Genomic DNA, 46,897 nt, shown 5'->3' with positions numbered 1-46,897 from the left:
GGGATGCACGGCACCCATGCCACATCCTCGAAATACTCAGGGACAGGAATTCAAAACGCCCCGGGGGACGGATCGAGGGCTTTTCCATCACTCCACGCCCGCTGCGTCTCTGCGCGAGCCTATTCACTTCTGCAACTTGCTTTTCCCCACCCAGAGGCCGCGAAGGACGCAGAGGACGGAACAGAGCTCGTTCGTGGTGCCCGTAAGACGTTCGCATCGCACGGGCATCACATCGCTTTCCCTCTCGCCCCGCGAGGCACGAGTGGGGAGAGAGCCAGAGAGAGGGGAATTCTCAGCCTGCACAGGACGTCAGTCACAAGGAAAAGAAAGGCACCTCCCGGAGCCACGAAGATGGGGAAGTATGTGCGTAATCCAGTGACCCCGTGAGAGCGACGGGCTTCGTATCCCTTCTCACTGTGTCTTTGTGCCCCCGAGAGAGCCTCCCCTCTGCTGAGGCAACTCTGCTCAACCGGTTCAGGATTTCGCGACTTACCCGGCCATTACGCTTCCGCCTTTGTTTGGTCATGCAGGCTACACCTTCGGTGCATCCGCAAGTTGTCGGACCGCGCCGTTCACGGCGCTTCAGCCCTCGCAAACCCGCCCGCACCGAGTCCCTCCGGACGCGCCGCCTGCCAACGGTGCAACCGTTCGCTCGCGCGCCAAACCAACCGCCTCGAACGCGCCTCACCCGCTTGCACGTAGACCCGGATGCGGCGTAAACGCCGCGCTCCGCCGCCGCCCGGACCGCGCCGTTCACGGCGCTTCCGCTCGCGCCAATCTGCCGCGGCGATCTCCTCCCACTCCATGGCCCGCCCTGGGTGGATGCCTTCGCCCTGGCAGCAACCTTGCCCGTTGAACCTGCCATGCCCCTTTGAAGACACACCTTGTTGCGGCGTAAACGCCACGCTCCGCTGAAGCGTCCGAATCTGAAACGACTTTGAGCTTCACAGGCCCGCGCATTCCCGGCTTGATCGCGGTCCCATGAACCTGTTGCTCCGGCTCGGACTGTTGATCTCTTGGTGCGGAGTGCTTCGTGACGCTCCGACCCAGGCTCATGCGGCGCCGACAGCCCCGGTTCCACTGCCAGGCTGGCGCATCGAACTGATCGCAGAAGCCCCGCGGGTGCAGCACCCCAGCGTGGTGTGCGCGGCGCCCGACGGCCGCTTCTTCGTCGCCGAAGATCCAATGGATATCAAAGCTCCGCCGGACTCCCGGCAGGGCCGCATCTTGACCTTTTTCCCTGACGGCCGCGTCACGGTGTTCGCCACGAACTTGCACGCGGTGTTCGGCATGCAATATCTGGAAGGACATCTCTACGTCCTCCACAATCCGCGCTTCACCCGTTTCCGCGACGTACATGGGGAGGGACGAGAACCGTTCGACCTCATTGAATCCACGCTGCCCAATCCATGGGCGCTCGATTGGAATGACCACGTGCCCGCCAACTTCAGGCTCGGCCTGGACGGACGTTTCTACGTCGCGGTGGGAGACAAGGGACTCTACCAATGCCGGGGAAGGGATGGTTCGGTGGTGAACCTGAAAGGAGGAGGCATTCTGAGGATGCGTCCGGACGGCACGGAACTGGAAATCTTTTCCACGGGTGTGCGCAACATCCTGGACATGGGCCGCGACGCCGAGGACGAACTGTTCACCTACGACAACACGGACGAGCATCAGTGGATGGGACGCCTGACGCATATGATCGATGGCGGGTTTTATGGATATCCCCACGATTTCATTCCGCAGCGTCCTTACACGCTCTGGATGATGCATGACTTTGGAGCAGGCGCCGCCACGGGAGTGGAGGTGGCCCTCGAGGACGGCTGGCCATTCGAATTCAGGGGCCATCTCTTCCAAGCCGACTTCGGCAAACGCCAGGTCACGCGCGTGGCCCTGGAGCGCCATGGAGCCACGTTTCGAGTCGCGCGACATCAGGATCTCTTCCAGGAAATCCCTGAGGATTTTCGTCCGGTCGGTATCGCGTTTTCCTCCGACGGACGATCTCTTTTCATCTGTGACTGGCAGCACCGCGATGTGAAGGCTCAGGCCACCGTCGGCAGGCTGTGGCGGCTCGTGCGCGAGTCGCCCGAACCCGCCGCTCCCCGGCCGGATTGGTGGCGTCCGCTGGCAATGGGTGAAACCCGGACGGTTCCCACCCTCGAACTGATCACGGCCCTCACCCACCCCTCCCATGCGGTTCGGTTGACCGCACAACGCAGCTTGTCCCGGCAAGGGGCGTCCGCGGCGGACGCGCTTAAGAGCGTGGTGTTGGATCGAAATTTCAGCCCGCAGGCACGGATCCACGCCTTATGGGCGCTGGACACCATCGAACACGGCCGGGTGTTGCGTTCGCATTGGACCGAGCTCCTCCACGAGACCAACGCCGTCGTCGCGCGGCAAATGGCGCGTCAACTGGGGAATCGACGGATGAGCGAAGCGGTTCCCTTGCTCTCGAGTGCGCTGGTCCAAGGCCGTGCCGACGTATCGGTCCGGTTCCAAGCTGCCACGGCGCTGGGCAGAATCGGGTCGACCGAGGCTATTCCGTTCTTGGTGGAATCGCTGGCGGACGGGGACTTGTTCTTGCGACACGCGGCGTTCCGCGCTTTGCAGCGCATCGGGACACTGCATCCTGAGAGTTGGAAGACCATCGCCCGCGGGTTTTCCGATGCTCGGGAAAAGGTCCGTGAAGGCGTTGCGTTCGCGATGCGCGAGGTTTACCAGGCGGAACTGGCCAAGGTGTTGCTCGACTTGGCATCGACCAGGGTCTCCGCGCCCGCGCGAATCGAGTCCGTGCGCCTGCTGGCGACGCTCTCCCATCAGCCGGCGCCCTGGAAAGGCGAATGGTGGGCGTATCATCCGGCGAAGGCGCCCACACCTCGAAAAACGGAGCGCTGGTCGGAAACCCCGGCCATTCTTGAAGCTCTGAGGAAGTATTTAGACGACGAGGAACCCGCAATTCGCGAGCTCGCGGCAACCGGCTTGGGGGACGCGAGGGACGAGGCATCGGCCGCCGAATTGAGCCGGCTCGCCCAGTCCGATCCGGAGCCTAGAGTTCGGACGGCCGCGGTGGCGGGACTGCTCGAATTGAGTTCCGCGGGAACCGCGCGCTGGATCACGGGCCTGTTAGGATCAACTGCATTGCAGGAATCCGAATGGTTGCAATTGATCGGGGGCGTGACCCGTCAACCCCGGGCGGAGTACCGGGAAGCGTTGGAAGCGATGCTGGACCGTCCCGCGCACACAGACGCCGTCCGCGTGGCATCGACCCGCGCCTTGGGGAGTCTCGGCCTGGCATCCTCGACCGGGACCCTCATTCGCGCCATCCAACATCCCCGGGAAGAGGTTCGGCTCGCTGCGATCGAGGCCTTGGCCAAGGCGGGGGGGTCCAACGCGATCCCGGTGCTCAAGGAACGATTTCGTTCCGGCAACGATCGAGAGCGGCTGGCGGCGGTGAACGCACTGGGGCAATTGGCGCATCCGCTGGCAATCCCACCGCTCTTGGAAGCTTGGGCCATGACGGAATGGAAAACGCCCGCCCGGCTGGCCCTGGCCCGCTTTTCCGACATCCGCGCACTGCCCGCGCACCTCGAGGCATTAGCCTCGGCCGATCCCGCCCTGCGGGAAAAAGTCCGCAAGTCGATGCAACCCCTTCGCGCTTCGTTGCTCCAGGAACTCGCGCCGAAAGCGGGAATGCTCTCCGGACCTGTGATGGCCGAACTGAAAACCATCTTTGCCGGAGACGCGGCCGCATTGGCGCATCCTTTCTTTGCTTCGACCCCTGCCACTCCGGGTCCGGAGGAATTTACCAAGGCAGCCTTGGCGGAGGGCGGAGATCTTCTCGCCGGTCAGCGGCTCTTTTTTGACGAGAGTGGCGTCGCCTGTGTCCGGTGCCACGCACTGGCGGGGGTCGGCGGAACGGCAGGACCCGACTTGACGCTGGCCGGATCTCAGTTTTCGAAAGCGCAACTCATCGAAAGCTTGTTGGACCCCAGTCGCGCGGTTCGCGAGGGATACCAACAAGTCATCGTCGAAACCCGGGACGGCGAGGAAATCGCGGGAGCCTTAAAGGCGGATACCGGGGACGGGGTCACGCTCGTCGATGCCTCGGGCCGCACCCACACCATCCCCCGGGTGAACATTGTCAACCGGCGTACCAGTGAAAAATCACTGATGCCCGACGGATTGCATGCCGGGCTTGGCTTGGAGGAATTCCGTGATCTCGTGGCATTCGTGGCCTCGCGCCAAACGGACCCTCGGCTGCTGCGCACCAGAGAGTCTGCGGGGACGGGAGGAATGGCGTGGTTGAAGGAGAGCAGTTTGGATGGGTGGAAGAACGTGTCCGGCGCATGGTCGCGTCGCGACGGGCTCCTGATCGGCGAAGGCAACGGCGCGGTCCTGGAATCCGTGAAACCATTCGCGGGCGAGGAAATCCTCGTTGAATGGAGACTCCCGCAACCTCCGGCCTGGGTTGAACGGCAGGATGGGCTCGACATTCGACGCCACTTGGACGCCGGCGCGGCCAGCTTGGGGTTAGGAGGCAGCGGAGGGCTGCGGCTCCAACTTGAATCCGCTCCCGGCGGCAGTGGCGGACTCGAGGGCTTGACGCCTCCGGAACGGAACGCCGACCGTCCGTTGGGCGACTGGAACCTCACCCGTCTGCTGCGGAACGGAGAACGGTGGACCGTGGAAGTCAATGGTGATCCCGTCGTACGGGAAGCCGCCGGGCCCTCGGTTTGGCGTGGGAGCGCCGTGCGCCTGGAGGTGCGGCGGGGTGGCGTGCAGATTCGGAACGTTTGGGTTCGCTGAATTTGTTTGCTGGCCCCCGGCACGGCACGTAACTTCCGTTGCCCGCGCCCGGGCACGCGCGATTAAGCTCTTCGGGCGATCGGTCGATCTCGATTCATGAACATCACGACGCCCCCGTTAAGCAGTGACGAAGTCAGCCATCTCATTCTGGGATTGAACCGGCTGGCGAAGAATCTTTGGTGGACTTGGAACCAGGAATCCCAGGAAATCTTTCAAGAACTGTCGCCGAGGGGATGGCAGAATCTTTATCACAACGCGGTCGCGGTCCTGCACGAGGTGCCGGAACAGGAACTGCGCGCGCGGCTGCAAGACCAGGAATTCGCGAGGCGGGTGAAAGAAGTGCTCAGGTCGTTCGAGGATTACTTGAACGCCACGGATACCTGGGCCGGGAAGGAAGCGCCGCAGTTCCGAAAGAATCCGATCGCGTATTTTTCGGCCGAATTCGGTTTCCATGAAACACTTTCCATCTCGGCGGGAGGCTTGGGCGTGCTCGCCGGGGATCATGCCAAATCGGCAAGCGACCTCGGATTGGGCCTGGTCGGCATCAGCCTCTTCTACCGGGAAGGCTATTTCCAACAATCCATCGATCAAAACAACTGGCAGACGGAGTATTACACTCTGCTGAACCCGAGGAACCTGCCTCTTGACCCCGTCCTGAACGCGCGCGGCGAACCCCTGGTGTGCTCGGTGCGCATTGCCATGAGCCAGGTTTACTTTCAAGCCTGGAGAGTCAATGTGGGACGTTGTCCGGTCTATCTCCTCGACACGAACCGCCCGGAAAACGAACCCCATTACCGAGACCTGACCTTGCGGGTCTACGGAGGGGACAGCGGCACCCGCATCATGCAGGAAATGCTGCTGGGCGTGGGAGGTGTCCGGTTGTTGCGGGCTCTCGGGGTGGTGCCGTCCGTCTATCACATGAACGAGGGCCACGCGGCGTTCCTCACCCTCGAACTCATCCGCGAGAAAATCGCCGAGGGCAAAGTCTTCGCCGAAGCCTTCGAAGCCACAAGGCGCCATTGCCTCTTCACCACGCACACTCCGGTGGAGGCCGGCCATGATCGTTTCAGCTCCGACTTGATGCTTTATGCCGGCCAGAAATTCTCCAGCCAACTCGGACTGAGCCATCAGGAACTCATGGGGCTCGGACGCGTGCATCCCGCCGACGAGCACGAGCCTTTCTGCATGACCGTGCTCGCCCTGCGGTGCTCCCGCGCCGCAAACGGGGTGAGCGAACTGCACGGAAAAGTGAGCCGCGACATGTGGACCAGCCTCTACGGAGTCCCGTCGGAGCAGGTGCCCATTGGCCACGTGACGAATGGCATTCATTTGATGGGCTGGATGAAGGGGCCCATGCGGCGGTTCTGGCGGCGCAAGTTGTCTGTCGTGCCCCCGTCCGACACCCCCTCGGCTTTGCTCGGCGAAACCACCAGCTTTTGGCTTCGCAAACCCGAGATCCCATGGGAGGAGAAAGTCAATCAGCCCGAATTCTGGCTGAAACTGGCCGATCCGAACTTCGTCTCGGACGAAGAACTCTGGGCTTTGCGCTACCGACTGCGCCGCGAACTGGTGGAGTTCTGCCGGCGGCGTCTGCTCCTCCAGGGTCAGCGCGTCAGCAGCCGCGACTTTATCGAGTTCGACGGCTTGCTGCGCACCGATGCTTTGACGATCGGTTTTGCGAGGCGATTCGCGACCTACAAACGAGCGCCGCTGATCTTTCAACAATTCGAGAACATCATCAAACTCACCCGAGACGATCAGCGCCCCGTGCAATTCATTTTCGCCGGCAAAGCACACCCGCGCGACGATGAAGGCAAGCGCTTCATCCAGCACATCATCCACCTCTCGAAATTCAGCGAGCTCAAGGGGCATTTGGTGTTCATCGAGAACTACGACATCCACGTCGCCCGCCAGATGGTGTCCGGCTGCGACGTCTGGCTCAACAACCCCCGCCGCCCGCTCGAAGCGTCGGGCACCAGCGGGATGAAGGCAGGCTGCCACGGCTGCTTGAATCTCAGCATCCTGGACGGCTGGTGGCGCGAGGGCTACGACGGCACGAACGGTTTCGCCATCGGCGACGACAGCCATCCAGCGTCCGTGGAAGAACAGGACCGCCGCGACAGCGAAAACCTTTACCGTGCCTTGACCGAGGACGTGATCCCCTGCTTTTTCAATCGTGACGCCGCAGGCCTGCCCAGGCAGTGGATCAAGAAGATCCGGCGCGCCATGGTCACCCTCGTGCCGCAGTACAACACGTGGCGCATGGTTCAGGAATACACCCAGAAACTCTACGCGCCCCAGGCGTAGCCGGACCGTGAAGATTCCGCTGATGAAACGCAGAACCTTCGCCGGGGCGCTGGCGGGCTTCATCACGACAGCTTGGTCCACCCCCGATGCTCCGCCGGCCAAACGAACCGTGCTGGTCCTGGGAGACAGTCTGGCGGCCGGATACGGACTCGATCCTGCCCAGGCGTTCCCCGCGCTGCTCCAGCGGAGAGCGGATGCCGCGGGCCTCGCCTTCGAAGTGATCAATGCCGGAGTCAGCGGCGACACCACAGCGGGAGGATTAAGACGGCTGGATTGGCTGTTGCGCCGGGAGATTCATGTGCTTCTCATCGAGTTGGGAGGTAACGACGGACTACGCGGGATCCAACCTGCCACGACCCGCGCCAACCTTGAAAAGATGATTGAGAAAGCGAAAGGCAAGTACCCCAAGATTCGAATTGTCCTGGCCGGCATGCAAATGCCTCCCAACATGGGGGACGCCTTCACCGAAGCTTTCCGCGTGATCTATCCGGAATTGGCGGCAAAACATCGGGTCGATCTCGTGCCTTTCCTACTTGAAGGTGTCGGCGGGGTGCCAGAACTCAACCAACCCGACCGCATCCATCCTACGGCGGAGGGTCAAGAGATCCTGGCCGGGAATATCTGGAAAGTCTTGGAAGGCGTGTTGAGGAAGGACTCCCAGATCTGACAGGAAATCATCGGCTTCCGACCTCATCCTCGATTTCCAGAGCTTCTTTTCCCGTTCGATCGCTTCAGAATCCTCATCGCAAACCGTTCCCTCTTGACTGGCGGTGCATCCGCTGGTTGTCGGGGCGCGCCGTTCACGGCGCTGCCGCGCGCATCACCGACAACCTGTGGATGCCCTGCTTTACGGGCCGTGGATACCGAAGTGGTCGGTCGTGTGGCGCAGGCTGCCCAGGCCTGCCGTATCGCCGACGGCCCGGCGGCCCGGCGGATGAAGAACGATGCCCTTCCATGCTCTCCACGCGCCTGGCCCGGATCATTCATACTGAGCTTGAATCCGCTACAGTTTGCCGCGTGAGGGCACGCGGCCTACCATCACGCCTGCCTCTGTGTTTGTAGGCCCGGTGTCCTCACCGGGCGTCCCGTGCATAACTATGCGGGCTAGTTTCCTTCGTCGCCCCGCAGGCTGGGCAGCCTGCGCCACTGCAGACAGGGCTGTCGGCGTGACCACGACAACCCGGTCACCGACCACCTCTGGAGGCACCGCTTTACTGCAACCATAAAAATAACCGGTTGCATTCCCCGGGATGTTTGCTAGAACCACCCACCTTTCGCGGGGGCGTTCCCAGGCCGATCAAGGTCATGGGACAGCCAGCCGCGGACGCATTCAGCTATGTCACAGCATCGCAGCCTCCGGGCGTCCAGCAGCATGGGCGCAAAACGAAACGTGTTGAAGCGCTTCGAGCGCGTCGAACTCCTGCGCAAACGCGGCCAGTACAAGGATGGCGAACGGGTTACGGGCCTTCGCAAAACGAAGCCCGAGTAGTCCGCCCCCATTCGCATCCTTCCGGAACGCTCCGGAGCTGGTGGAGAAGTCCTCCTGACGGCTTCAATCCTTACCTGCTCCCAAGCCTTGCGCAGTCAAGGCTCTTGAGTCCTTTCCAAAAAGGTTTCCCCAACCGGGTTGACTTCAGGTATGTTCACCGGGTGAGGACGTCATCGTTCCTCTTCGGAACCTCACCTCCCCCATATCTTGATCCGACTGCAAAAGATTCTCGCCGACGCCGGCATCGCTTCCAGGCGAGCCGCGGAGCAATTCATCACCGCGGGACGAGTCACGGTCAACGGCAAGGCCGTCAGCCAACTCGGGGCAAAGGCGGACCCGGAGCGTGACCGGATTGCCGTGGATGGCGATCCCGTCAAAATCAAGCGCAAGATCTACCTGGCGCTGCACAAACCGAAAGGCGTGCTCTGCACCAGGAAAGACCCGGAAGGACGTCCAAGCATCATGGATCTCCTCCCGGCCGAATGGAGTAATGTCTATCCCGTCGGCCGCCTGGACCGGGAGAGTGAAGGTTTGATTTTCCTGACCAACGACGGGGATTTTTGCCTGCGGCAGACGCATCCACGCTATCAGGTCCGGAAAACGTACGTGGTCACAGTCGCCGGACGCTTCCATCCCGACGGACTGGGCCGACTCCGGCAGGGCGTCGAACACGAGGGCGAGCGCCTGAAAGCGGCCTTCGCACGCTTGATCTCATCGAGCAACTCCGTGAGCGTGCTTGAAATTGTCATCACCGAAGGCAAAAACCATGAAGTGCGGCGCATGATGGAAGTCCTGGGACACGAAGTGCTTCGCCTCGTCCGCCTCCAAATCGGTTCCATCAAGCTGGCTTCACTGAAACCGGGGCGCTGGAGGACATTGACAGCGCCCGAGATAAAAACTTTACTGGCAACCGTATGACATCGTCTCCCTTTTGGCGGCGAATCCTCGGCCGTGCCTGTTTAGCCCTCCTGGCAGCGGGGCTGCAGGCGCAAAACGCATCGGACCTCGGCTCGGTACGCGCAGATCGCGTCAACGTGCGAGGCAAAGCCTCGCTGCAGAGCGAGGTGATCACCCAATTGAGCAAGGGTGAATCGGTGGTCATCCTTGACGAAGCCGCAGCCGCAGGGGCCAAGCAGGAAACCGGCACACCCCCGGCCTGGCTCAAGATCCGCATGCCCGCCAACACGCCGGTCTGGGTCAACGCTTCCCACGTCGATCCGGCCTCCAAGTCGGTCACCGTCCGGAAATTGAACATCCGCGGAGGCGTCGGCGAAAACTACAGCATTCTAGGCACGGTCGATAAAGGCGCGGTCCTGAAAGAGATCCGCACCGTCGGAGACTGGATGGAGATCGAAGCCCCCACCAACACGTTCGGTTTCGTCGCCGCCGATTTGATCACCCGCGGGGCCGCCCCCATGCATCCGCCGGCCAGTGTTCCTCCCGTCGCCTCAGCTCCCAATACCAAAGCCCCGCCACCCGTAACGATCCAGACGCCGCTGCCCGTAAGGGATTTGTCCAGCGCCCCCGATGTGGCGAAACCGGCGGTACCGCCTGCTTCCAATTCCAACCCACCCTCGACGGAAAGTGTGAAGGCGCCGACCCCGCCTCCGGCCCCCGAAACTCCGGTGGCAGCAACCGCAACCTTATCTCCTCCGAAACCCGAGCCCACGAATCTTGCCCCCGCCGAACCGCCAGTCACTTCCGCACGCCCAAGCCCTTCAAACGAGGAGCCGCCCCCGAAACGCGTGATTTCCCGTGAAGGCATCGTGAAAAAGGCGCGCAACATCCAAGCGCCGGACGACTACCAGCTCGTCAGCGAAGAGTCGGGTCGCGTGATCAACTTCCTGGTCACCCATAAACTCGGTATCACCCTCAAAGATTTCGTCGGCCGCAAACTGCTTGTCACCGGCGAAGAACTCGTGGATCGCCGCTGGCCCAACACCCCGATCATTGACGTCGAAGATCTTAGAATCGTGCCCTGATTAACCGTGCCGGAAGCTCAACTCATCGACGGACGGGCGATTGCCGGCCAAATCCTGGAAGAGTCCGCCCAGCGTGCCCAAGGGCTGATCGCACGCGGTATCGTGCCAGGATTGGTTTTCATCCGTGTAGGCGAAGACCCCGCCTCGAAGGTTTATGTGGGCATGAAGGAACAGGCGAGCGCCAAACTCGGCATCGCCTCCCAAACCATCGTTCTGCCAGCCACGACCTCCGAAGCAGAACTGCTCCGGCGCATCCATGACCTCAATCGGGACCGTTCCGTGCATGGCATCCTCGTCCAGGCGCCTCTCCCCCCGCCCAGCGTGTCGGAAAGAGTCTACGCCTCTGTCTCGCCTCGGAAGGATGTCGATGGCTTCCACCCGGAAAACGTCGGACGTCTCATGCTGGGGGAACGCGACGGATTCAGGCCCTGCACCCCGGCAGGGGTCCTGGAGTTGCTCGTTCGCTCGGAGGTGGAAATTCCGGGCTCGCACGTGGTGATTCTGGGCCGCGGCAATATTGTGGGAAAACCCATGGCGGCAATGCTCATTCAAAAAGACGTCCACGCCGACGCCACGGTCACCCTCTGTCACTCCCGAACGCGCGACTTGACCGATCACACTCGCCGCGCCGATATCCTGATCGCCGCCATGGGGGTCCCTCGATTCGTTACCGCCGCCATGGTCAAGCCGGGCGCCGTCGTCATCGATGTGGGGGTCAACCGCATCGCGGATCCCTCGGCCAAGAGTGGCACGCGCCTGGTGGGGGACGTCGATTTTGAGGCCGTCCGCCAAATCGCGGGAAAAATCACGCCCAATCCTGGAGGCGTGGGGCCGATGACGATCGCGATGCTCATGCGCAACACCGTGCGCGCCGCGGAGCTGGCAGGCGCCGGTTGATGCCGGCAACCCCTTTTTCGTTCCATCACTGCAACAACTGAAATCAGACCCAACCGATTCCAAGTCTCCCCATGCAACCCGCCCGCATTCTCCCTGACCTGCAGTGCTCCCTCCTGTGCGAAGATGTCCGCCAGGAAGCCAGCGGCAACTTTATCATCCTCGGCGTGGTCGCGTTCGTGCGCGTCCCTCAAGTCCCAATCACCGCTTTCAAAATCTGCGTGTTCAACCGCTGGACGGCAGGGGTCGGGCAGTTCACCGAATCAGTCCGCCTGATCGCTGCCGACCAAACCACCGTCTTGCGCAAGAGCCAGGTAAAATTCGCGCTGCAGGATATCGCCCATAACTCGACCAACGTCAGCGTCTTCGGCCAAGTCGAATTCAAGGCGGCGGGAACTTACTATGTGGAGGTCCTGGTGGATGACGTCATGAAACTGCGTTATCCTTTGCCTTTGACACTGACACCGCCCGCTCCAGGGGCCGCCGCGTCCGCTCCGGCCACTGAGCCGCCCGCCCAGAGCTCCTGACGGAGTTCGCGACGAGGGGCTCACGGCACGGAGTGCGAAAGGCGGCCTTCGCTGCGGCGTGGGCTCTCGTCGAGGTCGCCGAACGAGACGTCATGCCGGACGCTGAAATTCCCTCATGAAGCCGCGATTCCCGCAACCGCTCACGGTCGGCGGGACGGCCCAGTTCGCCGTCGCGTCCTGGTTCAGACTGTGGGCCGCCCAGTTCGCCGTCGCGCTCGGTTGCGCAGTGCTGGTCGCTTGGTTCTGCCACGCCCGGATCTTCCCTGTCGTGCGTCAGTCCATCGGTGCCATCCCTCCGGGTGCCGCTTTGCAATCAGGCCGCCTTCACTGGCCCGCTGCAGGTTCAAAGCTGCTCGGCGAAAATGCCTGGTTCGCCATGATCCTGAATCTCGACCCGGAGGGCGACACCGGACAGGCGGCGGATTTTCAGTGGGAAATCGGACGTCATTCGGACCGGCTGCGTTCCCTGCTCGGATTCCTCGACCTTCCACCGCGGCACCAGCTGAATATGCCCCTGGATCCGGTGCAAACTCTGGCTTGGTGGACCTCGTTCCAGCCGCTGCTCCTGGCCGGAATCGCGAGTGGAACGATGATTTTTCTGGGGATTTCGTGGGTTTCACTCATGCTGGTTTACGCCCCGGGAGCTCGCTTTATCGCGTTCTATTTTGATCGACATTGCGACGCTTCTGGAGCTCTCAAACTCACGGCGGCAGCCCTGCTCCCCGGTGCACTTTTTCTGACCGGCGCCATCGCACTCTACGGCCTGCGCTGGATCCCCTTGATCGCTTTGCTGATCGCTTTTGCCCTGCATTTCCCCATCGGCTGGATCTACGTGGCCTTCGCCCCCCTGCATTTGCCCAAGCTGAATTCGAATTCAAAAGGCAACCCTTTCTCCCCCGCCTAGACCGGAAATGTCGTCCCTGTTCCGCGGTTTGTCCCAGGGCAAGGGCCTGGGGCGCAGAACTCACTCAATTTCACCCCGGCGCGGATCGAATCTTAAACCTGAAAACGGCAATTCAGCAGCGTCGAGATACGTCAAAGCTTGCGAGAGATCGATGCTGATTCATTGCCGTTTTCAGATTCAGACATCCTGACCCCGAGCGGGAGATGCGGGACGGATGCAGAAGGGATGTGAGACCAGAGTGACGTGAAGCGGCTCAGTCGCAAGCCGGAGGCTTGCCAGCTATTAGCCGGTGGTTGAGAAGCGCAGCGACGATACCACCGGTCCACCGGGTCGCCCAAGTCGGTGCATCCCGGAGGGATGCCAGCGTCCCCGGTGCCCATACCCGGGGTGTGCGGATTTCAGGTCTCCAGCGCCGATGCTTCATGGGCAAGGGGCGGACCGCTCATCCCTGAGCTTCAGACCTCCCGACGAACTTGAGCATCAAGTTCGTCGGTAGGATCAATCCTCGTGCTGCCAATCCTCTTCCCCAGGCCGCGGGCGTTTTCCACCCTTGAGCTTGGGCGGCCGCCGATCGCGAGAAACAGCCGTCGCTTCCGCACTCAACTTGATGTAGCTGGCATAACGCGCCGGATCCAGGAGTCCACGGGCCACCGCGTCTTTGACCGCGCAAGGATTCTCGGAGACATGCGCACAATCCCGAAAACGGCATCCGCGGCCCCATTCGAGAATGTCCTGAAATGATTGAGCCAAACCTTCCGCCGTCGACCAAAGATGAAATTCCCGCAGCCCCGGAGTGTCGATCACCAGACCGCCTCCAGGCAGCAGGATCAACTCCCGGGAGGTGGTCGTGTGCCTGCCCTTGCCATCGGTGTCACGCACCGCCCGCGTCTCCTGCACCGACTCCCCGTAAAGCCGATTCACCAAACTCGACTTCCCCACGCCGGAGGCACCCAGAAACACGGCCGTCTGCCCGGCCGTGAGGGCTTGCCGCAGACGAGCCATTCCCAATCTCGTTTTGGCACTGACCGTGAAGATCTCCACACCGGGCGCTGCCTCGCGGGCGAGTTGTTCGGCCCCTTTGAGGTCGCGGCATAAGTCGGCTTTGTTCAAAACCACAACCGGACACGCTCCGCCTTCTCGAGCCATCACCAAATGCCGTTCCAACAGTCGTGGATTGAAACGGTCGTCAAGAGGTTGCACCGCAAAGACGAGATCGACATTCGCGGCCAGCACTTGCTCCTCAACCGACTTGCCAGCGTCTTTACGGACGAGTTTGGCGCGACGAGTGAGGAACGTTTGAATGCGAAGCTTCTCCTCGCCGGGCAACCGTTCGGCTCCCACCCAGTCGCCTACTTTCGGCAGTTCGGCGGAAGGAAGGCGGGAAAGCTTGCCCGGAAGAACGGCTTCCCGCTCTCCATCCATCGTGACGACTCGATAAGCGTGCTTCCCTTCGGTCGCCACGCGCCCGGCCACCCATCCTTTGTCGGCATGCGAAGCCCATTCCTCGCTCCTCCGCTGGTCCCAACCCAAATCGGCCAAATCAAAGACTGCCGGAGGCTCGCTCATGAAAGATACCCTCGGTCCATCCGTAAAATCCGCGTCCTGCGTAGTCCCTTCTCGGATGGATTGTTCCTTAGCCGTGGCTTCGGGCCGCGCGTCCAGGAGAGGAACTGAACTGAACCCCATTGAGCATGTTCCCCCATCAACCGACCGCGGGGACGGTCGCGCACCCACCCATGTGCGAGCCCAGCGCCGTGCATTTTTTCCAAGAAGCAATTCTCATTTTGACGGGTAGGGCGCGCACTCCGCAGCGCGCCGCTCTTGGAAACAGCCGGTCTCGGCGCGCTGCGGAGTGCGCGCCCCACCTTGTTCCATGCAAAATGAGAACTGCTGTTTTCCAAGGGAGAGGACTTGATCAACGGCGGGAGCCATCGCAAACTTCCGGGATGAAAGCGTTCGCCGCGATCTTCGCTCATCTTTTTATCATGGCCGCCTTTGTGCTGTCGATCTGGCATTGGTCCCACGGAGGCAAACTCGGCGCCTGGCCGATGCTCGGTGTTTCCGTGGTCTATATCGCGGCCTTTATCCGCTACGGTTGCGCCACCCATTAGTTTTCTTCGCCTTCGATCGGAGCTCGATGCGGGCCCCCCGGTCCTCATCCGGCGGGGAGACCTTCGGGAATTTGGCCGTTCAGGGCAAGCGTTCTTGGGATTTCCCGATTTGCCAGCCCTCCCGGCACGCCCCAAACTCCACCCATGACCGACGCCCCCACCTCACCCGCGCCGTCCGACTTCATCCGAGCCATCGTCGCCGCGGACTTGGCGGCCGGGCGTTTTCAAGCTCCCCGCACGCGGTTTCCCCCGGAGCCCAACGGCTACCTTCACATCGGCCACGCGAAATCAATCTGCCTCAATTTTGGCATCGCCCGGGAGTTTGGTGGCCTCTGCCACTTGCGGATGGATGACACCAATCCAACCCGCGAAGACACGGAGTATGTCGAATCCATCACACGGGATGTCCGTTGGCTGATCGAAGGTTGGGCCGATCAAGTGCTGGGCCTTGCCAAGAGCGAGGGAGCGATGCCACAACCCTTCTACGCGTCCGACTATTTTCAACGATTGTATGACTACGCGGAGCGACTCATCGAAGCCGGGAAGGCTTACGTCTGCGATCTTTCGCCGGACAAAATGATCGAACACCGGGGTGCTCCCGACCGGCCCGGTCAAGACAGCCCCTACCGCGATCGTTCCGTGGCCGAAAACCTGGATTTGTTCCGCCGGATGAAGGCGGGCGAATTCCCCGACGGAGCCAAAACATTGCGCGCGAAGATCGACATGGCTTCGCCCAATCTTCATCTGCGGGATCCAGCCCTCTACCGCATCCGCCACGCGGAGCATCACCGCACGGGCGCGGCTTGGTGCATTTATCCCATGTACGACTACGCCCACTGTTTGAGCGACAGCGTCGAGCGCATCACCCATTCCATCTGCACCCTCGAGTTCGAGGTCCATCGTCCGCTCTACGATTGGATCCTGGACCAGTTGAATGTCCCCCGTCCGATGCCCCGGCAATACGAGTTCGCGCGCTTGAGCTTGGGCTACACGCTCACCAGCAAACGCAAACTGTTGCAACTCGTGGAGGAGAAGCGCGTCTCGGGCTGGGACGATCCCCGCATGCCCACCCTCGCCGGGCTCCGCCGCCGGGGTGTCCCGGCTTCCGCGATCCGCCACTTCTGCGCCCGCATCGGGGTCACGAAATTCAACAGCATCACCGACATCGCCCTGTTCGAGCACAGCATCCGCGAAGACTTGAACGCCCGGGCAGTGCGACGACTGGCCGTCCTGCGCCCGCTCAAGGTGGTCCTGACGAATTGGCCGGAAGATCGCTCGGAAATGATGTCCGCCATCAACAATCCCGAGGATCCGGCCGCCGGCACCCGCGAACTGCCGTTCGGGCGCGAACTGTGGATCGAACAGGGCGATTTCATGGAGAATCCGCCTCCCAAGTTTTTCCGCCTTCGCCCGGGCGGCGAGGTGCGGCTGAAGTACGCTTATATCATTCGCTGCGACGAGGTGGTGAAAGACCCAGCAGGCCGCGTGGTGGAACTTCGATGCTCGGCGGATCTCGGCAGCAAGTCAGGCGGCCCGACGGCGGGACGCAAGGTCAAAAGCACGATCCACTGGGTCAGCGCTGCCCATGCCTCGCCCGCCGAAGTCCGGCTCTACGATCGCCTTTTCAAAGCCGAACTGCCCGACGCGGAGGGACAGGATTTTCGGGAACACTTGAATCCCGCCTCGCTGGAAACCACCCAGGCCTGGGTGGAACCCTCCCTGGCCCAGGCGGGTGAAGAAACCTACTGCCAGTTCGAACGCCTCGGCTACTTCTTCCGCGATCCGGCGCAGACTCATCAAGGCCGACCCGTGTTCAATCGAACGATCACGCTCAAAGACACCTGGACCAAAGAAGCCCACAAAGGCTGAGTCATTTCGGTGACAATCGATGGATCGTCCCGTGGAGGGAACGATCCACTTTGCCGCCATCCACGCCGCTCAACTGGATCTTGAGCTCGTAGCATTGCGTGGGTGCCAAATCCGGAATCTTGAGTTCAATCACCCGCCCATCCTTCCCCAACTTCGCTCCGGTGATGTCCACCGAACGTTCGTCAAAATGTTTGGACCCGTAATTCGCCGTGCGCCGCAGGGACCACACTTTCAGGGCAAACGCATCGGGCTGAACACTGGCCGGATCGAAAGCATCGCTGAAAGTGATCGATAATCCCCCCTGCCTCGCGTGAACCTTGAGAGGCACGTGCGCGGGTTGGCTGCCGCGGCGCACGCGATAGAATCCACCCGGAGCAGGCGCGTTGCCCGCCCACCCAAACAGCCCGCAAGCGTAGAGTGCCCCGTCTTGTCCAAACCGGCCCCTCATCACACCGGTGGGAAACGCCGGCATCGGCAGTTCGCAGATCGCGCCTTGCCAATGCCCTTCCACCTCCTCGTGGGGGATCGCATAAATGCGTCCCGTTCCATAACTCAATTCCAACAAAGAACCTCCCAGCGATCCCCACACTCCAGGCGGCACCCAAACGAGCTCGGCCGGACTCCGATCCTTCGCGTTGGTCACCCAGATCATCGGCGGTTCCATCGCCGTATCGGAAGTGTTCGTGACGCTGGTGAAGCCGAACATATTTCCATAAAAACCACCGGCCCTGACGCGGTTGATCCGGTTCTTCGGCGTCCAGAATCCCTCCTGATCCGTCACGAAGAAAGTGCCGTCCTCGTTGAGGCAAACCCCGTTGGCCGCGCGAAATCCCGTGGCAAGGATCACCGTTCCCATCCCGTCCGCACTCACTCGAAGCAGCGTGCCGTGGTGAGGCACCACCGAATCCAGGGCGTGCCGACCTGACTTGGCGTAGTAGAAATTCCCCGCCGCATCAGTCTGCAGTCCCATGGCGAACTCGTGGAAGTGCTCGGTCACTTGATGGTCGCTGTTGAAGTTCTCCAAAAAATCCATCTCCCCGTCGCCATTCAGATCCCTCAATCGAACGAGTTGATCCCGGCAGGTCACGAACAAGTCGTCACCCCGAAACTTCACCCCCAGCGGCTGGAACAATCCGCGGGCCACACGCCGCCATCGCAGCGGAGCCGGAGCTTCAGCCGTGAGCCCGTCCACACGCCACACATCCCCATTCCATGTCGCCACCATGGCCGCCCGGCCATCCGGCGTGAAATCAAACCCTCCTGGACGCATCCAACTGCTCCAGGGATTCCCCACGGGCAACGGAAACACATCCACGGCAAAGGGACTCGAACCTCTCGCCGGCTCCGAGGTGGTCAAGGTTTCAGTCGCCTCCTGAGCCGGACCGCCCCTGGTCAGGGGTTCCAGGTCGAATCCACGTTCGGCGTCCGGCAACTTCGTCAAGGCGTCAAGCGTCAAGGCGTCCCCTCGGGTCATCCAAAGTCGCGCTTTGGCGCCTCCGGGAAGGTCTGCAAACCAGAATCCTTCTTGCCGCCGCAGCGATCCGGCGCCAGTCAAAACCACTCGCACCGAGTCGGGCGCGATTCTCAACCGCAAGGAACCTGACCAGGCTCCCACATTGAACGTGCGCGTGAAGACCGGTTGCGGTGATGTCTCGATCCAATCGGGAGACTCCAGGACGCGGACCCCATGAATCTTGGCGGACAACACCACGCGGTTCCCATGCAGATACAGACCTTCGAACCGAGTCCAATCCCGCGGCAGGGGTCCGTAGCGCCTTCCGTCCCGCCCAACGAGGCGGGCATCCTCCCAACTCCCTCCCGGGGAAGCCCAGCCGGGAGCGTCGGGATTCACCCAGTGGCGGTCACCACTCAAGCCCGTGTGAGTGCCATGACTGCCGTCGAAACCGATGCCTTTCCAATCGACAAATGCCCCGGTGGTCGCCGCCGCGACTCGCATCGTGTCGTGCTCGTAAATCATCCACGCCTTTCCATTGCTCACCCCTCCGGGACCAACATCGAGCCGGACGGCAATCCCCTTTTGAGCGATGTTCCCGGGAGCGACTTGATAGGTCCAGAAAAGGGCCGGACCGAAATTCATGCGCTGGTAGGGCGGCTCCGCCGAGGCTGCGGCGGCTGGGGCTGGGCGAGTGTTCACAACGGGTGCAAGCGCCCAGAGCCGTCCGAGCAACCGTTCCATCTCGGGGTCATGCCTTTTCAATTCCTCCCGTGTGAAAGGAAAAAAGTCGTTTCTGGAGAAATAGGCTTCGGTGGATTCTGCAAAATACTCCTGCGGAGTGTTCATGGCGTAAGCGCGCTCGAAAGTATTGGCGCGGCCGGGGCCGAAGAACCTTTCCACCCGCTCGTAGGATTTGCTGGCTTGGGCGCGTTCGAAGGCAGATTGAATCGACGCGTTCTGAAAACCTCCTTCCAGCACCCGATCGTGAAACGCATGCGCGAGTTCGTGCAGAGCGAAATTCGGCATGCGCAGCGTTTCGGCCTCGAAATTTCGCACACTGGAAAATTCCACCTGCTTGGCCATTGCCGGGTCCCGCCCATTCGCACGCAACCACCCGGCGTCCGGATGATACTCGGCTCCCGCTCGGAATCCGGGATACTCGGGCGACATCCACAACTGCACCTCGCGCAATCGGGTGAGAGCCGGTTCGGGAACAACCCGGGTGATTTCCTTCAATTGAGCGCCGAGGAGTTCGAGCGCCTTCCGGGTGGCATCGGGCTCCTCGACCGGCAGGCGTTCGTGGACGAGAACTTTCCATCCCTCGATAGCATGGGTGACTCGCCGGCCGTACTTGCCCTTGTCCTCCTGGGTTCTCAACCCTTCGCCTGCACGGACGGCGTCCGTCTCAGCATGCGCTGCGGTTGAGCATCCGGCCGTGACGAATCCAAGGAGATAAACGAGGAGTGCCTGGGGGTGAAACATCCACTTCAGAACTAACCAGTGAACCCCCTGGCTGCGAGCAAATTCCCTCGGGGTTCAGCCATTCTCATTTTGAGGAGCGCGGCTGGGTCGAAGACCCGCCGCGCTCTGGGGCAAGATCGGTGCTTCCACAGGTTGTCGGTGACCGGGTTGTCTTGGTAACGCAGACAGCCCTGTCTGCTGTTTCGCAGGCTGCCCAGCCTGCGGGGCGACGAAGGGAACCCGGCGCGTGGAGAGCGTGGAAGGGCCTAGTTCTTCACCCGCCGGGCCGACGGGCCTTCGGCGATACGGCGGGCTGGGCAGCCTGCGCCACACGACAGGCCACTTTGGGATGCACGGGGGCAAGATGAGAACGGCGGCTCGGGGTTGACCTGGCGGGGGTCTGGCTACATAGTGTTGCTGCTCGCTTGAGCTGGGGGCGTACTGGTTTCGACCTGGGAAACGCGCCAGAGGCGGCATGCCGAGGATGGTTCGTGGGCCTCGTAAATCATCGGACCAAAAATCATAAGCCAACGAAGAAATGGCACTCGCGGCCTAAAGCCGTCGCGACGTTCGCCCCTGGACACCGGCTACGGGGGACGAACGCAACAGTCGGTTAGGATGGACGCGGAGACAGCGCGTGGACATCTGAAAACATTTCATGCTGACTGGGTCGGTGGCTTCGAGTTCGGGCGCCAGCCATCAGCCGAGAATCTGCCCGGACTAAGCATGTAGTCGCGGCTGGTTCGTCTGTCAGGGACGCGGGTTCAACTCCCGCCGCCTCCACCAGGCTTCGTTCGGAGCGGAGCGAGAACGAAGCCTGTCCCGGCGTAGCCTCGCAGAGGCGAAGCCGGACTGGAGCCAGCCTACGCGGACCGCTCCAAGGAGAATGAATAAACCGCTGGCCTTCGCGCCAGACGCCGGGCGGTGGTCGTTCCCACGCCACCCGGCACGTCGGCGAAAGCCATCTGACGCAAAGCGGCCTCACCAACGCCGCAGCCCCACCACCCCAACAAGCAGATGAATCAACCCTGCAGAGCACGGGCATCACACCGCTTTCCCTCTCGCCCCGCGAGGCACGAGTGGGGAGAGAGCCGGAGAGAGGGGAATGCTCAGCCAACCCCTCTCCTCGGTCCTCTCCCCACTCATTCTTCGCAGGGAGAGGAAGGAGTTCCTTGGCGACAGAGACCCAGAACATTAGCGTGCGGCACACACTTTCACTTTGAGGTTAAAAAATGCGTAATTTCATGACATCTTTACGGTGTCTTGTAGGCATGCCTTCATTGCGAAAGAAAGATTGCCGCTTCCACATCCCTTGCTGACGTGGAGCGCTTAGGCCGTGACGAAGGCGGAGCACGCATCTACGTTTGCCACGGCTCGGCAATGATTCAAGTCGCAAGATAGTCACAGATTTTGCTTGCTTTTTTTAGAACTAGGGTTCGGTTCACTTGACCCAATTCGATCTAATCCAGCTTGGTTCACCCTGTTGACGGCGTTGTCGTGCATGGGCGTGTGCCTGTGTGTTCGGTGGACGCAGCCGCCAGGCTGACCAGGCGAAAACCACATTGTAGCTATGCGTCAATACCTGTTGAGATCCCTCCTCATTGTCTTGCTCGCCGGCGGCTTTGGCTTTGGCATCGAGGCAGCCGTTTACAAGGAAGTTGGTGGCGTCGTTGTCGTAGAAGCGGAACATTTCGACAAACGGAATAATTCCGATGACGACCATGTCTGGAAAATCATTCCGGACGAAGACCCAGGCCATGCTTACCGCAACGCTCGGGGAGGCAAATACATGGAAGTCACTCCGGATAGTGGCCAGAACCGGAATAATGCGGATGCCAAGGACGCCGGCCCCACAATGGATTACAAGGTGAAGATCAGCGTGCCGGGCCAGTATCGCATGTGGCTGCGGACGATTGGCTTCGATGGCGCGAGCGACTCCATGTATGTGTCCATCGATGAACTCAAGGATGGCGAGGGCGGCGCAAACGCAGATTGGTTTCGCAAAGCTCCTTTGCCGCAGAACGGCAACTTCGCCGACCTGAATCAAGGCGCTGGTTGGGACGGCGACGGCGGTGCGGAACTCGTCAGCGGAGATGCAGGCGGCAACCCCATGCTTTGGACCCTGAAGGCGGGCACCTACACGGTGCGCATGTTCCAGCGCGAAGATGGCATCGGACTGGACGCATTCGTCCTGCAACTCGCCCGGTACGGCCCGCCCGCGCAAAATATTCCGGAGTCGCCGGTGGATGACGGTCGGCCTTCAGCGCTGGTTTTTGCGCCGGTGCCTGCGGAAGGTGCGTCCGCCGCGGCGTATGACTCCGCCGTCGGCGGTGTGTTTGTCAACGGCACGACCACGCTCGACGAAGCGTCCGTGAAATTGACCGTGGACGGGGCCCAGGTGACGCCCAAAACGACCAAGGATGGCGGCGTGATTTTCGTCGAGTATCAACCTGGTTCGATCTTCGCGCCGGGATCCCAGCACAGTGCGACCATTGAGTACAAAAACAACACCGGGGCCACGACGAGCAAATCGTGGAATTTCACCGTGGCCCGATATGCGCTCGTGCCCGCGGCCTGGGCGGTGACACCGAATACCGGCCAGCCCGGCTTCGTGTGGAATATCTTCCAGAACGCGGCCAACCAGGACAACACCATTAAGAGGATCGAAGACACGCTTGCAGGTGCGCTTTTCGGAGCCGATGGCCAGCTTCTGCCCAACCAGGCCGACGCCAGCGCCCAAGGCAACGCCAAAGGTCCGGGCAAACCATTGAGCGCCGCGCCGAGTGCATTGATTCAATTCGAGATCGAAGACGTGATCAATCTCAGCCAGTCGGCGGACGAGAATAACGGCGCATTCACGCCGGACCTGCAAATGCCGGGTATTCCCGGCGTCGAAGGTAGTACCGACGGCATTGCAGCCGAAGCGCTCACCTTCATCACGCTTCCGGCCGGGCGCGTTCGCATGGGGGTGAACAGCGATGACGGTTTCCGCACGACGGTTTCGGCCGGGGATCCGCGGGACAAATTCTCGCTCATCCTCGGACAGTTCGATGGCGGCCGTGGCGCCTCGGATACCATCTTCGATTTTGTGGTTGAAAAGGCGGGTACTTACGCGTTCCGCACCGCCTGGCAAGAGGGCGGCGGCGGCGCAAACATTGAGTGGTTCATTCTTAATGCTGCGGGGGCCAAGTCGTTGATCAACGGCGACGGCGGTCCGAAGTCCTACCGGTCGGCCTCGGGCGCCGCGGCACCGATCGCCAAAACCGTCATTCCAGCGGGCGGGGACAACAATGCGGCGGCGGACACGGATGTGATTGTCGAGCTTGCGGACAGCGCCAACAGCAAGGTGGACGAGAAATCCGTCAAAATGAAATTCGACGGAGCCGACGTGAAACCGACCGTCACTCGTTCGGGTGAGACCACGCGCATCGTTTATCCCAATCCCGGATTGTTCCCGCCAAACTCGCAGCACAACGTGGAACTGACCTTCAACCACGGCACGCCCGCGCAAACGCTCACGCGCGCGTTCAGCTTCACCGTGGCGAATTACACCACTCTGCCCGTCGCGATCGGCACCAAGCTTGGCTCGGGCCAAACTCGCGGCTTCAAAATTCGCACATTCCAATCTGCGGATGGGTTGAGCAACGATGACAACCGGGGCGAGAATCAAATCGCCGGAACCGTGGGTGGAGCCAACGTTGCCAACCCCAAAACCTCTGTGGAGACGGACGTGGTCAACTACAACCAGGACGCTCCTGGAGCGGTGGGCAACTTCAGCGCCGGCAATGGCTTCGAAGACAAACCGATCCCCGGCATTCCAGGCGATACCGGTAGCACGGACAACCTGACCCAGGAAATCATTGCCTTCGTCGAGTTCGCCAAGCCAGGGATTTATCGCATGGGCGTGAATAGCGATGATGGTTTCAAAGTCACCCCTGCCACGCAGCGCGATGCCAACGCCCCCATTTTAGGTATCTTCAACGGCGGTCGTGGCGCGGCGGACACGATCTTCTCATTCAACGTCGCGGTGGCGGGCGTGTATCCGTTGCGCCTGATTTGGTACGAAGGCGGCGGCGGCGCGAACGTCGAGTGGTTCCTGGTGGACAAAGTGGGCACCAAAGTTCTGCTGAACGACAGCAAGAACGAAGCGGTCGGCCTCAAAGCGTTCCAAGCCCGGGACGAATCACAAAAATTGGACGTGCCCCCGGTGGGCGGCAAGATTACCTCGGTCAAGCTGGCCGGAGGTAATATCGTCATCGAATACACGGGCACGCTGGAATCCGCCCCGGACGTTACCGGCCCGTGGAAAGCGACGGGCGGCAGCAGCCCGTTGAGCGAGGCGATCAGCGGTGCACAGAGGTTTTACCGCACGCGCTAACCAGCGAGGACAACACATCCTGGCGGGGCTGAACCCATCAGCCCCGCCAAGGATGGAGCAAGACACGGCGGACCTCTCTCTGCCCACGGGAGCCAAGGTCTGGGAAGTGCTCGACATGTCTGTCCCGAGTATCTTGTTGCTGCGACATGTCCTGGTGGAGAAGACCGAATGGATGTCAGCGGCGGAGAGTGATTGGGGGAGGGTGCGAAGAGGGAGAAACGAGACGCGGTTCGCCAGGGCGAATGGGCCACCGAATGGGCGATGCCCACGGTGACGGAATCCCACCTTCAATCCCAAAGGGATTCCTGGAGGGACGAGTTTGGGTTGCGTGACGTCGGTTGCGACGGGTTGAACCTTAGGAATCGCGCAACCATTAATTCCGATTTTCCCGCACCGGGATTTTGACCTGGAGCGAGGCGCACTGAGGGCGCATGCCCTGGCCATGGGCCTGTGCCTGAAGTGCAACGATGCTCCAGGTCAAAAGAACAAGCGAGAAAACCGGAAGTAAATGTTGCACGGTTCCTTAGGCATCCCGAGACCGCCCAGTTGCGAAAGAAAGGCTAGCCCCGAAGGATTGCGAGGAGATGGCGCCACTCGTCCTCCGTATCCTCAGGGTGCTGGACAGTGCGGGCGACCTCGACTCGAATGAGTTCACGGAATCGCTTGCGAAGCCGATGCACAGCGACGGATACCGTGTCGCCTTTCAGTCCGAGTTCGACCGCGGCCTCCGCGTAAGGTTCGACCCCTCCCGGCAGGACCAAAAAACGTTGCAGCACCGAGAATTCCCTGCCCTTTCCGGAGCCATCGAACCAGCTTTGACAGACTCTTCCATTTCAAGAATCATCCTGGATATGTTCCTGCTTCGATGGATCGCCCTCGGTTGGGTTGGCGGAAACTTGTTGCTCCAAGCCCAACCCGTCCTCGAAACCCGCGCGCCCGGGCATTCCTACCACGGCGAGGCTTTCAATGAAGGCCCCCGCCAACGCGCGTACTTGATGCCCGGCATGCCGGAGATTGCCTTCCCGATCACCACGCGATCGCCCGAAGCGCAGAAGTTTTTCATTCAAGGGGTCGGACAGCTCCACGGTTTCTGGTATTTCGAAGCCGAACGTTCCTTCCGGGAAGCCAGCTTGCTGGACACGAACGCACCCATGCCCTTCTGGGGCATGGCCATGGCCAACGCCAATAACGCCCAGCGCGCCCGGGGTTTCCTCACCAATGCCATGACCCTCAAAGCGACGGCTTCCTCTCGCGAACAGCGCCTCATCGAGGCGTTGTCCGAGTTTCACACCGAGGAAAAAGAGGGCAAGAAACGCGACCTCAAACAAAGGCGGCGCCATCTCATTCGCGCCTACGAAGCCCTGGTTGAAGACTTTCCCGAGGACATGGAAATCCGCGCTCTGCTGGTTTACCAGATTTGGGATAACAGCGGTTTCGGGAACAACACCGAGCTTTCGATCAGCAGCCACCTCGCGGTGGATGAATTGACGAAGGCGATCCTCTCCAAACATCCGCTTCATCCCGTCCACCACTTCCGTATTCATCTTTGGGATCCCGAGAAGCCATCCAAGGCGCTCCGCTCCGCCGCCCTCTGCGGTGCCGGATCTCCCGGCATCGCCCACATGTGGCACATGCCGGGCCATACGTACGCCAAGCTTGCCCGGCATGACGACGCGGCCTGGCAACAAGAGGCCAGCGCGCGGACCGACCACGCCTACATGATCCGGGATCGCGTCATGCCGGATCAAATTCACAACTACACCCACAACAACGACTGGCTCGTCGAGAGCTGGTCCTTCAGCGGCCGGGTCAAAGAAGCGATCGCGCTGGCCAAGAACCTGAGTGAACTGCCCCGGCTTATGCGCACCAATTCGACACTCGCCACGCAACCCTCCGCTCCTCGTTACGATTATGGACGTTCCAGCTGGAAACAAGGTCGCTCCCGATTGCTCAGCCTGCTCCCCAAGTTTGAGTTATGGGACGAGCTGATTACTCTGGCGGGCACGCCGCATCTCGATCTCACTTCGCTGCCCGATGAGCAGGCCCGGCTCGCCGTCGCGCTTGGCGCAGCACATTTCGCCAAAGGACAGGTTCGCCAGGCTGGCGAGCAGACAGAGGCTCTCGATCGTGCCCAAGCCACGATCCGGTCTGAACGCCAGGCGGCTGTGGATCACGCTGAAACAACCGCCCGTCGGGAGAAGAAGTCCGCTGACCAAATTCAAAAAGCCATGACCGAAGCCTTGGGATCGTTCAACAGCCGGATGGAAAAGATCGAATCCTTCCGGGCCGAACTGAGGGCTTTGGCCGCGCTGGCGGACAAAGACACCAACGAACTCACGAAACAGCTCGAATTGGCAAAGGACATCCCTAAAATCCGCCTCGCTCGCATTCACGCCGAGGCGGGAGATCTCGCCAAAGCGGAATCCCTGGCGAAGGAGGCGTCCGAATCCGCGACCAATCAAGTCCTCGAAACCGCCATCTACGCCCATGTGCTGCGCCAAGCCGGCAAGACGAACGAAGCGGCGGAAGCCGCCCGCAAACTGGCTTCCATGAACGCGTCAATCGACCTCGATCTGCCCGCGATCAAACGGCTCGATCCCTTGCTCAAGTCGATCAAACTCGACTTGAGCCGGCCCGCCGCGCGCCGTGGGGACTTTGGAGAACGGCCTGACCTGGCGAACCTGGGACCCTTGCACTGGACCCCACCGGCAGCGCCTTCATGGACCTTGACCGACGGACATGGCCGCCGCCGCGACTCCTCGCAGTATCGTGGCCGGCCTTACGTCATGCTGTTTTATCTTGGGAAGGGCTGTGCCCACTGTATGGAGCAACTCAACAAGTTCGAGGAGGCGGCAAAAGATTTTGAAAAAGCCGGCCTCGCGCTGGTGGCGGTCAGCACCGACGCCGCTGACGCCCTCAAGCAAACGTCGTCCAAGCAATCGAGCCGCTTTTCATTTCCGTTACTGGCTGATCCGACTCGTGAAGCCTTCCGCGCTTTTCACGCGTTCGATGGATTCGAGCAAACTCCCTTGCACGGAACCTTCTTGATCGACGGCGAAGGCCTGTTGCGCTGGCAGGACATTGGCTTCGAGCCGTTCCTTGAAACCGCCTTTCTGCTTGATGAATCGAAGCGGCTCTTACGCTTCGGGAATGGATCGAAGACCGTCGCTGCAGCGAAAACCAAGGCCTCCCCGCGCGGACCGCTGAACCGGCAACGATGAGCCTGACCTCCCCCAATCGCTCGGATAGCTTGTCTTTGCCATTTGCGGGCGGCCTTTTGAGGACCCTCGCCTGGATGTTGGCATGGATCACGTTCGGTTTGCCCGCCGCCCGAACCGCGACGCGCCCGCCCAACATCGTGGTCATCTACGCGGATGATCTGGGCTACGGCGATCTGGGCTGCTACGGCAACCCCATCGTGCGCACGCCGCACTTGGATCGCATGTCGGCCGAGGGCATGCGCTTCACGTCCTTCTATTCCGCCGCGGAGGTTTGCACGCCCAGCCGGGCCGCCTTGCTCACCGGCAAGTATCCGACTCGCACCGGCATGTGCCACGATCGGTTCCGTGTGCTGAGAAACAACTCCAAAGGCGGACTGCCCTCCGCAGAAACCACTTTGGCGGAAATGCTCAAATCCCGGGGTTACGCCACCGGCATGGTGGGGAAATGGCATCTCGGCCATCGGCCGGAACATCTCCCGCTCCAACACGGCTTTGACAGTTATTTTGGCATGCCGTTCTCGAATGACATGCTGCCGGCCACGAATGCGCCAGCGGGCCGCGACAAGTTTTTCCAGGAGAACAACGACTGGTGGCGCACACCACTCATTCGCGGTGCTCAAGTGGTCGAAACGCATCCAGACCAGACTCAATTGACCCGGCGCTACACCGAGGAAGCCTTGCAGTTCATCCGGTCGAACAGGCGAAGGCCCTTCTTCCTCTACCTCGCCCACTCCTTTCCCCATGTTCCCCTGTTCGCGTCCCCGCGATTTCGCGGGAAGAGCCCGGGTGGATTTTACGGGGACGTGGTGGAGGAGCTGGATTGGAGCGTGGGGCAAATCCTGCAAGCGCTGCGCTCGGCCAGACTCGACCAGAACACGCTGGTCGTTTTCAGCAGCGATAATGGCCCTTGGCTCACCTTTGACCATCACGGAGGCAGCGCTGGTCCGCTGCGCGAGGGCAAAGGCTCAACCTGGGAGGGAGGCATGCGGGTGCCCGGTATCTTCTGGTGGCCCGGACGCATTCCCGCCGGAACAACTCAACGGGAAATGGCCACCACGATGGACCTCCTGCCCACTTGTGCCACTCTCGCCCGAGCTCAACTCCCCGACTCCCCCCTCGATGGAGTGGATCTCTCCCCCATGCTCTTTCAAGCAACGAACGTGACGCGTCCACCATTCTTCTATTATCGAGGCGCCACGCTGTATGCGGCCCGAATCGGTCTGTGGAAGGCCCATTGGATTACGAAATCGGCCTATGGATCCGATCTCGCGCAGACCCATTCTCCACCGCTTCTGTTCCACCTCGGTGAGGATCCCGGGGAGCGATGGAATCGCGCCGCGCTTCATCCGGACATCCTGCGTGCCTTCGAAAACGCGCAGGCTGAACACCGCGCCCGGATCGCGCCCGCCCCCACCCAACTCGCCGAGATCGCCGAGCCGAACTGATGCCATGGGGCTCGAATCCGGCTTGCACACTGGGAAACGCGCCGCGAGAGGGGATGCGCCCCCCGGTGCATCCCGAGGTTGTCGGTGACCGGGTTGTCGTGGTAACGCAGACAGCCCTGTCTGCTGTGGCGCAGGCTGCCCAGCTTGCGGGGCGACGAAGGGAACCCGGCGCGTGGAGAGCAGGGAAGGGCCATCTTTCTTCTCCCGCCAGGCTGACGGGCCGTCGGCGATACGGCAGGCTGGGCAGCCTGCGCCACACGACAGACCATTTCGAGATGCGCGGTTCGCCCCCCTGAACAAGGGAGTTGCCTCGCGGTGGCCCCACTCTAACCTCAACGTCGCTGAAGGTTGGAGCGCGCGAATTCATGACCTCGAACAACCCTGTATCTGTTCCGTTGCCCCGCTCCGGAGACAAACTGCTTTTCACGCCGGGGCCGCTCACGACCAGTCTCGAAGTGAAGCGGGAAATGCTCCGCGACGCGGGCTCGTGGCACTTCGAGTTCAACGCGGTCGTCGCCCGCATTCGGAAGAAACTGATCGACCTCGCCGGGCTCGGCCATCGTTCGGGACTTTACGAGGTCGTGTTGCTCCAAGGCAGCGGCACTTTCGGCGTGGAAGCCGTGTTCGCCACTTGCATCCCCCCCCAAGGCAAGGTCTGCGTCCTGGCCAACGGCGCCTACGGAGAGCGCATCCTGCACATGCTGCAATGTTTGCGCATTCCTCACCTCGCGCTGCGCTCGGCCGAGGACACACCGCCCGATCCGCGAGCTCTGGATCAGATCCTGGGGGATGACAAGGCGATCACCCACGTCGCCATGGTGCATTGCGAGACCACCACCGGCATCCTCAATCCCGTGGTCGAGATCGGTGGCTGTGTGCGTCGGCACCAGCGGTCGTACATCGTCGATGCCATGAGCAGTTTCGGAGCCGTCCCAGTCGATTTCGAGGCGGCAGGCATCGATTACCTCGTCACGTCCGCCAACAAATGCGTCGAAGGCGTGCCCGGATTCTCGATCGTGTTCGCGCGCGACGCCGCGTTGCGGGCCTGCGAAGGATGGGCGCGCAGCCTCAGCCTCGATCTGCTCTCCCAATTGAAGGGGTTCGAAAAGAACGGCCAGTTTCGCTACACCCCACCGACCCACAGCATTCTCGCCTTCGATCGAGCGCTCCACGAACTCGAAATCGAAGGCGGCATTCAGGCGCGGGGCGCGCGCTACGCCCGCAATCAAGCCGTCCTCCAGGAAGGAATGCGCAAGCTCGGCTTTCGCTCCTACCTTCCCCCCAAGCATCAAAGCTTCATCATCACCTCGTTCCATTATCCGGAGGACCCGGGATTCAAATTCGACACCTTCTACCGGCACCTGAGCGCCCAGGGATTCATCATTTACCCCGGAAAGATCAGCCTGGCCGACACGTTTCGCATCGGCAGCATCGGACGCCTCTTCGAATCCGATATCCGCGCCCTCCTCGGCGCGGTTGAGAATACTCTCCGGACCATGAACATCTCCGTTCCTTTGCCGGCCCCCAAGACGGCGGACGGAAGCCCTGGTTGAAACGAACCTCTCCCGCGCGGCGGTCCAAGCCCTCGCGATTCCAGCATTCAACCACCATCAAGTCTTTCTCCCATCGAGTCCGCAGTTCGGTTTCAACGCGATTCCTATGAGCCGATATTCGACCCAATCATTCACCGTCAACGGGCGTTCCTACACGCCTCCGTCAAGGCCCGTGGTCGCCCTGTGCCTGGATGGATCCGCGGATGAGTATTTCGACGCCGCCTTGACCCGCGAACGCATGCCTCATCTGCAACGTCTCGCGGTGAACGGCTATCGGGGACTCGCTCGTGGGGCGATGCCGTCTTTCACCAACGTGAACAACAGTTCGATCGTCACCGGCGTGCCGCCCCGCGTTCACGGCATCGGCGGGAACTATTTCTTCGATCGTCAGAGCGGGCTGGAAGTGATGATGAATTCGGCTTCCTTTCTACGCTGCCCGACGATTTTCCCCGCCGCGGCCAAGTCAGGCCGGAAGGTCGCGGTGGTGACCGCCAAGGAAAAACTGCGCGACATCTTCGCCAGCGGGCTCATCGCCGCCGGAGGCATCGCCTTCTCTTCCGAAAAAGCCTCCCAAGCCAAACTCCCCACTCACGGCATCGAGCAAGTCGAGTCCTTGGTCGGCCCTACCCCCGAGATTTACAGCGGCGAAGCCAGCCTTTACGTGCTCCAGGCCGGAGTCCGTTTGATCGAAACCGGCCGCGCCGACTTTCTCTACCTCTCCACCACGGACTTCATGCAGCACAAATTCGTCCCCGAAGCGCCCGAGGCTCTCGAATTCTACGAGGCCATCGACCGGCTCCTGGGCTATTTGCAGAAGCTCGGCGCCGTCCTCGGGATCACCGCGGACCATGGGATGAACGACAAGCAAAAACCGGATGGATCCCCCCACGTCATCTATCTTGAATCCGAGCTCGTCGAGCGGTTTGGACCCGGATTCCGCGTCATCCTGCCCATCACGGATCCGTACGTCGTCCACCACGGCGCCCTGGGATCCTTCGCGGTCATCCATTACCCCGAAGATTTGCCGGCGTCCCGGCGCGCGGAAGTCCTCTCCTTTCTCGAGCGCCGGTCCGGCATCACCGAGGTTTATGGCGACCGGGCCGCGGAAAGACTCGAACTGCCCGAGGATCGCACAGGAGATGCCGTGGCCATTTCGGGGCGCTCTGTCGTGTTGGGCCGAACCCCTGCCTTCCACGATTTAAGAGTCGTCGCTTCGGGCCTTCGCTCCCACGGCGGACGCTATGAGGAGATGGTTCCCTTCTTGATTTCGGAAAAACTCAAGGATTCCTATGTTCAACGCGCCCGTGCCGATGTGCGTAATTTCGATTTGTTTGACTTCACCCTGAACGGCCCCCTCGGCTCCACTCCAGGTGCTTGAATTTCGCCCGCACCGGCGCGACACTCGACCCGGTCCAACCCCCATCACGATTGCTCCATGAACTCTCCTTGCTCAACTCTTCTCTTCCACAGGCCACGAGGGTCAAGGGCCGCTTTCACCTTGATCGAGTTGCTGGTGGTTATCGCGATCATCGCGATTCTGGCGGGCATGCTTTTGCCGGCGTTGAGCCGGGCCAAGTTAAAGGGGCAGCAAATTCGCTGCACCAGCAATCTCAAGCAAATGTCCCTGGCGCATTTCATGTACATGAACGACCAGGGCAAGGCCATTCCCTACACCCAGGAACGCGATCTCTGGATGGCCATCCTCATCCGCAACCAGGCCCAAGTCCATCAGGTGCGCTACTGCCCCTCGGCGCCCGAACCCAAGCGCCGCATCAGCCGGAATCCCGCCAATCCCAATTATGGCACTTCCGACGAGACTTGGATTTGGCCCACCAATGGCAACCAAGGTTACCAAGGGAGCTATGTCTTCAACAGCTGGCACTACTCCCACATGGACTTCATCTCCGGCGAGGAGCGCAACAAAATCTTTGCCACCGAAGCCACCATCAACTCCCCGTCCCGCACCCCCGTTTTTGGGGATGGAATGTGGGTGGACGCCTGGCCTCGCGCCACCGACAAGCCCGCGCGCAATCTTTACGAGGGTGACGGTGTCGCCGGAGGCATTGGACGATATTCCGTGGCCCGTCATGGCGGCGCTTCCGCCAAAACGGCTCCGAAAAAGGTCCCGGCCGGTTCTCGCCTTCCAGGCTCCATCAACATCTCGGCCGCGGATGGCCACGTGGAACTGGTGCGTCTGGAAGACCTCTGGAACCTCGATTGGCATCGCGACTACACCAAGCCCGCCAAGCGACCCGATTGATCAGGTCGGGTTTTACTCAGGAATCTGAATCTTATCTTGCGGCAGTTTCGAAGGGCGGCGGTTCGCCGTTCCCACTCCACGCGCCCCCAGAATCAACTCTTCATCCCTTTCTTCCCCTCCACCATGCCCCTCACCCTATCCTGCCTTGTCGCCGGACGCCCGATCGAATCCGGCGGTGCTTCCCTTCTCGTTCGCAGTCCCTGGTCCGGCGAAGTCGTCGGCGAGGTTCTCCAGGCCGGACGGGCTCAGGCCAACACAGCCGTGGTGGAGGCCTGCGCGTTCAAAGCGACTCCCACGCGCTTCGAACGCCACCACATTCTGGATCGAGCCCGCCAACTGTTGGACGGCAGGAAAGAATTCTTCGCCCGCCTCATTGCCTCCGAGGCCGGCTTGTGCTTGCGCGAGACCCAGTACGAGGTCGGACGCGCCTGCGACGTGCTGCGTCTCGCGGGCTTGGAAGCCTTGCGGGACGACGGACAGATCTTCTCCGGAGACATTTCGCAGCAAGGCAAGTCGCGGAAAATCTTCACCCTGCGTGAGCCTTTGTCCTGCGCGGTTGCGATCACGCCTTTCAACCATCCTCTCAATCAAGTCGCGCACAAAATCGCGCCCGCCATTGCCGCCGGCACCCCGGTCATCCTCAAGCCATCCGAAAAGACCCCGCTGACCGCCCTGTCCTTCGCCAGCCTTCTGGTCGAGGCGGGACTGCCCGGCCCCATGCTGAGCGTGCTGCTGGGACCCACGTCCGAAATCGCGGAGCCCTTGGTGCAAGATCCCCGGGTCGATCTCGTTTCGTTCACGGGCAGCGTCGCCGTCGGTAAAAGGATCGCCAGCACCGCGGGATATAAACGCGTCGTGCTCGAACTCGGCGGCAACGATCCCCTCATTGTCCTCGATGACGCCGACCTGGATCTGGCCGCACATCTCGCAGCCGAAGGGAGCTTTCGCAATTCAGGACAGCGTTGCACCGCCATCAAGCGGATTCTGGTCCACGCCTCCGTGGCGGATTCGTTCACGGCCAGGCTCGTGGAAAAAGCCAAGGCCTATCGCGCGGGAGATCCGCTCGACCCCGAAACGCGGGTGGGCACCGTCATCGATGAGGCGGCTGCGATCCATCTCGAAACCGTCTTGAAAGAAGCCGTTGCCGCCGGAGCTCGCGTCCTTCTGGGCGGACAACGGCGCGGCGCGTTGATGGAGCCGACGGTGATCGCGCAGGTCCCTCGCGACTGCCGCATGGTGGTCCAGGAAAGTTTCGGGCCACTGGCGCCGGTCATCACGGTCCAGGATCTGGCTGACGCCCTGGCGCTTGCCAACAGCACCGCTTACGGATTGAGCGCGGGCGTTGTGACGGAACATCTCGGACGAGCCATTGAAGCGGTCAAAGGACTTCGGTCCGGCATGGTCAACATCAACGATGTGCCGGGTTACCGCGTCGAGAATTCCCCTTTCGGCGGCATCAAGGACAGCGGCTTGGGCATCAAGGAGGGCGTCATCGAAGCCATCAAGTGCTTCTCGACGGTCAAGACTTTCTCCCTGCCTTGGTAGCATCGGATTTTTTCCGAAATTCGATCACATGTTGCCAGGGCAAATTGGTGTGGGTCGTGACCCATTCCAACGGATGATGTGCGGCTTCCCGCTTGACCTGAGCTTCCGACATCTTGTGCAGGAGCTTGATGGGCACACGAACCTCCTCGGCCCGGAATTCGACAAAGACCACGCGTCCTCCGGGTTTGAGCGAGTCGCAAATCCGGCTGAGCATCTCGTACGGATGTGAGAATTCGTGGTAAACATCCACCATGAGCACGAGGTCGATGGCACCTTTCGGCAGCTTGGGATCGTCGATCGCGCCTAAAACCGGCGCCACGTTGGTCAGCCCGTGCTCCTTCGCTTTCGCCACGAGGAGTTCGAGCATTTCGGGTTGAATCTCCACCGCGTAAGACGTCCCGCCCGGGGCCACCAGCTTGGCCATGCGCCGAACGTGATAGCCGGTTCCGGCCCCGATGTCGGCTACCTTCATGCCCGGTTTCAGCGAGAGCAACGGAATCAAGAGGTCAGGTCGCTCCTCCGCTTCTCTTTCCGGCCTCTCCAGCCAACCCGCCGCTTGGTGGCCCATCACATGGGCAATCTCACGACCCTCGTAAAACTTCCCGATGCCATCCGGATGGTGGTCGCGCCGAAATTCATAGCGCCCCTCTTTGCGCACGGCGGGAACATCTCCATCCGCCCCCACGACGGCGGCGGCCCAGCCCAGGCACGCCACCCACATCATCGCTCTCGTCAAACCGTTCTTCATCATGTTCCTTTTTCCGATTGAGGTTCAGGCCACGGAGGGGCGAGGTGCGGAATCAACAGGCGATGCGCCCGCGGGATTCCTGCCATGGACGCGGCATGAACGCCACGCCCCGATCGATTTCATCCGTGACACTCAGATGGGCCGCGGTCAGCACGACGTCTTGCTCCATGGTTCGACCGCCAGTTGTTCTGCCAAATCCAACGCTGCGCTCATGCTCTGCTCCCGCGCCACATTCCGGCCCGCAATGTCAAAAGCCGTGCCATGATCCGGCGAAGTGCGAATGAACGGCAACCCCAGTGTCCAATTCACCCCCGAATCAAAAGCCACCATCTTCAAGGGAACCAAGCCCTGGTCATGATACATCGCCACCACCGCGTCATACTCGCCCAAGTAAACTTGACGAAACAAAGTGTCCGCCGGATGCGGCCCCTCCACGTCGAACCCCGAATCACGCGCTTCCGCCACGGCCGGTCGAATGATTCGAATCTCCTCGTCGCCCAACTTTCCCCCTTCGCCCGCGTGCGGATTCAAGCCGCAGACAGCCACTCGTCGACGACTCAAGGCAAGCCGATCACACGCCTCACTTGCACGCCGAATCGCCCAAATCACCTTCTCTCGTGTCAGTGCAGAAGCGATTTCCCTCACGGGCACATGCGTGGTCGCCAAAGCCACCCGCAACCAACGACCCGCCTCATCATGCCCCAAGAGCATCATCACCGCATCGCGAGTCCCGGCCAAGTCGCTCAAATATTCGGTCTGCCCCACAAACGACCTTCCCAGATCGGCGATGTGTTCCTTGCAGACCGGTCCGGTCACCAAGGCCGCAGCCTCCTCCCGCAGACAGGCGCGCGCTCCCCACTCCAACCCCGCCAGAGCCGCTCGCGCGGCAGGCCCAGCCCCCGGACTCATGGAATGCTTTCCCCAGGATTCGCCGGGATTCAACCACTTGAACAAACTCTCGCCCGAGCTCGGCTGTTCCTTCAATTCATCGGGACACAAACGGATTTTCAAACCCAGAAGCGCCGCCTTTCGGTTGAGCTCCTCTCCGTCCCCCAAAACCAAATACTCCCAATCCTGCCGAGACCGTCTCGCTTCCAACGCCTTCAACGTCACCTCCGGACCAATGCCCGCCGGATCTCCCACCGTCACCACGATGCGGCGGTTCGGCTTCTTCACGCGAAAAATCAGAAAAAATACTGCACGAAGGACTTCTTTTTCAGCCGGGCAACCCATGCCTTGTGAAGCCGTTCCTGCTCCTGCGTCTTCAGGGTCTTCTCAATATCCAGCCGAACCTCGCCCAAGGGCCGGACGTGCGCGGTCTTTTTGTCCTCCACGAAGATCAAATGACAATCGGTCGGGGTTTCGACCACGCCGCTGAATTCACCCTTGTTCAAGCCGAAGGCGATCGTCCCCAAATCATCGCGCAGAAACGACCTCTCCCGCCACCCGTAGTCGCCGCCCTCCCGGCGCTGCACGCCATCGGAGTACACCGACGCCATGTCGGCAAAAGCGGCGCCTTCCTTCAACTTCGTCAGGATTTCGTCCGCCAGCTTCCGAGTGCCGGCCCCGTGCTTGCCCTTGTCGAGGTAAATCATGCGCAGTCGGACTTGGTCCCCGAGCTTAAATTCGTCCTGATGTTCCTGGTAATAACGTTCGATTTTGAACGGCGAGATCATGATCTCCGAGGAAATGTTCTTCAGCCGCATTTGCTCGACGATCCACTGATCCCGGAACTGCTGCCGGAATTGCTCGAAGGTCGTGCCCGTGGACTGCAGCGTCTTGGTCAGCTTCACCCGGTCGCCAAAACGCTCCCGAATCAACTCCTTGATCCGGTCGTCGATCAAACTTTCCGGAAAGCTGTATCCCGCCTCTTTGAACTCGCGGAGAATCATCTTGCGCTCCACGAGCTCTTCCAGCCGTTCCCGGCGCAGCTCCTGGATCTTTTGCTCCATCACTTCCGGACGCCGCCCGTAGCGGGCTTCGAGGGTGGGGGCGAACGAAGCAACCTGACGTTCCACGTCCTCAAAGGTCACGACGGAGTCGAACACGATCGCGGCGATTCCGTTGATGAGCCGGCTTTCGCCCGCCCACAGCCCGGACGCCGCGGATACCATCCACACCGCCACCCATCCGCATCGTAGCATGATCACCCGAAAAGATTGGATGAGGATCGGGAGAGGGTCAAGCAGGGCTACTTCAGAAACAAGGCCTGGTCATAGCAGGCCGCTCGTGTGGTGTGGAGCGCGTTGAGATAGCCGACTTTCTTCTCGTCGTGGTTTGGCCCTGGCGATGAACGGGGTGTCCCGTAACGCGCGCTGGGCCGCCGTCCACATCGTCGAACCAGACCAGAAGCCGGGCAAACATTTCGCGGTTAGCCGCTCCCGGCGCGCCCCAGGGCCTCTGACGCCAAGAAAGAGCCCCGTTGGTGCCGACGGAGGGGGTCGAACCCACACACTCTCGCGAGTACCAGATTTTGAGTCTGGCGCGTCTGCCGATTCCGCCACGTCGGCGACCAACGCGGCGACACTACGCAACCTGCCCGTGGAAAGGCAACTGCCTTGTCGTTCCTGTTTTGAACCTACTCCACCGGCCACGAGGCCAGCGGCCCCCAATCGTCCTGGCGCCACACACGGGCTTTGATTTTTGCCGTTCCCGAAACTTTGATCGAACCTTGCGCGCTGCGGGCGGAAGCACTTCTCCCTCCACCCACCGCCCTCGGATCCTTCCCGTCCAGAGTGTAAACGATCTCACCTGCGCCACCCTTGAGTTCAACTTCCTGGCCTGCGGCTGCGAGCGTGGGAGCCGGCACGTCCGGCAGCACTCCCAGGCCCCAGAGTTGCTCGCGCAAGATGGCGGTTCTTTTCGGAATGTACTCGTTGCGAATGCGCTCCATTTCCTTCCGCCAATCGCGATCGCGCGTCCGGGGCTGGCGGTTTCCTTCCTCGCCGCCTCCCCTAAACCCGAATCCTCCGCCCGCGTCCCCCCAGCGGGCCGATTCCAAAATCACCGCGCTCTCGATTTCCTTCGACCGGCGATCGAGCAGGGTTTTCACGCCTTCCGTCGAAAGGGCGCCGCCCGAACGGGTGTGTTTTTCGACGCGATCCGCCAGAAGCATTCTAAACTCGGCGTTTTCCAGGCACTGTTGAAAGATCCATTGTGGATTGCTCTGTTCGAAACTGTTCCCGGCGGGGAAAGGTCCCGTCCGGTCTTCATGCAAATCCAGCAAGGTGTGCTCCGCGTCCCAGACGAAGCTCTGGAACCCGTGCTCGCCTTTCCTCGAACGCACGGCGAACCAGTTGTTCGGCATGCTGTTGCCCGCGAACTTGGTGATCGGAGCGTCAATGTTCCCCCCATAAAGAATCACGAGCATATAATCGATGAGGTTCTCGGGATCCAGCAGGACCGGCAGGCTGGGGTCGCGCTCACCGGCCGCGTTCCGGCCCAGCACTTTGAAATAGGCCTCTTGGCTCGAGAGCCCCGCTTTGGCCGCCTCCCATAGCTTTCGCCAGGCATCCTTGTTCCCGTCGGTCGCGTAAGGCATTTCCCCCGAGGCGCCAGGACCGAAGCCGCCCTCGCCCGCCCCACCCCTGGGCTTCAACGTGTCGTAATCGTCCTTCTTCCCGCCCAGATAACTCGCGGCAAACGCCGCTTCAGGGCGTTCGCAGGTGTTGTACAGGCCCCAGTACTGGCCGTTGATGAAGAGGTGGACGAATTGGCTGCGCGGACTCGGCTGTCCCATGGCGAGCTGCAAATCGCGATTAAGCACGTCCCGAATGAAGACGGCCCGGGGATCGCCCCCCATGCTCCAGGAATAATTCTGGGAGGTGCGAAGATCAAAACCGTCGAAGGACTTCGCACCCTTCTCGCCGAACAAGGGATACTTGAGTTGGCCTTCCCCATATTGCTTCCTGAAGAAGAAACGAAACGAATGTTTCGCGTTGTTGGGCATCCGGCTGAATCCGCCGCGAATGCGGATGCCGGCGTTGATCTGGAATTCCGCGCCCCCCTCGGGCCGAATCCATTCCAATGAGCCGGGCCTTTCCGCCTCGCGTCCCCGGCGCATGGCGTTGGCGTAAATCCCCCGCTTCTCGTCGAAGAGGTCTCCCAGATCCATCACGAGCGAAAGCGACGGAATCGACTTCAGCGCGCGCTCGAGTTCGGGCGCGTAGAGCGGATCTTCGACGACACGGGGGTCCATGCCGAAATCGACACGGTTGCCACCCCAACGGAACGGCCAGTCGGCCGGGGGCATGCCATCAAAGGATTGCCGGAAGATTTCCTTGGGGAAAACAAAGGTGCGCGACGTTTCGCGGCCCACACGCTTGCCGTTCTGATACGCCGCGGTTCGAATCACGGTGTTCTTTTCGACCCGGATCGGATCGCGATACAGCCGGTTGGATTCGGGTTTGGGCTCGGTTCCATCCAGCGTGTAGTAAATCTGAACGCCCGGTTCGGAGTGTTTCAATTCCAGCGAGAATGGCTTGTCGAAAAAACCTCGTTCCTGGTTGAACTTGACCGTGCCGCCGCCTTTCTCGGCCGCCAGACCCCAGGATGCCGCCAGGGTCCAACTCAGAGCCAGGATCAGCCGGTACGTGAATCCCGTTGAAAATGCAGCCTTCGGTCGATCCGTGATCCAGCCGGCAAGGGAAATGAAGCAGGGGTTCATGGAAATGAGAATCGTTGATAAGTTCCGCCCCGCATCAATTCGCGGCCCCCGGCTTCGCGGCGCTCTGCCTTGCCTCGTTCAACTCCGCCGCGCTGAGTTTTCCATCCTTGTCCTTGTCCGCCGCCAGGAAACGAGCCTCGGGTTCCGACCGTCGACCTCCCCAGGGGCCTCCCCGTCCGCCGCGCCCTCCTCGCCCGCCGCCCATGAACATGAAGCGTGGCAGACCTTCCAGCTTGCCGGCGTCGATGTCGGCTCGCACCTTCGCCATTTCCTGCTCATCCAACTGGCCGTCCTTGTTGGCGTCGTAATCGCGGTTGACCTGCTCCATCTGAGCGCGGATGCCTTGCATGGCCTCCTGAGTCTCGGCGTCACTGAGCTCCCCGTTCCCGTCCTTGTCATACTTCTTCACCACTTCCGGAGGCATATTCATGCGGAAGCCTCCTCGACTGCGGCTTCCTCCCGGTCGCGCTTCCTGAAATCGCGCGACACGCATCGCCTCGCGCTCGGTTGCGGAGAGGGTGCCATTTTTGTCCGCGTCAAACTTCTCCATGATCGATTTCCGCCTCGCCTCCCAATCCACCGGTTCCGAGGCGCCAAAGGGACCTCCGAATCCTTCGCGGCGCGGACGTCCTTCCTGGGCAAAAAGGCTGGATTGAAATGCGAGGCAAAGCAGCGAGGAACAGGCCCAAATGCAAAGGGAAGTTTTCATGTCACAAAAGGTAACGGCGAAATGATCCGAATTTCAACCAGGAAAGGCTCAGATTGCATCCCTCCCAGGAATTCGCCAGCATCCGCTCATGGCTCGAAGGGACAGCTGGATTTGTTGTGTTTTTGCGGTGTGGCTCGTGATCTTGGTCGGCGGGTGCCGTCCGGCCGGCGATGCTTCGAAGGCCGCGTCTCCGCCGACCGCCAATCCCTCCGCGTCGGTTTCCGCGAAGCCCGCGGATTCCGACGATCCCACCGCCCTGGGCGAGAATATTACCAAACTCAACAACGAGGGCAGCGAGTTATTCAGCCAAGGCCAATGGGAAAAGGCTCGGGAGAAGTATGCCCAAGCGCTGGCGCTGAATCCGGACGACGAGAACAGCCACTACAATCTGGGCGCGACACTGGCCAAGCTTGGACGCAAGGAGGATGCCATCAAGCATTACCGCGAGGCGCTGCGGCTCTTTCCTGATTTTGCCGAGGTGCAGAACAATCTCGGCAACATCCTGGCCAGCCAGGGCAAGTATGCCGAGGCGGTGGAAATGATCCAGGCTTCCATCAAGAACAACCCTTCCAGCTCGAGCGCGTACAACAGTCTCGGCACGGCCCTGGGATTAAGCGGGCGCATCACGGAGGCGATTCCGCATTTCGCGCGCGCCGTCGAGTTGAGCCCTGATTACGTCGAAGCGCATGTCAATCTCGGCAATGCTTACTACACGCAGGGGCGCCTGGAGGAAGCTTTGGAAAAATTCGGACGCGCCCTCACGTTGCAGCCCCACTACGGCCCCGCCATCAGCGGCATGAACCGCACCCGCCAGAAACTCTCGGCTCAGGGAAGCCCGCGAAACTGATCAGTATTCAGGAAAATTGCTTGTCGGTCGGGCCGCGAAAGCGTAGCAAAATCCCATGCCAAAGCAAACTTTCCACTACGGGTCCCGTCGTGACTTCCTCAAATCATCCACCGTCCTGGCCGGCGCCACCGCGGTAGGCTTCCCCTCGCTCCTCCGCGCCCAAGGCGCCAATAACCGCATCAACGTCGCCTGCATCGGCGTTGGCGGCAAAGGCAGCAGCGACACCGACAATGCCTATCGTCTGGGAGGCAATATCGTCGCCCTCTGCGACGTCGATGCCGGAACGCTCACCGGCAAGCATAAAGCCTTGCAGGACCGCGCCGCCAAAGACAACCGCACCTACGACGCCCGCCTCTACAAGGATTGGCGCAAGATGTTTGACGAGATGGACAAGTCCATCGACGCGGTGACGATCTCCACCCCGGATCACTTGCACGGGCTCGTGGCCATCCGCGCGCTCCGGATGGGCAAACATGTGTATTGCCAGAAGCCCCTGACCCAAACGGTTTGGGAATCGCGCGAAGTGCGCCGCCTGGTCATGGAGAAAAAGGTCGCCACGCAAATGGGCAACCAGGGCAGCGCCGGGGCCGGCCTGCGCCGCGCCGTCGAAGTGATTCAAGCCGGAGTCATCGGCGCGCCCAAGGAATTGCATGTCTGGTCCAACCGCCCCGTCTGGCCGCAGGGACTCGACCGCCCGATCGGGCAGGATCCGGTCCCGGATTCCCTCGACTGGGATCTTTGGCTGGGTCCGGCTCCGCTGCGCCCTTTCAAGAAGGGCGTGTATCACGGATTCAATTGGCGTGGCTGGTACGAATTCGGCACAGGCGCGCTCGGGGACATGGCTTGCCACACGGTCAACATGCCTTTCCGGGCCCTCAAGCTCGGCTATCCGACGGGCATCGAACTGGAAGTGGCCTCGCGGATTTATCCCGAAACCTTCCCGCTCACCTCACGCATTCGGTTCGATTACCCGGAACGCGAAGGGCTGCCCGCCTGCAAGTTCTGGTGGTATGACGGCAATCCAAACCCGAAGCACGAGATTTTCAAGGCGGGCAATTTTGTATCCCCGTTGCGCCCGGGCGCGGATTTGACCAAAGAAATCGTGGCCCAGCGCGGCGATTTGCCGGCCAGCGGCTGCCTCGTGGTGGGTGAAAAAGGCAAGCTCTTCGCCGGGGACGATTACGGCGCGCGATTCCAGGTCATCTTGAACGATGAGAAGGAATACGTGGCGGGTGAGAAACACGAGGCTTGCATCGCGGTGCCTCAAAGCATCCCGCGGTCCCCGGGTCACGAGGAAGAATGGTTCGCAATGATGCGGGGAGGTCCGGCCTCTTACTCCAACTTCGAGATCGCCGCCTATCTCAACGAAATGATTCTGCTCGGATGCGTGGCGTTGCGGACGGGCATCGGGCGCAAGCTGGATTGGGACGGCCCGAACATGCGGGCGACCAACATTCCTGAAGCGGCCCAATTCGTGAAACGGGATTACCGCCCGGGCTGGCAAATCTAGCCTGCATTTGAATATTTAGGCATCGCCAAGAATCCAAGATCCCGAGAGATTACGCCGCCGACGCGACCGGCGCGGCATGTTGCACGAACTATGAAGAAGACGATGAAGCTTTCCTTGTGGGCGCTGGCTTTGACCGGTGCCCTTCTCCCCGCCACGGTTCCCGCTCAAGACGGCAAGGGCACCGTTCCCTTGAAGATCGATTTTCCGTCCCACACGTTGAAGGGCACCCCCGAAGATCTGCCGGCGGGACCGAATATCGAACCCATTTCGGACAAGGCGCCGCCGCCGCTCCAGGTTCCCGCCGGCGTGGTCAATGTCGCGGCAGGCAAATCGGCCACCAGCAGCGTGCCTCCTTTCCTGGGCGACCTGAAACAACTGACCGACGGCAAGCGCGAGCCCATTGATGATGACGCCGTCGAAATGAAGAAAGGCGTCCAGTGGGTCCAGGTTGATTTGGGGAAGTCTTTCGCAATCCACGCGATTGTCATGTGGCATGATCACCGTTATGTGCAGGCCGTGCGCGATGTGATTTTGCAAGTGAGCAACGATCCGGAGTTCAAAACCGGGGTCACCACCTTGTTCAACAACGATGTGGACAACTCGGCCGGCCAGGGAATCGGCACGGACCGCGAGTATTTCGAATTGGAGTTCGGCAAGGCGGTTCCGGCGAAAGGCATCTCGGCCCGGTATGTGCGGGGTTACACCCGAGGCAATACGTTGAGCGCCCTGAACTGCTGGCAGGAAATTGAAGTCTACGCCTTGCCCGCGCCATGAGCTGGCGGGCCGCGGGGGGATGGCTCCTGGCCGTGGCCTTGGCGCTGGGATTGCGCATTCCCCAACTGGACCGGCGCCCCCTTCACAACGATGAAGGGGTCAACGCCATCAAACTCGCGGAGTTATGGGAAAAGGGGCATTACCGTTACGACCCCCACGAGTACCACGGCCCGGTTCTCCATTACGCCTCGTTGCCCTTCCTGAAGGCATCCGGCGCTAAGTCCACCCAGGATTTCGACGACGGACGGCTCCGTTGGGTCACCGTCGCCTTCGGATCAGCACTCCTTTTGCTTCTCCCCCTGTTCTCAGGCGCCTTGTCCCCGCTGGCCCTGGGATGGGCAGCGGTGTTCCTCGCGATTTCACCCGCGATGGTGTTTTACAGCCGGTATTTCATTCATGAAATGCCGCTGGTTTTTTTTACCCTGGCCGCCATGGGAGCTGGCTGGCGCTATGCGCAAACGCGACGGGCGAGGTGGGCGATGCTGTGCGGCGCGGGCATCGGACTGATGTACGCGACCAAAGAAACCTTCGTCCTCACCATGGCGGCGGCAAGCGGGGCGGCGGGCTGCGCGGCTTTTTGGGGGAGACCTCCGCGAGAGTGGATCAGCATTTTGAAGCAGGCCTGGAACTTAAGGCATGCCGTGGCGGGGTTGCTGGCGGCTCTTGCGATGTGGGCCCTCTTCTTCACCTCCTTTTTCGAGAACCCCGCGGGGCTGCTCGATTCCTGGCGCACGTATTTGCCCTGGCTGCAAAGGGCGGGCGGTGATTCACCGCACAATCATCCCTGGCATTTCTATCTCGAAAGGCTGGCGTGGTTTCATCCGGTCAAAGGACCCGTCTGGAGCGAAGGGTTGATTTTGGGGTTGGCTGTGATCGGTTGGATCGATTCGTTTCGCCGCGGATCTTCGCCCGGGCTCCGATTCATCGCTTTGTTTTCGGTTTTTCTCGCGGGGATTTACTCGGTGATCTCCTATAAGACTCCCTGGTGCTCGCTGAACTTTCATTTGGGTTTCATCCTGCTGGCCGGGAGCGGGGCCGCCGCCATCCTGGCCCGGATCAGGCCGGTTCCGGCGCAGGCGGCGGTCGGGTTGCTGCTGGTTGGACTGGCCTTCCAACTGGCGTGGCAGGCACGCCGGGCTTCCATCGACTATGCCTTCGACCGGCGCAATCCCTGGGTGTACGCCCAAACCGCTCGGGACGTCTTGCATTTGGTGGACCGCGTCCATGCCGTGGCCGCGGTGGCAGAAACGAAGTTCGAGACCCCGGTGCAGGTGGTGGCGGCGCAGAGTGACTATTGGCCGTTGCCGTGGTATTTGCGGCGTATTCAAAAACTCGGTTGGTACGAACAAATGCCTCCGAAGCCGTGGGCCCCGATCGTGCTCACCGCCGCCGCGCTGGGGGCCAAGCTGGACGAACAATCGAACAAACAATGGATCATGGTCGGCATGAACGAACTGAGACCCGGCAAGTTTTTTGAAACCTACGTGGAGTTCGGTTTGTGGTCGCGTTATGTCGCCCAGCGTCCCGCACCGACGGAAGAGGAGTAGTCCATGCCGGCCACCGACAGCATTCGGGCCAAAGTCAGCCAGTTGCCGCACAAACCCGGCATCTACCTGATGAAGGACCGGTTTGGGACCGTGATTTATGTGGGCAAGGCGCGGGATTTGCGGAAGCGCGTGAGCCAGTATTTTCATCCCTCTCGCCGTCAAGGCTGGGACTTGAAGTTCAACGCCCTGGTGGACGCCATTCACGACTTCGACACCCACATCGTGAAATCCGACGCCGAGGCGGTGTTGCTGGAAGGCAAACTCATCAAGGAATTTCGCCCCCGTTACAACGTGAGTTTCCGGGACGACAAGCATTTCCTGCTCCTCAAGGTCAATCTCAACGATCCCATCCCGCGATTCACGCTCACGCGATTGGAGCAGGACGACGGGGCGCGCTATTTCGGTCCGTTTGCCAGCTCGGGGGCAGTGCGGCGCACGGTGGCGCTGGTGCGGCACAAGTTCAACCTGCGCGGGTGCCGTCCGCTGCATCCGGGGGAAGCGGACTACAAACATTGCCTCTACGCCAATTTGCGTTACTGCACCGCCCCGTGCATCGGGAACGTCACGCGGGAGCAGTATCGCATGCAGGTGGAATCGGCTTGCGATTTTCTCGAGGGACATTGCCAGGAAATGACGCGGGAAATTGAGGAGGCGATGAAATCCGCCGCCGCCCGGCAGGAATTCGAGAAAGCGGCGGAGCTGCGCGATCTGCTGCGCGATCTGCAAAAGACCACCAAGCCCGCGCGAAAATTCACCCGTGTTCCCTACACCTTGCCCGTGGCCATCGATCCCCGGAAAGACCTGGAGGAGTTGGCGGGGATTCTGGAGTTGCCCGGACCGCCCGCCCGCATCGAGGGCTTCGACATCTCGAACATCAGCGGCACCTTCGCGGTGGCATCCATGGTTTCGTTCAAGCAGGGCCGACCCGACCGGTCGAACTACCGCCGGTTCCGGATCAAGTCCGTGGTGGGCCAGGACGATTTTGCCTGCATGGCGGAGATTGTGCGGCGCCGTTACACCCGGCTGTTGCGGGAGGGACGGATGGACGCGGACGACACCACGACCCCCTCAAACATGCCCCAGTTGATTTTGATCGACGGGGGCAAAGGCCAACTCAACGCGGCCTGCGCGGAGTTGGATCGCTTGGGCCTGGGCCAACTTCCGATCATCGGATTGGCGAAGGAATTCGAGGAGATCCATCGTCGTGGTGAAAAGAAGCCCCTGCGTTTGAGCCACGATTGCGGGGCGTTGAAGCTGTTGCAGCGGGTGCGGGACGAATCCCACCGATTCGCGAATACCTACAATGCGCAACTGCGGCTGAGGAAGATATCGGAAAGCGTTCTGGACGAATTTCCAGGCATGGGCGAACAACGTAAAGCGGCTTTGTTGAAGCGCTTTGGGTCTGTGCAGCGGTTGCGTTTGGCCACGGAGGAACAATTGGCGGAAGTGCCAGGATTCGGTGGGCGCGCAGCCAAGGAGTTGAAGGAGTTCCTGGCCGCGCGCGCCCCAGCGGGCAAACCCCCGCGCGCCGAGAAGTCCTGAAGTTTTCGCGGGCGGGCGTCGTCCCGCCGGACCGCGCCGTTCACGGCGCTTCCGCGTCGCCGAACCCCTCCAGCCGCGCAGCAAGCCGAGGGCGAATGGTTTCGCTCACGCATCAATCTCCCCCTCGATCGTGCCACCCGCTCGGGCAGTCACACCCTGATGCGGCGTGAACGCCGCGCTCCACCACCGGACCGCGCCGTTCACGGCGCTTCCCCGTAATCTCAGACATCCTGACCCCAAGTGGGAGATTCGGGACGGATGCAGAAGGGATGTGAGACCAGAGTGACGTGAAGCGGCTCAGTCGCAAGCCGGAGGCTCGCCAGCATGTAGCCGGTGGTTGAGAAGC

General features: G+C 61.3%; 28 protein-coding genes, 1 tRNA gene, 1 other RNA gene and 1 pseudogene. 23 read left to right on the top strand and 8 right to left on the bottom strand.

What is annotated here, in order from left to right:
• Nucleotides 1-981: 981 nt before the first annotated feature.
• The 9 genes and pseudogenes from FJ404_09795 to FJ404_09755 all read left to right on the top strand — a co-directional run bounded on the left by FJ404_09795 (nucleotide 982) and on the right by FJ404_09755 (nucleotide 12,909).
• The gene (locus FJ404_09795; protein ID MBM3823160.1) at nucleotides 982-4,806 is read left to right on the top strand and encodes a DUF1080 domain-containing protein; all 3,825 of its coding nucleotides are present in this window, start codon (nucleotides 982-984) and stop codon (nucleotides 4,804-4,806) included.
• A 102-nt stretch (nucleotides 4,807-4,908) separates the two neighbouring features.
• Nucleotides 4,909-7,113 (top strand): alpha-glucan family phosphorylase, encoded by a 2,205-nt coding sequence (gene glgP, locus FJ404_09790; protein MBM3823159.1) that lies wholly within the window; start codon nucleotides 4,909-4,911, stop codon nucleotides 7,111-7,113.
• A gap of 22 nt (nucleotides 7,114-7,135) precedes the next feature.
• Nucleotides 7,136-7,780: an arylesterase gene (locus tag FJ404_09785; GenBank protein MBM3823158.1), complete on the top strand. Its 645-nt coding sequence runs from the start codon at nucleotides 7,136-7,138 to the stop codon at nucleotides 7,778-7,780.
• Between the two features lie 669 nt (nucleotides 7,781-8,449).
• On the top strand, nucleotides 8,450-8,602 hold the full coding sequence (locus tag FJ404_09780; GenBank protein ID MBM3823157.1) for a small basic protein: 153 nt from the start codon (nucleotides 8,450-8,452) through the stop codon (nucleotides 8,600-8,602).
• 204 nt (nucleotides 8,603-8,806) lie between these two features.
• Nucleotides 8,807-9,520 carry an rRNA pseudouridine synthase gene (locus FJ404_09775; protein MBM3823156.1) on the top strand — a complete coding sequence of 238 codons (714 nt, stop codon included), beginning with the start codon at nucleotides 8,807-8,809 and terminating at the stop codon, nucleotides 9,518-9,520.
• A complete protein-coding gene (locus tag FJ404_09770; GenBank protein MBM3823155.1) occupies nucleotides 9,517-10,584 on the top strand; it encodes a hypothetical protein in 1,068 nt (355 codons plus the stop codon). Before FJ404_09775 ends, FJ404_09770 begins: the two co-directional genes overlap by 4 nt.
• A 6-nt stretch (nucleotides 10,585-10,590) precedes the next feature.
• Nucleotides 10,591-11,481 carry a bifunctional 5,10-methylenetetrahydrofolate dehydrogenase/5,10-methenyltetrahydrofolate cyclohydrolase gene (locus FJ404_09765; GenBank protein ID MBM3823154.1) on the top strand — a complete coding sequence of 297 codons (891 nt, stop codon included), beginning with the start codon at nucleotides 10,591-10,593 and terminating at the stop codon, nucleotides 11,479-11,481.
• A gap of 71 nt (nucleotides 11,482-11,552) precedes the next feature.
• A pseudogene (locus tag FJ404_09760) lies at nucleotides 11,553-11,939 on the top strand (hypothetical protein).
• Between the two features lie 181 nt (nucleotides 11,940-12,120).
• On the top strand, nucleotides 12,121-12,909 hold the full coding sequence (locus FJ404_09755; GenBank protein MBM3823153.1) for a hypothetical protein: 789 nt from the start codon (nucleotides 12,121-12,123) through the stop codon (nucleotides 12,907-12,909).
• A gap of 498 nt (nucleotides 12,910-13,407) precedes the next feature.
• On the opposite strand, the gene rsgA is transcribed toward FJ404_09755, so the two are convergent.
• Complete coding sequence (rsgA, locus tag FJ404_09750; GenBank protein ID MBM3823152.1) at nucleotides 13,408-14,595, bottom strand: ribosome small subunit-dependent GTPase A; 1,188 nt, start codon at nucleotides 14,593-14,595, stop codon at nucleotides 13,408-13,410.
• 569 nt (nucleotides 14,596-15,164) lie between these two features.
• On the opposite strand from rsgA, the gene FJ404_09745 reads away from it, so the two are divergent.
• Nucleotides 15,165-16,889, top strand: a complete 1,725-nt coding sequence (locus FJ404_09745) for a glutamine--tRNA ligase/YqeY domain fusion protein (protein MBM3823151.1) — start codon at nucleotides 15,165-15,167, stop codon at nucleotides 16,887-16,889.
• A 1-nt stretch (nucleotide 16,890) separates the two neighbouring features.
• Here the strand turns inward: FJ404_09745 and FJ404_09740 are convergent, their stop codons facing one another.
• Complete coding sequence (locus FJ404_09740; GenBank protein MBM3823150.1) at nucleotides 16,891-19,827, bottom strand: cytochrome C oxidase Cbb3; 2,937 nt, start codon at nucleotides 19,825-19,827, stop codon at nucleotides 16,891-16,893.
• A 411-nt stretch (nucleotides 19,828-20,238) separates the two neighbouring features.
• On the opposite strand from FJ404_09740, the gene ssrA reads away from it, so the two are divergent.
• From ssrA to phnY, 8 genes are all read left to right on the top strand, one after another.
• Nucleotides 20,239-20,592: a transfer-messenger RNA gene (ssrA, locus tag FJ404_09735) on the top strand.
• A 784-nt stretch (nucleotides 20,593-21,376) separates the two neighbouring features.
• Nucleotides 21,377-24,184 (top strand): hypothetical protein, encoded by a 2,808-nt coding sequence (locus tag FJ404_09730; protein ID MBM3823149.1) that lies wholly within the window; start codon nucleotides 21,377-21,379, stop codon nucleotides 24,182-24,184.
• 584 nt (nucleotides 24,185-24,768) lie between these two features.
• A complete protein-coding gene (locus FJ404_09725) occupies nucleotides 24,769-27,405 on the top strand; it encodes a redoxin domain-containing protein (protein MBM3823148.1) in 2,637 nt (878 codons plus the stop codon).
• Entirely contained in the window at nucleotides 27,402-28,850 is a 1,449-nt protein-coding gene (locus FJ404_09720) for a sulfatase (protein ID MBM3823147.1), read from the top strand. The genes FJ404_09725 and FJ404_09720 overlap by 4 nt, the downstream gene beginning before the upstream one ends.
• A 365-nt stretch (nucleotides 28,851-29,215) precedes the next feature.
• A complete protein-coding gene (locus tag FJ404_09715; protein MBM3823146.1) occupies nucleotides 29,216-30,403 on the top strand; it encodes a 2-aminoethylphosphonate--pyruvate transaminase in 1,188 nt (395 codons plus the stop codon).
• A gap of 106 nt (nucleotides 30,404-30,509) precedes the next feature.
• A complete protein-coding gene (phnA, locus tag FJ404_09710) occupies nucleotides 30,510-31,781 on the top strand; it encodes a phosphonoacetate hydrolase (protein MBM3823145.1) in 1,272 nt (423 codons plus the stop codon).
• Between the two features lie 57 nt (nucleotides 31,782-31,838).
• Nucleotides 31,839-32,663 (top strand): type II secretion system protein, encoded by an 825-nt coding sequence (locus FJ404_09705; protein MBM3823144.1) that lies wholly within the window; start codon nucleotides 31,839-31,841, stop codon nucleotides 32,661-32,663.
• 123 nt (nucleotides 32,664-32,786) lie between these two features.
• Nucleotides 32,787-34,208: a phosphonoacetaldehyde dehydrogenase gene (phnY, locus tag FJ404_09700; GenBank protein MBM3823143.1), complete on the top strand. Its 1,422-nt coding sequence runs from the start codon at nucleotides 32,787-32,789 to the stop codon at nucleotides 34,206-34,208.
• Here the strand turns inward: phnY and FJ404_09695 are convergent.
• The 6 genes from FJ404_09695 to FJ404_09670 form a co-directional block, all read right to left on the bottom strand.
• Nucleotides 34,183-34,959 (bottom strand): class I SAM-dependent methyltransferase, encoded by a 777-nt coding sequence (locus FJ404_09695; protein MBM3823142.1) that lies wholly within the window; start codon nucleotides 34,957-34,959, stop codon nucleotides 34,183-34,185. The genes phnY and FJ404_09695 overlap by 26 nt on opposite strands.
• 144 nt (nucleotides 34,960-35,103) lie before the next feature.
• Entirely contained in the window at nucleotides 35,104-36,189 is a 1,086-nt protein-coding gene (gene pdxA / locus FJ404_09690; GenBank protein ID MBM3823141.1) for a 4-hydroxythreonine-4-phosphate dehydrogenase PdxA, read from the bottom strand.
• Nucleotides 36,141-37,100: a hypothetical protein gene (locus tag FJ404_09685; protein ID MBM3823140.1), complete on the bottom strand. Its 960-nt coding sequence runs from the start codon at nucleotides 37,098-37,100 to the stop codon at nucleotides 36,141-36,143. The genes pdxA and FJ404_09685 overlap by 49 nt, the downstream gene beginning before the upstream one ends.
• 279 nt (nucleotides 37,101-37,379) lie before the next feature.
• A tRNA-Leu gene (locus FJ404_09680) sits at nucleotides 37,380-37,466 on the bottom strand.
• Between the two features lie 68 nt (nucleotides 37,467-37,534).
• Nucleotides 37,535-39,622 carry a hypothetical protein gene (locus FJ404_09675; protein MBM3823139.1) on the bottom strand — a complete coding sequence of 696 codons (2,088 nt, stop codon included), beginning with the start codon at nucleotides 39,620-39,622 and terminating at the stop codon, nucleotides 37,535-37,537.
• Nucleotides 39,623-39,656: 34 nt separating this feature from the next.
• On the bottom strand, nucleotides 39,657-40,331 hold the full coding sequence (locus tag FJ404_09670; GenBank protein ID MBM3823138.1) for a hypothetical protein: 675 nt from the start codon (nucleotides 40,329-40,331) through the stop codon (nucleotides 39,657-39,659).
• Between the two features lie 88 nt (nucleotides 40,332-40,419).
• Here FJ404_09670 and FJ404_09665 point away from each other — a divergent pair, with 88 nt between their 5' ends.
• From FJ404_09665 to FJ404_09645, 5 genes are all read left to right on the top strand, one after another.
• Nucleotides 40,420-41,178, top strand: coding sequence for a tetratricopeptide repeat protein (locus tag FJ404_09665; GenBank protein MBM3823137.1), 759 nt, complete (start codon nucleotides 40,420-40,422; stop codon nucleotides 41,176-41,178).
• Between the two features lie 55 nt (nucleotides 41,179-41,233).
• The gene (locus FJ404_09660; protein MBM3823136.1) at nucleotides 41,234-42,688 is read left to right on the top strand and encodes a Gfo/Idh/MocA family oxidoreductase; all 1,455 of its coding nucleotides are present in this window, start codon (nucleotides 41,234-41,236) and stop codon (nucleotides 42,686-42,688) included.
• Nucleotides 42,689-42,778: 90 nt separating this feature from the next.
• On the top strand, nucleotides 42,779-43,462 hold the full coding sequence (locus tag FJ404_09655) for a discoidin domain-containing protein (protein MBM3823135.1): 684 nt from the start codon (nucleotides 42,779-42,781) through the stop codon (nucleotides 43,460-43,462).
• Nucleotides 43,459-45,009, top strand: a complete 1,551-nt coding sequence (locus tag FJ404_09650) for a TIGR03663 family protein (GenBank protein ID MBM3823134.1) — start codon at nucleotides 43,459-43,461, stop codon at nucleotides 45,007-45,009. The genes FJ404_09655 and FJ404_09650 overlap by 4 nt, the downstream gene beginning before the upstream one ends.
• 3 nt (nucleotides 45,010-45,012) lie before the next feature.
• Nucleotides 45,013-46,551 carry an excinuclease ABC subunit UvrC gene (locus FJ404_09645; GenBank protein MBM3823133.1) on the top strand — a complete coding sequence of 513 codons (1,539 nt, stop codon included), beginning with the start codon at nucleotides 45,013-45,015 and terminating at the stop codon, nucleotides 46,549-46,551.
• Nucleotides 46,552-46,897 lie beyond the last annotated feature (346 nt).

The sequence above is a fragment of the Verrucomicrobiota bacterium genome (assembly GCA_016871495.1).
Taxonomy (GTDB): domain Bacteria; phylum Verrucomicrobiota; class Verrucomicrobiia; order Limisphaerales; family VHDF01; genus VHDF01.
The sequence above is the reverse complement of the archived record's forward strand: the minus strand, read 5'-3'. Positions and strand labels throughout refer to the sequence as shown.

Coding starts and splice junctions, on each gene's coding strand:
- FJ404_09670 (MBM3823138.1), bottom strand. CDS start 40,331: ATGAAAACTTCCCTTTGCATTTGGGCCTGTTCCTCGCTGCTTTGCCTC.
- FJ404_09730 (MBM3823149.1), top strand. CDS start 21,377: ATGCGTCAATACCTGTTGAGATCCCTCCTCATTGTCTTGCTCGCCGGC.
- FJ404_09740 (MBM3823150.1), bottom strand. CDS start 19,827: ATGTTTCACCCCCAGGCACTCCTCGTTTATCTCCTTGGATTCGTCACG.
- FJ404_09725 (MBM3823148.1), top strand. CDS start 24,769: ATGGCGCCACTCGTCCTCCGTATCCTCAGGGTGCTGGACAGTGCGGGC.
- FJ404_09645 (MBM3823133.1), top strand. CDS start 45,013: ATGCCGGCCACCGACAGCATTCGGGCCAAAGTCAGCCAGTTGCCGCAC.
- FJ404_09770 (MBM3823155.1), top strand. CDS start 9,517: ATGACATCGTCTCCCTTTTGGCGGCGAATCCTCGGCCGTGCCTGTTTA.
- pdxA (MBM3823141.1), bottom strand. CDS start 36,189: ATGGGTTGCCCGGCTGAAAAAGAAGTCCTTCGTGCAGTATTTTTTCTG.
- phnA (MBM3823145.1), top strand. CDS start 30,510: ATGAGCCGATATTCGACCCAATCATTCACCGTCAACGGGCGTTCCTAC.
- FJ404_09695 (MBM3823142.1), bottom strand. CDS start 34,959: ATGATGAAGAACGGTTTGACGAGAGCGATGATGTGGGTGGCGTGCCTG.
- FJ404_09745 (MBM3823151.1), top strand. CDS start 15,165: ATGACCGACGCCCCCACCTCACCCGCGCCGTCCGACTTCATCCGAGCC.
- FJ404_09780 (MBM3823157.1), top strand. CDS start 8,450: ATGTCACAGCATCGCAGCCTCCGGGCGTCCAGCAGCATGGGCGCAAAA.
- FJ404_09785 (MBM3823158.1), top strand. CDS start 7,136: ATGAAACGCAGAACCTTCGCCGGGGCGCTGGCGGGCTTCATCACGACA.
- FJ404_09655 (MBM3823135.1), top strand. CDS start 42,779: ATGAAGAAGACGATGAAGCTTTCCTTGTGGGCGCTGGCTTTGACCGGT.
- FJ404_09715 (MBM3823146.1), top strand. CDS start 29,216: ATGACCTCGAACAACCCTGTATCTGTTCCGTTGCCCCGCTCCGGAGAC.
- FJ404_09720 (MBM3823147.1), top strand. CDS start 27,402: ATGAGCCTGACCTCCCCCAATCGCTCGGATAGCTTGTCTTTGCCATTT.
- FJ404_09755 (MBM3823153.1), top strand. CDS start 12,121: ATGAAGCCGCGATTCCCGCAACCGCTCACGGTCGGCGGGACGGCCCAG.
- FJ404_09795 (MBM3823160.1), top strand. CDS start 982: ATGAACCTGTTGCTCCGGCTCGGACTGTTGATCTCTTGGTGCGGAGTG.
- FJ404_09650 (MBM3823134.1), top strand. CDS start 43,459: ATGAGCTGGCGGGCCGCGGGGGGATGGCTCCTGGCCGTGGCCTTGGCG.
- FJ404_09660 (MBM3823136.1), top strand. CDS start 41,234: ATGCCAAAGCAAACTTTCCACTACGGGTCCCGTCGTGACTTCCTCAAA.
- rsgA (MBM3823152.1), bottom strand. CDS start 14,595: ATGGGGTTCAGTTCAGTTCCTCTCCTGGACGCGCGGCCCGAAGCCACG.
- FJ404_09665 (MBM3823137.1), top strand. CDS start 40,420: ATGGCTCGAAGGGACAGCTGGATTTGTTGTGTTTTTGCGGTGTGGCTC.
- phnY (MBM3823143.1), top strand. CDS start 32,787: ATGCCCCTCACCCTATCCTGCCTTGTCGCCGGACGCCCGATCGAATCC.
- FJ404_09675 (MBM3823139.1), bottom strand. CDS start 39,622: ATGAACCCCTGCTTCATTTCCCTTGCCGGCTGGATCACGGATCGACCG.
- FJ404_09685 (MBM3823140.1), bottom strand. CDS start 37,100: ATGCTACGATGCGGATGGGTGGCGGTGTGGATGGTATCCGCGGCGTCC.
- FJ404_09705 (MBM3823144.1), top strand. CDS start 31,839: ATGAACTCTCCTTGCTCAACTCTTCTCTTCCACAGGCCACGAGGGTCA.